Source organism: Paenibacillus sp. J53TS2, assembly GCF_018403305.1.
Lineage (GTDB): Bacteria > Bacillota > Bacilli > Paenibacillales > Paenibacillaceae > Fontibacillus > Fontibacillus rhizolycopersici.
In genome coordinates, this window is the sequence record NZ_BOSK01000001.1 from 922,508 (window position 1) to 979,281 (window position 56,774).

Here is a 56,774-nt window from a genome sequence, read left to right on the forward strand (position 1 = left end):
GATCCTTGACGCCTATGCGGCGAATGAGGTTCCATTACATGCCTACCCGGCAGGCAGTTTTGGTCCGAAGGCCGCGCATGAACTGTTGGCTAAAGACGGTTTCGAGTGGTGGTTCGATCAAGAAAGCGAAGCCGCATCTACAGAAGTTCAGACAGTTACACCGTCGGCGAAGGAAGCCTTGTCCATCAAATAACGGGGGATGAACGTGCTTTTCGCCCCGATATCTCAAATCTATATTTTACAAATTGGAGGGATTTGCGATGAAGTTTTTTGTAGACACAGCCAATCTGGAAGACATCAAAAAGGCCCATAAAATCGGCGTCTTGTCCGGGGTGACAACCAACCCTTCCCTGGTAGCCAAGGAAGGCGTCAAGTTCGAAGACCGCATCGCCGAAATCCTGCAAGCCGTTTCCGACGTGGAATCCGTTTCGGCTGAAGTGACACCGGATGCGCTCACGGCCGAAGAGATGATTGCCCAAGCGGACGAATTGATCAAAATCAATAACCATGACCCGCGCATCACGATTAAGCTTCCGATGACATTGGCAGGACTCGAAGCGACCAAGTACCTGGCTCAAAAAGGCGTCAAGACCAACGTTACCTTGATCTTCACGGTCAATCAGGCCCTGCTCGCCGCCCGCGCCGGTGCCACGTACGTATCGCCATTTCTCGGCCGCTTAGACGATATTTCAGAAGATGGCGTGCTATTGGTTGCAAAAATAGCGGAGTTGTTCCGGGTTCATGGCTTGGACACGCAAATCATCGCGGCCTCCGTTCGTCACCCGGACCACGTCACCCGCGTAGCGTTAGCTGGGGCGCATATCGCCACGATTCCGTTTGGCGTCATCGAGCAGCTGGCTAAACACCCGCTTACGGATCAAGGGCTAGAGAAGTTCGCTGCCGACTGGAAAAAATCCTTATAAGCGGTAATTCGAAAGTCATCTTTTGATCACAAAGAAAGTCATGAAGTGGATTCAGCATCGAATCTAAAATTCAGCCGGGCCCTCTGGTGCTCACGTAGGTTCTACCTACGCTCCGCTCCTCGGTCCCTAGCTTCTTCCAACCTTCTCGGTGCTGAAAAACTGCCTTTTGAACTCGCATTTTAATTTTATATAGTAAGAAAATATTCGCGGATAGGTTTGGAGGAAAATTCGAATGAAGAAACAACAAATTGGCGTCGTCGGCCTGGCCGTCATGGGCAAGAACCTCGCCTTAAATATCGAAAGCAACGGCTTCTCCGTTGCTTTGTACAACCGCTCTTCTGAGAAAACCAAAGAGCTGCTGGAGGAAGCGCCGGGTAAAAATTTCGTCGGCACCTACAACATTGAGGAATTCGTGCAAGCGCTCGAAACCCCCCGTAAAATTTTGATTATGGTGAAAGCCGGCAAACCAACCGACGACACGATTAACCAGCTCGTCCCTTATCTCGAAAAGGGCGACATTTTGATCGACGGCGGGAACGCGCACTTCCCGGATACGCAGCGCAGAAATAAATTGCTGGAGTCCCAAGGCATCCGCTATATCGGCGCCGGCGTGTCCGGCGGCGAAGAAGGCGCGCTGAAGGGACCGGCGATCATGCCCGGCGGGCAACGCGACGCTTACAAGCTGGTTGAGCCGATTCTGACGGCCATTTCGGCCAAAGTAAACGGCGATCCCTGCTCCACCTACATCGGTCCGGACGGTGCTGGCCACTACGTGAAGATGGTTCATAACGGGATCGAATACGGCGATATGCAATTGATTGGCGAAGCCTACCAACTGTTGAAGGACGTGCTCGGACTTGGCGTGGACGAACTGCATGATATATTCACCGAGTGGAATAACGGCGAGCTGGACAGCTACCTGATCGAAATCACCGCCGACATCTTTGGCAAAAAAGATCCCGCCACCGGCCAACCGATGGTGGACGTCATTCTCGATGCCGCCGGCCAGAAAGGCACCGGCAAATGGACCAGCCAAAGCGCCCTTGATCTCGGCGTGCCGCTGTCCATCATCACCGAGTCGGTGTTCGCACGCTTCATCTCCGCGATGAAGGCGGAACGCGTTGCTGCGAGTAAACGACTGAGCGGTCCAGCCGCCACGCCGTACACCGGCGACAAACAAGCGTTCATCGAAGCCGCTCGCAAGGCGTTGTACGCCAGCAAAATCGCGTCGTACGCCCAAGGCTTCGCGCAGATGCGACTGGCTTCCGAGGAATATGGCTGGGACTTGAACTATGGCGCCATCGCCATGATCTTCCGCGGCGGCTGCATCATCCGCGCCCGCTTCCTGCAGAACATCAATAACGCTTATGATCGCGATCCGGAGCTTAGAAACCTGCTGCTGGACGATTACTTCAAGGATGTTGTGGAGAACTATCAAGACGCCTGGAGACAAGTCATTGCCACCGCCGTCACCCGCGGCATTCCGGTACCGGCCTTCTCCTCCGCCCTGGCGTACTACGACAGCTATCGTTCCGAGCGGTTGCCGGCCAATCTGCTGCAAGCGCAGCGCGACTACTTCGGCGCTCATACGTTCGAACGCGTTGACCAGGAAGGAACGTTCCATTTTCAATGGTTCGATAAATAACAATAAGAAGCCGCGAGGATTCATCTCGCGGCTTCTTTATGCGTTTCTTTTATGGGTGAGGAATAAGCCCGGGATAAAGATAAGGATGAGGATGAGGGCTGAAACGAGAAATCCTGCGTGGTATCCTTTCAAACCATTTGCGATGGTTGGCTGTACCCCTTGGACCACTGTCGCAACAACAGTCGCGATCACGGCGGAACCAAAACTTGCGCCCAAGTTCTCAATGATGTTGATCCCAACGCCTGCTTCCGGGAGCTGATGATCGTCCAGTCCCGTATACGCGTCACTCGTCAACGGGAGATTAATCCCCCCAACGCTGGTCCCCCGAATAAATAGGACGAGGGATATCCAAACCATGCTGGTTCGATCGGTGATGAAAATCAGCGGAATGGACCCGGTCAGCGAAAGAACCAGGCTGACCATGACCACGTATTTCGCGCCGATCCGATCGATCATTTTACCGATCAAAGGCCGGGTCACAAGCATTCCGACGCCTTGGGGAATTAACGCAAGCGCCGCTTCAATCGCCGTGAAGTGTCGAAAGTTTTGGAAGAACAAAGGCAAGATCAACATCGGCCCCATGATGGCCATATTCGCCAAAAATAATCCGACGCTGGATGCCAGATAATTTCGATGCGTAAACAAGTTAAGCGGAAGTACGGTTTGATTCCTTCTAAATCGGTTATAGGCGAGGTACATGACAGCTAAGGCAAGGCCGATGCCCACCCAATTCAAGGTTTCGTGATTATGAAACGAAGCATGTTCCGCTGCTTTCGTAATTCCATAAATGAAAGCCGCACTCATCAGAGACAAACAAACGATCCCAAATCCATCCAGCTTACTCTCTTTGTTGAACGGTTCAAAGTCCGGGATCCGTCTGATCATCAGCGGTGCGGCAATGAGAACAACCAATACATTGATGAAGAAAATCCACTGCCATGATGCGCCCTGAACGATAAAGCCTCCGATGACAGGACCCAAAATTGGACCAAAGATCATCGGCGTGCTGACGATGGCCATCACTCTCCCCAAATAATTCGGACCCGCGGTTTTAACCAGAAGCGTGAACATCAGTGTAGTAATGATCCCGGCGCTAAATCCTTGCAGTAAGCGAAAAAAAATGAAACTGGAGATATTCCAGCTTAGGCCCACTAGAACGGATATGATGCCAAACGCAGCAACTGCTCCGATAAAGATCTTCTTTCCATTAAAATGGTTCATCAGCCAACCGGACACCGGGACCGCCATCGCAAGAGCCAGCACATAACCTGTAATGGCCCATTGAATGATATCCAATGTCGTATGAAAATCCTTGGTGAGGATGTCGATTGCAATATTCACCATCGTCGAGTCCAGCATAGGGGCAATGGCGCCAAGCGCAATCGCCCAGGCCGCTATCAGGATTTCTCTAGGCAGCTCTCTTTCTTTAGCTTTTGCTTTCTCCATGGGATTCTCCTTTCAGAAGTCAACGTGTATTTTGTTTCCTTGTCAACAAAATAGTAACGCAAATATGGTTTCCTTGTCAACCAAATAGTCGAAACAAAAAAGACAGCCCTTCAAAAAGAATGGGCTGCCTGTGATTTGCCATGTACTAGCACCTTTTGATTCCAACTCATTTATTTCAGATCGATCCCTTGCTTCTTGATCTCCGCGTCCAAATGCCGACTATACTGTTCCATAAAAATTAGCATTTGATCATATTGTTCCTCGGTGACCTGCTCAAATACAGATTGATCCCGCTCTTGAAACTCCTTATGCAGCTCCTCGTGAATGTCATAAATCTCTTGACCCTGCTCGGTCAGTTTAAAGTAGATCTCTTTCTTATTGTCCGGCTTCTGGTAGCTTTCGATCAGGCCCTTCTCCATGAGCTTCTTCGTGAGCTTCGTAATCGCACCTTTCGTCATATAAAGTGATTCGGCAATTCGGGTTACGTTAGGATCCGCATGCTTTCCAATCGATTCAATACAATGGACTTCAGAAGGCTTAACCCCTTTCAGACGGTCTTCCATCTTCATCTTATTAAGCCAGACCATCTTGTTGAATACGTTTCTGAAATCCAGGATGACCTGCTCCTGCTTACTCATCGCCAATCCTCCCGCTCGTTGATGCATTACCCCTATTATAGTGAATTTCTGCTGGATGTTCCATTAGATTGACCCCCCATCGGTTCCACATCCGAAAGAAGGAACTCGGTCGACCGATGTCGAAGCCTACTTTAGCAAACTAGACCTGAGGTGATTTCCGCTTGACGATTCTTCAAAACGATTGGGCCCCGTTTCTGGAGCCCGAATTCGAGAAACCGTATTATTCGCAGCTGCGCCAGTTTCTGGCGAACGAATATCGCACCAAAACGATTTATCCCGATATGTATGATATTTTCAACGCATTGCATTATACCTCCTTCGCCGACACCAAGGTAGTAATCCTCGGCCAGGACCCTTATCACGGACCCGGACAGGCTCATGGGCTCAGCTTCTCCGTGAAGCCGGGTATCAAAGCCCCACCATCCCTGCAGAATATGTTCAAGGAGCTGCGGGACGATTTGGGTTGCCGTATCCCCAACAATGGATATCTGGTTCCATGGGCAAAGCAGGGCGTGTTGTTGCTCAACACGGTACTGACCGTGCAGGCCGATTCCCCCAATTCCCACAAGGGCATGGGCTGGGAGGTGTTCACCGACAAGGTGATCGAAACGCTGAACCAGAAGCGGGAACCGATCGTATTTCTACTTTGGGGCAGCCATGCGCAGAAAAAAGCGGCGCTGATCACCAACCGTGAGCATCATTTGATCAAGTCGCCACACCCCAGTCCGTTGTCCGCCCATCGGGGATTCTTGGGCAGCAAGCCCTTTTCGCGGGCTAATCAATTTTTACGCTCCAAAGGATGGGCTGAAATCGATTGGCAGCTTCCCGATCTAGCGGAGGGCTAAGATGAAGCATTTGGCCAATGGCCTGACCCTAAGCCGCATGGTCCTGTCTTGTATCATGATCTTCGTACTGAACCAACCCACGGTATTTATCATCATCTATACGATTGCCGGGATTACCGATGTGCTGGACGGAAGGATTGCGCGCCGAACGAATACGGCCAGCTCCATAGGGGCCAAGCTGGATTCAATGGCGGACCTGCTGATGTTCGGGGTGGTGACCTTCGCGCTCATCCGGTGGGCGGGAGAAGGAATGAGGTTCGTATGGCCGTATCTCGCCATTGCCATTGCCATTCGAGTGGCGTCCGCAGGTTATGCGGTCTGTAAATTTCGCACCGTTGCGATGATCCATACCTGGGGCAATAAAATCACTGGGTTGCTCGTTTTCGCCGCCCCTTGGCTCATGCTCGCGAAGGGCAACCATCCGTGGATTCTTATCGTTTTGTGCATCGTCTCCGCGGTGAGCGCCACGGAAGAACTGCTGATTCACCTGACCTCGAGGGAGCTTGACCTAAACCGCAAAAGCTGGTTTTGAGCGGGGACGGCTACGGGCAAGCAAAGCCAGATTGACGGATTTCGCGCAGTTAATTCAGCGTTTCCATGCCTTCGGCCAGGGAGAGCAGCTTGCCCACCGTTTTCCAGTTGCGCACCGTAGCATAGGCATCCAATTTCTGCAGGTTCGCCGCCAGCTTGGAATTCCGAACGCTTTCTTTAAACAACAAGTAAACCTCCCTGCCCGATGTTCGAAACAGCTCCTGTTCGTTGGCATAGGCCGCAAAGCGCTTCAGTGCTTCGGCGGTCGGCTCGCTCCGCAAAAAGGCAACATACAGGCACTCCCCTGTCGATGCCGCTTCCGCCGCAGCGATCTCTTCTGGCGTGAACGGACAACCTTCCGCCGTCGCTCGCAATTCTGACGCCGTGCGAAGCACGACCGGGATATCCAGGCCAAAATCCCGGCGGATCACTTCCTCCATCCGCAAGCCCAGCGCCCCTTCTTCTTCCGAAGCAAACAGGATATTGCCGCTTTGGATATAGGTCTGTACCTCGCTAAACCCCTGTTCGGTTAGTGAACGCTTGAGCTCCGCCATTTTGATGATATTTTTGCCGCCGACGTTAATGCCCCGCAGCAGCGCGATATGGATGGTCATGATCATCGCCTCCTATTTATTGGTCTTGAAGTGCGGACGCCTCTCGGTGCCCTCTTCTCATCAGTATAAAACTATACAGACAGCCGGTTAGCGACAGTCCGGTCATAATCCAATAAAGGGTACGGCCTCCCCAATGGTCAAAGACGAACCCGCCCGCAAACGAAGCGACAATCCCCGAAATCCCAAAGAACACAATCGCCAAAATCGTCTGTCCGGTAGCACGCCAGGCCTCCGGCACGATCGAATACAATTGCTGCATCGCCGCGGTATAAAAAAACACGAAGGTCACCCCTTGAAGCAGTTGCAGCAAAACAATCATCCCTGCCTGATCCGCGATGGCAGTCAACCCGAAACGCAGCACGTAAAACACGCCTGCCAAAGCAATCAACTTCAACTCGTTTCCCCGTTTAAGAAACCGGTGAACCACGGCGAAACCTAAAAACTCCACCATCGTCATGACAAACCAGGTTGTTCCGACAAGCGAAAAACTCCCACCCAAATCCCGGATATAAATCCCGATATACGTGTCGTTGATGCGATGCGGCAGCGCTAGTAGGAAGATCAGCAACAGGAAGGATACCGTCGATCGTTGTCCCAAAAAAGCTTTGAGCTCGCCAAGTTTCAATGGTTTCGTGCTTGCCTCCACATCCTCCAGCGTAAATCCGATGAGCCAGGTGGTCACGCCGTATCCGAGAAATACCCAGGCAAAGCCGGATGGACCCGTCCAATCCGTCAATTGACCGATGGCAAACGAAGCCGTCGCATACCCGAGCGCTCCGAACATCTTAATCGAACCATAGTTCACCTTCCGTCTTAACGCGGATTGAAAGTTCAAGCTTTCCACCAGCGAGTCGGTTGGCATAAAGAAGAAATACATCAACCCGACCAAGGGAACGAGCGCCCAGGGAGAAACCGCTCGAAACAACACAAAACCGACGACGGCCGAGATCGCCAGCGTCAGCAGTAGGATCTGGGTGATCGATTTTTTCCGGTCGCTGACCACGCCCCAAAACGGCTGGGAGAATAACCCGATGAACCCGCCCGTCCCGATCATCAGTCCGATCTCCGTCTCGGGAAGTCCGAGATTGGACAGATACACCGGAAGGAAGGACAGAAAGATCGCAAACAGTGAAAAATAACTGAAATTGAATAAACGTAGCTTGAACATGAGACTTTCATCCATTCCCTTCTATGGCGGAAGAGCCGCACCTTGAGTTAGCGGCACTCCATTTTACTATACACTAACCCTAAGTCCTAAACCTAGGCTCGTCCAAAACGGAGATTCCGGTAACCGACGTCCAGGCGCCGCATACGGTATAGGAAAACCGCCTACACGAAAGGGGAACGTTCCATTGTTTAATTATAATTACCGGCAATGCCCCGCAGAGCACTATCCTTATACCGTTCAGCCCGGAGACACGCTGAACTTGATTGCCTTTCGACTGGAATCCAGCGTGATGCGTATCCTTACCGCGAATCCTGGACTTGACCCAAACAACCTGCAAATCGGCCAGGTCATCTGCATTCCCTCCTGCCCGCCGAATCATGTCTCCCGGATCATTGAGCGCGGCGATACGTTGTATCAGATCGCTCAAGATTACGGCGTCAGCGTCGCCAGTATCCTGGAAGCGAACCCGGGAGTAGACCCGAACTCGCTACGGGTGGGACAACGGCTCTGCATCCCGCAGTTTGGCGGCGCTCCCGACGTGACCGGCCTGCGGGAAACGATCACCGCAATGCAAAGCGACATTAATATGCTAAAAGCGGATAACAACGTACAGCAAACCCATGAAAGCAACTATGGATCGTCCACACAGACAACCCGTGTCACTAGTGTGACCCCCCGCGAAATTCGGTTCGAGGTCGTGCCGGTGACGTTTGCCGGCGCTTTCCGCGGTCACTTCACCGCCGGACGGCGTTACCCTTACTACCAGGATGCCTCCATGGGCGGGAGACGCACGATCACCGTCAAAGATAATTTTGGGGTGTGGCATTCCTTCAATTATAGGGAACAGACACCCCAAGCCTGAGGTAGAGAAATCAGGGCAAAAAAGGCGGAGCCCAAATATTCATCCAGGTTCCGCCTTTCCCGTATATTTATCCTTCTCGATTTAACGTCCGCTTCAAGAACTCTCTCGTTCGCTCCTGTTTCGGATCATTGAAGATTTGTTCCGGCGTCCCCTCTTCGGCAATAACGCCTTGATCCATAAACACGACGCGGTCCGACACCTCTCTAGCGAATTCCATCTCATGGGTCACGACGATCATGGTGAGCCCCGAATAAGCCAATTCCTTCATGACCTTGAGCACCTCGCCCACCATCTCGGGATCCAGCGCCGAGGTTGGCTCGTCGAACAGCAGCACGTCCGGGTCCATGGATAAAGCGCGGGCGATGGCCACCCGCTGCTTTTGCCCGCCGGAGAGCTGCTTTGGCTTCGCATGAATGTATTGCTCCATCCCCACGTTCCGCAAATATTTCATCGCGGTCTCGGTCGCCTCTTCCTTGGAGCGCTTCAGCACCTTAACTTGTCCCACGACGCAGTTGCTGAGCGCATCATGATTGTTGAACAGGTTGAACTGCTGAAAGACCATTCCTAAATGCCGGCGGTACGACGAGACCTTATGCGCATCATCGAGGATGTTGTTGCCGTTGTAAATAATCTCCCCGCCGCTGGGCTTCTCCAGCAGATTAATGCACCGGAGCAGCGTCGACTTGCCGGAGCCGGAGGAGCCGATGATGCTGACGACCTCCCCTTTACTGACCGACAGATTGATATCTTTGAGCACCTCGTTAGCGCCGAAAAATTTGCTCAAATGCCGAATTTCGATGACCTTTTCCATCTTCACTCCTGCTTTCTGCTAGCGCTGCAGCGTATAGCTTTCGGGGCCGTCCAGCCTTTTCTCGATACGCTGTAATATCTTCGTTACGGTCAACGTCATGACCAAATACAAAATACTTGCAACAAAAAACGATTCGAAGAACCGGAAGTTGTTGCCGGCGATCGATTTGGTCATAAAGAACAGTTCCGATACGGAAATGACGTTTAAAACCGAGGTATCTTTGATGTTGATGATAAACTGATTGCCCGTTGCCGGCAAAATATGGCGGATGACCTGCGGCAGCACCACGTTCCGCATCGTCTGCCAATGGGTCATCCCGATCGCATGAGCGGCTTCGAACTGCCCTTTGTCTACCGAATAAACGCCGCCCCGGACGATTTCGGCCATATAGGCCCCCGTATTGATCGAGACGATAAAAATCGCCGCGAACGTCCGGTCCATATCATAGTTGAACAGCAGGGACGACCCGTAGAAAATCGCCATGGCCTGGACGATCATCGGCGTGCCCCGGAAGCATTCGATGTACACGGTGAGCAAACCGTTTACGATCTTGAACAGCAGCCGTTTGAAGCCGCGCTCCGGCAGCGGAACCGTGCGGATCACGCCGGCCAGGAGGCCGATCGCCGCGCCGACCATCGTGCCGATCAAAGAGATATATAAAGTTACCGCCGCTCCGCGCAGGAACATGGGCCAGTTGTCGGAGACGATTCGAATAATCCACTCGTAAGTCATTTTGTTTCCTCCCGCAAGATCACCATAAAACCGACTGCAGTCCCGCTGCAGCCGGCTTTATGATCACCGTGCTTTATTTAGTTCGCTGCAGGTTGATTCTTGATGGCGTCGTTCATGATTGCGGCCCGCTCGTCTTCGGAGATGCCAGCCAGGATCTCATTAATTTTCTCCGTCAGGTCGCTGCCTTTCTCCAATCCAACGGCGATAGCAGTGTCATCATCCGAGGTGGTGAAGCCTTCCGTGAATTCAACATAAGCGAAATTCTCGTTAGCTGCCGCGGCGCTGACGCCTTCCGGAAGCTCCGAGACGTAACCGTCAATGGCCCCCGATTCCAGGGCGACGCGCATCGCCGGGAAATCGTCCATGGCCGGTTGCTTATTGACTCCGTTAATTTGGTCGATAACCGAGTAATGGAATGTATTCAACTGAGCCGTGATTTTCGCTCCGCTGAAATCCTGGATCGAGGTAGCTCCCTCATAGGAGCCCCCTTTCTTCACCACCATAACGAGGTTCGATTTATAATAGTTATCCGAGAAATCTATCGATTCCTTGCGTTCCGCCGTCGGAGACATCCCCGCGATAATGGCGTCGATCTTGCCGGACGTCAGCGCCGGAACCAGACCATTCCATTCCGTCTTCACGATGACCAGCTTCTTGCCGAGGCCGTCCGCGATTTTCTTGGCGATTTCCACGTCGTAGCCGCCTGCGTATTCCGCGCTGCCGTCAATCGGAACCCCGCCGTTGGCCTCACCGTTTTGCGTCCAGTTAAACGGGGCATAACCCGCTTCAAGCCCTACTTTAAACGTATTGTCGTCTTTGCTGCCAGAGTTGCAGCCCGCCAGGACAAGCATTGCCGACAGCAGCATCAGGATGGATAAAGACCAAGTTTTTCTCATTTTTCTTCACTCTCCATGCAAATAATAGATGAATAACAGAAACAAAAAAACGGCTTCGGGTATACTCCGAGGCCGTTTGATGGGTTCATTTCCGTCCTGACACCCACTTCTCCCCTCGACGAGATAGCGCAACTTGATAGATCGGGTAATCTACCAAGACAGTCCTGCAGTTCTTAACTGCAGACCCAGCAGCATACAGTGAGCCTGTATCCCGCTTCGGCGACATTTCCTTCTTCCCGGCTTCTTCGCTTGCTCAAGCTCCTCCGAAAACTGTTAAATATCGCGCCTCTACCTCACCATGAAGAACGTGAGGTCTGATTCAATTGTGTTTGTAGGATACAATATCAACTCTATTCTGTCAAACTAACATAGGGTGGGAATCATAGGAAAGGAGCGCTTGTTTGACAGTCAAGGGATCATCGTTTATCATCTAATTAAATAATCATCTAATTAGATTTATGGCTAATTCACAATTCATGAGGAGGTACCAATATGACCACCCCACGCACGCCTTTGCCGGAGAACGTCCTCCGCAACTTTTTCACAAATTCAGGGAGACTCAAGAACCTGCCAGCCCAGCTCAAGAAGAAATTAATCGTTCTGGAGCATTTGGTTTCCGGTCTCGAGCACGGACGAAACTACACCGAACCTGAAATTAATGCGTACATCCAGCAATTTGACGAGGATTACGCCACGATTCGCCGCGAATGGATCATCCACCGGTTCATGAGCCGGGAGCTGGAGGTCTATACCTTGAACCCGCCGGAGCAATGGTCCAGATGGGATGCGCTGTCTTAGGCATGACGTTTTTTTTCCAGAAGAAAAGGGAATAACCAATAGGGTATACCTATGCTAAGGGGGATTCCCTGATGAAGTTGACGCCGGAGCAGCGCATTCAGCTGCATGAGTTCAACAATCTGACCAAAACGTTAAGCTTCAATATGTACGATGTTTGCTACACCCGGACCAAAGAGGAACGCGAAGCTTATATCGCCTATATCGACGACCAGTACAATTCCGACCGCCTGACGAAAATCCTCAGCACCGTTTCCGAAATTATCGGCGCTCATATTTTGAATATCGCGAACCAGGATTACGTTCCGCAAGGAGCCAGCGTGACCATGTTGATTTCCGAAGGCCCCGTAGTGGAGGTGCCCACCGAGTCGTTTGACGAATCGCCCGGGCCGCTGCCGGACTCCGTCGTAATGCAGCTCGACAAAAGCCATATCACCGTGCACACGTACCCCGAATACGATCCGAACGAAAGCATCAGCACGTTCCGTGCCGACATCGACGTGTCGACCTGCGGGGAGATCTCGCCGTTAAAGGCGCTGAATTACTTGATCCACTCCTTCGAAGCGGACATTATGACGATCGATTACCGGGTTCGCGGATTTACCCGGGACATCAACGGCCACAAGCTGTTCATCGACCATGACATCAGTTCGATCCAGAACTACATTCCCGACGAAGTAATTGAGCAATATCAGATGATCGACGTCAATGTGTACCCGGAGCATATTTTCCATACGAAGTGCAAGCTGAAGCAGTTTGACCTCAACAACTATTTGTTCGGGTATACAAAGGACGAGCTGACCCCCGAGGAGCAGAAGACGATTACCGCGATGCTCGTGACCGAGATGGATGAAATCTTCTATGGCAAAAATATCGCCTCCGGATCCCTGGAGGACAGCTAAAAGAAGTAAAGCAGCCCTCGCCGCAATTCGGCTGGGGCTGCTTTGTGATTTCATAGCGAATCTCGGGCGTATTGTTACTTTACTCGTTTAACGCCGCCTTCAAGGCATCGAGATTCTGGCGCATCAGCGACAGATAGTCTTCCCCAGCCGTCTCGTCTTCGGCCGTTAGCCCTTCGATCGGGTTAAGCACGGCCGTCTTCGCCCCGATTTCCCGGGCAATCGTTTCGGCTACTTTGGAAGAGACCAGCGTCTCGAAGAAAATCGTCTTCACTTGATGCTCCTTGGCGAACTTCACGATCTCCGTCATCTGCTCTGCCGACGGCTCCTGATCAGGGGCCAAGCCGGCAATCGGCACCTGGGTCAGCCCATACTCCCGGGCCAAGTAACCAAATGCGGCATGCTGCGTGATAAAGTCCTTACGTTTGGCGTTCGCCAATCCCTCGACAAACTCCTGATTCAGCTGTTCGAGCTGGTCGGCGTAAGCGTCCGCGTTTTGCTTGTAGTCGGCAGCATGCTCGGGGTCCGCCTGAGCCAAGGCAGCCTCGATGCGACGGACCTCCTGGACCGCTAACGCCGGAGACAACCAAACATGAGGATCCAGCCCGCCGTGGTCGTGGTCGTGGTCATGGTCGTGATTGTGAGCTGCTTCCCCTGAGTCGGCCTCGGACTCCGCGGCATGCTCATCTCCGTCGGCCTGTTCCTCTTCCTGCCCGTGCTCCTCCTCTTCTCCACCTTCCATCAAGGTGATCCCCTCGCTGGCTTCTACGATTTCCGGCTTGCCGCTGGCGGACGATGCCTCTACCTGTTCCAGCCAACTTTCCATCCCGGCCCCGTTCACGATCAGCAGATCGGATTCAGCCAGCTTCCGGATATCCTGGGGGCTAGGCTCCCAGTCATGAGGTTCCATGCCACCGGGAACCAGCAGTTCGACCGTCGCAAAATCGCCGGCGACTTGTTTCGTAAATTCGTAGATCGGGTAAAAGCTCGTTTGGATCCGTAATGGATGTTCCCCGTTTACCGTTCCTCCGCTGCCTGCCGCATACCCTGCGGCATTCGTTGAATTAGCCGCATTTCCACCGGCCTGTTGTCCGCCCCCGCCGCAACCGGCGATCGTCAGCACCAAGCTCAGGCCGACCGCGGCGGCGGCCCGTTTCGCAATTCGCAAATTCATCCTCATCTCTCTCCCTTATTCCATCGTTAATCTCTCGCCGTCCTTGGACGGCAACGTCATATTTTCCTCTGTGTCCCGCGCAGTCCGCTTCGCGCTACGGCCGCTCCTTCGGACGACCCGGCCTCGGACCTTCTGCCCCGCGATGCCGATCAATAGAATCAGCAGCAAAATCAACGCGATCGTCCCGCCGGGCGGCATATCCAGGTAATATGAAGCGGTTAACCCGCTGAAAATCCCCGTCAGGCCTGCGGCGACCGAAATGGCAATCGCTGCGGCAAACCCGCGGGCCAGCCGCAGCGCAAGCGATGCCGGCAGGACGATCAGCGAGGACACCAGCAGCACGCCGACGACCGGGATCGCCGCCGCCACTGCCATCCCGGTAAACACCGCGAAGGAGAACGACAGCCACTTCACCGAAACCCCGCCGATTCGGGCGGTTTCTTCGTCAAAGGTCAGGCTGTACAGCGGTCTCCGCAGCACGGCGAAATACGCGGCACCAACCAAGGCAACGCCGGCCATCAACGCCAGCTGGGTGTCGCTCACCGCTACGATTGAGCCGAACAAGTACGCGCTGAAACTTTGGCTCAGGCTGCTACGCAAGCTCATCAGCACGACGGCGAGCGCCAAGCCCGAGGTCATGACGATTGCGACCGGCATCTCGCTGTATGCCCGGTAGCTCTGGCGCAACTGCTCGATCAGCAGTCCGCCAAGGATGGCGGCGGCGAAGCCCGCGACGGCCGGGTTCCACCCCAGCACGGCTCCCAGGGCCACGCCGGCCAGCGAGACGTGGGACAACGTATCGGCCAGCAGCGCCTGGCGCCGCAGCATCAGGTAGACGCCGATCACCGGAGCGATGCTTCCGATCAAAGCGCCTGCCCAAAACGCACGCTGCATGAATGCGTAGTCAAACATTGCCATTCCTCACTTTCCTGTTGCTCCAGGGAAATCAGGCGGTCCAGATACGCCTCCGCCTCCTCCGGGCCGTGAGTTACCATGATGACCGTCAGGCCATGCTGGTCCGCCATATGCCGCAGCAGCCGATAAAATCCTTGCCGACTTTGCCGGTCCATGCCCGTCGTCGGTTCGTCCAGAACCAGCACCCGGGGTTGCCCGGCCAAGGCCCGGGCGATGCAGATGCGCTGTTTTTGTCCGCCCGACAGTTCCCCAATTCTTCGGTGGCGGTGCTCCCACATCCCCACCTGCTTCAAGCTGCGTTCGACGAGCTGCCGCTCCTCCGCGCCAAACCGCCGAAACAGGCCGAGCCGGGGATAACACCCCGACTTCACCAGCTCCAGTACCCGGCTTGGAAACCCGCTGTTAAACGCGGCAACTTGCTGCGGGACGTAACCCACGTTCAGCCGTCCGTCGATCAGCGCTTCTTCGTTGATTCGCACGCTCCCGCTCCACGGTTTCAGTAGACCGAGCAGCAGCTTAAGCAGCGTCGTTTTAGCCGCGCCGTTCGGCCCGGTAATACCAATAAACTCGCCAACCCCGATTTCGAGAGACACTCCGTCGATCACCGGCTTTGTACTATAACCAAACATGACGTTTTCCATCGTTGATAAAATCATGGTACCTCTCTTCTTTAAAGCGTAATTATTACGATTAACAAAGACGACAAATCGCCCCTCAACGGTTCGAGGCTTTATTAACGCGTCTCCCGATGAATCGTATATTTGCGCAGCCGCGGTGAATACTTCCGCAGCTCCAGCCGCTCGGGGTGCGTCTTCTTATTCTTTGTCGTCGTATAGTTGCGATCTCCGCACTCCGTGCAGGCCAGCGTAACCACTACTCGCATGTCTTCCCCTCCTTGTCTTTGGCATTTATCCGGCGTCGGCCGATTCTTCCGCCGAAATCCACGGCAGCGGATTCGGGAAGGCCGCCCAGTCCAACTGCATTTCTTCGTCGCTTAACAGGCAAGCGTCGAGCTCCCGTTCGATCCCGGAGCGGTCCATTTCGATCCCGATAAACACCAGTTCGTTGATCCGGTCGCCCCAAGCCTCGTCCCACCTGCGCCGCAATTCGGGCTCTTCGGCAAAGAGCTCCTCCCGATGCCAATCGGGCAGCGAGGCCAGCCAATAACCAGCCGGACCAAATTGGATCGACGGCCCTGCCTGACTTAAATTCGCCGCCATGTCCGCATCCGTCGCGATCCAAGCCAAACCTTTGGCCCGCACCACTTCCTCCGGCCATTCGCTCATAAATCGCGCCAACCGCTCCGGGTGGAACGGCCGTCTCCGCCGGTACACGAACGAACCGATGCCGTATTCCTCCGTCTCCGGCGTATGGCTTTCCTGCTGCAGCTCCTGGATCCAACCGGCCGACTGGCTGGCTTGTTCGAAATCGAACAACCCCGTATTCAGGATTTCCTGCGGTTCCACGCGACCCATGGTTGAGCGAATCAGCTTGGCGGTAGGCTGCAGCTTGCGCAAAACTCCTTCCAGCTCGATCAGCTCTTTCTCGTCAACCAGGTCGCATTTGTTCAGAATCAGGATGTCGCACGTCTCGATTTGGTCGATCAACAGATCGACGACGTCGCGGGTATCCCCCTCCCCCGCTTGCTGCCCGCGTTCCAGGAGTGTATCGCCGGAGGAAAAGTCATGCCAGAACCGGTAAGCGTCCACCACCGTCACCAGGCAGTCCAACTTGGCGATCTTCGTCAAATCGATTCCCGACTCCTCATCCGCATAAGTAAACGTTTGGGCGATCGGCACCGGTTCGCTGATGCCCGTCGACTCAATCAATATGTAATCGAATCGCCCCTCTGCCGCCAGCATCTGAACCTCTTTCAGCAAATCATCGCGAAGCGTGCAGCAGATACAGCCGTTCGACAACTCCACCAGCCTCTCCTCCGTGCGTGAGAGGCTTCCGCCGGCGCTGATCAACTCCGCGTCGATGTTTATCTCGCTCATGTCATTCACGATCACCGCTACCTTCAGGCCCTGGCGATTGCTCAGGACATGGTTGAGCAACGTCGTTTTGCCCGAACCCAAATATCCGCATAGCACCGTAACCGGAACTTTGCGCGTTGGTTGTTCATTCAATTGGTTTCATCCCCTTTCTTGATCAAGGCCGAACATCTCATCCGTCACATCTTTAGCTTAATCGTAAACATTACGATTAATAATCCATACTATATCTTCCTTCGTTGGGCTTTGTCAACTGTAAATGCGTCTATCCGGACTAATCTATTAGCCCGGTTCTGAATTACCATGGAAAATAATAGATATGATACTGCGTTGGTTACCTAAAATGCCCATAAGGAGTTTGCCATGCATAAACATGCTCTCACCCGGATGCTGCCGATTCTTGTGCCGGCCGCTTTCGCGCTCGCCTGCCTGACGGTCATGTACCCGTCCTTGATTCGGCAGGTCCCGCTCGACGAGCTGCAAACGTTCAAAATCAACTTTCTCGGCATCTTCCTGGAGGCGCTGCCTTTCGTGCTGGTCGGAGCGTTGCTCTCCTCTCTTCTGCATCTGTTCGTCTCCGAGAACACGCTGCGCCGCTTCATGCCGAAGCATCCCGTTCCGGGCATCCTGTTCGCCTGCCTGCTCGGGTTGATCTTCCCGGTATGCGAATGCGGGATGATTCCCCTTATCCGCCGGATGATTCAGAAAGGAATGCCCGTTTACATCGCTGTCGTCTTTATTTTGTCCGGGCCGATCCTGAATCCGGTCGTGTTCGGAGCGACCTACATGGCCTTCCGCCTGTACCCCGAGATGGTGTACGCCCGGATGGGACTGGCCTTCGCCGTCGCTGCCGCCATCGGGGCGATCGTCTACCTGACCTGGAAGGACAATCCCTTAAAGCATGCCCTGTCCGCCGGTGCGGACGCGGGAAGCGAACCCCATTCCCCCGCGCATGGGGGCGGCAAGCTGGCCGCCGTGTTCGTGCATGCCGCAGACGAAGTGTTCGAGATGGGCAAATATTTGCTGATCGGCTGCATTCTGACCGCAGGCATCCAATCGTTCGTCGCCCATGAACAGCTCGCGGATATCGGCGGCGGCCCGGTCAGCAGCTACCTCTTCATGATGGGTTTCGCGTTCCTGCTGTCGCTTTGCTCGACGTCCGACGCGTTCGTGGCTTCCGCCTTTTTGCCGACCTTCTCCGGCGGTTCGCTGCTTGCTTTTCTTGTATTCGGGCCGATGCTTGATTTCAAAAACCTGCTGATGCTGCTCTCCGTGTTCCGCACGAAATTCGTCCTGTACATCTCTTTCCTGATCTTTACCCTCGTGTTCACGGGGGCGGCGTTAACCGGCACGCTTTGGCTGAATCCGTAGCCTTGATAACACACACCCATCTCGATCGATCGCGCTTGAAAGGAGGTTGTTTGCCGCATGAACCATCCTCGACTCATTCGCCGGCATTATTTGGCCAGATCGCTGATCCTGCTTGGATTGGCTCTGTTTATCGCCCATCTGGCCCGGTCGGGAGCCCTGCATTATTACATCGGCCCCCGCATGGAGCCGTTGATTCGATTCTGCCCGATTCCGCTCGCCGTCATGGCGGTATGTCTGGCCTACCAGGCGCTGTTCCAGCCGTCTTCCGCCCTCTGCGACTGCGAGCGCCCGCTTTCCGTATCCAGATGGAAGAACGGAACGGTATACGGCTTATTTCTGCTCCCGCTGCTACTCGGGACCTTGCTTCCCGATCAGGCCCTCGGCAGCTCAGCGGCAGCCAAAAAAGGGATGAGCCTAACCTCTCCCCTGCTCGCCTCTGAACGGTTAGAAGAACTCTTCCGGGCGCCAGACCCCTATAACGTTGAATTCGCCGAATTGGCCAAGCGGCTTTACCCGCAGGCTGTCGTCGAGGTGAAACCGGAAATCTTCTCCGAAACGATCGGGGCGATCGAATTGTTTGCGGAAGAATTCCGCGGCAAAAAAGTCAAGCTGAGCGGATTCGTTTACCAGGAACCGGGACGCCAGGACGGGCAAGGCAACGAGGGGGAACTGATCCTTGGGCGGTTTCTCGTCCTGTGCTGTACCGCGGATTCGGCCCCGTTTGGCCTCATAGTGACCTCTGATCAACCGCTCGAAGGATTAGCTAAAGATACTTGGCTTGAAGTAGAAGGAGTCATCGAACCGCAAATTCGCCAGGGTAAAGCGATCATTACCGTTAAGGCGGAGCGTATTTGGGAAATTCCAAGGCCCCAAACGCCCTACGTCTACCCAAGCGAGGATTCGGTGAAAGCGTGGGAGAACCTGTCGGAGGCGGAACCGGCAAAATAACCGGCGGATAACGAGGCCTGGAGGAGAGGACAAAGTTTAGCGGACATAAGCATCTACGCCGTTTTCTTCCGGGCTTGGAGTACCGCTGCGAACCACCTCCACGTACACGCGGTTCGGCACGCAGATGATCGTTTCCCCGGGCCGGGAGATGAAGCCCATCTGCATGGAGATTTTTTTCGGACAATCGGCATAGACCATTTGGATTCCCCCGTCAAAAACTTTTAAGGTATTGTGGCCGTATTCGCTGTGGATCTCGATCGTCTCCTCCCCACCGCCAAGGGGCTCGCTGCGGAACGTTTCGCCGTCTACTTTGATTTCGGCGCGAAGCGTGGCCGGATCAACCGTCTCTCGGCTCTCCAACGCCTGGCGCAGGAGGAGCCACGCCGAACCCAACAATACCAGAAACACGATCAGCAGAACGTCGCCCCGCTTCATTTTAAGCATATTCATCCATCCTGTCCTATGCATTAAACGTAATGTTTACGAATAAGTATATCTTAAAAACTAGTCTTTTCTTTGTCAATGACCCATTCCGAAAGGAGAAATTTGCCCGATGAATATGGCGATGAAAATACCGGTAGTCGTCCTCAGCGGATTTCTAGGCAGCGGTAAAACGACCCTGCTGATCAAGCTGCTGGAGGAGGCGGCCGCACGTGGGCTTAAGCCTGGTGTTCTAATGAACGAGTTGGGCAAAAGTGATATTGACGGTGAGCTGGTCTCCCGCTCGACTTCTACCCGATTTCCGTTGGAGAAGATGCTGGACGGCTGCATCTGTTGTACCAAAAAAGACGAAATCCAAGCGGCCCTGACCGGTCTGCTTCAACAGGACCCCGACCTGCTGCTACTGGAGCTCACCGGGGTGGCGAACCCTGAGGAAATCGTCGAACAGTTGGCCGAGCCCGGTCTTCTGTCCAAGCTGTACCTTCACCGTGTCATCACCCTCGTCGATGCTGAACATGCCTTGGAGTATAACAGTCTCTTCGCTTCGGACAAACAACTCGTTCGTACGCTGCGCAGCCAGCTGTCCGCCGCCGATGATCTGATCATTAACAAAACCGATCTCATCCCGCCGGTTCACAGCGGCAAAGTCACCGAAATGGTCCGCAAATATAATGCCGAGGGCCAGGTTCATTACGCCGTCAACGCCAATATCCCACTCGCCTCCCTCTTCTCGACGATCCGACCGGTATCGCGCCGCTTACCGCAGGTTACCGCTGCCGCAGGGAGTTCCTCGCGGGGAAGCCGTTCCCCGTTTCAGATCGTCCAGCCGCACCAGCACCTAACGGCTACTCCCACTTCAGCGTCCGGTGGGGAGGCTCCCACCTCCTACAGCCGCATCAACACCATCAGTTTGCCGATCCGCGAACCGTTGCAAATCCCCGCATCCAAGCTGGAGCGTTTCATCAAGAAGTGGAGCCCCGGCCTGCTTCGGGCCAAAGGTTACGTGCGTTTCTCCCAACCGAAGAAATCAGCCTACCTGATGCAATACTCCGGCAAGCGGTTCAACTGGGAAGCGATGGATTATGACGGACCGCTGTATCTCGTGCTGATCGGTTATCGTCTTCCCGAGCCATTGATCGCCGAGGAATGGGCAATGCTCCGTTGATTGTTGCAGCCTCTATATGACCGATGTCGCATCATCACCTAAACATTTCCAGATACAATAGAGAGGATATCGAAATCGGTCGAATGGGAGGGTACGTGATGAGCACACTCATCGTTTATGCAGGAAAATACGGCACAACGGAAAAGTGCGTCAAAACCTTGGCAACCAAGATCAACGACCCCGTGGAAATCCTTAATTTACGGCAGGAAGCCGTCCCCGATCTGACAGAGTTCGACAGCGTCATCGTTGGAGGATCGATTTACTTTGGTCAACTTCAGCAGGCCTGCCGGCAATTTTGCCGCGATCATTCCACCGAACTCATGCGAAAGAAGTTAGGCTTGTTTATCTGCTGCGGAACCTTTGAGAAAACCGAAGACTTCCTAGACGCCTCCTTTCCGGCGGACCTGCTGGAGCACGCTACGGTCAAAGCCGGATTCGGCGGCGAACTCAGCCTCAAACAAATGAGTCTGTTCGACCGGTTCGTGGCAAGAATGGTCTCGCGTGCAGCACGAAAGGAAGGGCGGGCGCTTCCAGCGATCCGCTGGGATGAAGTCGAGCAATTCTCAGCGGCGATCAATCGGCAGGTAGTGTAAGACTATAACGCCGATGCAAGATGCCAAAAGGCCGTTCCTCCACGTCATGGTTTGACGCGGGGAACGGCCTCTTTATTAACCTGTTATTTTTGATTTTGGCTGACGACGAGATTCACGAGAATATCAAGCTGTTTCTCCAGATTCAGTCCGTCCACCATCCAGAACTCTTTATAGTTCAGCAGATACACGTGGTTTTTTTGAACCGCAGGGATATTTTTCCACACCGGTCCATTCATCACTTCTTCAGCACGTTCCTTCCCGCCATCCGGCTCATACACCGTCAGGAACATGTGATCCGCGGCATATTCCGGAACAACCTCCAAGGAAATGTCCGCGCCCGTGGTCGAGAATACTTCTTTCTCGATCTTCTCCTGTGGCTTTAGACCAAACATTTCATACAGGTTATACCCGGCATCCCGGGTTTTCGGCCATACCCAGAAATTTTTAGCCCAGATCGAATAGGTTCCGACGGTTTCGTTCGGACCGATGACCTCGCTAAGCTTGGCTTTAGCGTCTTCGGCTTTTTGCTTGTACCGGGTTATGAATTCCTCCGCTTGCTGTTCGCGACCCAGCATCTCGCCGACCGTCTTCACTTCCTCCAGCGGATCGATGCCTTCCCAGCCCGCTGTCGCGAGCGTTACGACCGGAGCGATTTTTTTTAATTGCTCCACGATATCGGCCGGCGTGTAAGTCGGCACAATAATCAGGTCAGGTTGAAGCTCCAGCACCTTCTCGACCGAGATATCTCCGACGTTTTCTACGCCCTCCAGCTCCTTGCTCAACAGCACCGAATTTTCCAATGCGAGCGAGCCGGCACCGATCGGCTTCACGCCCAGAGCAAGCAGGTCACCCAGGTGCGTAACCGACACGATCCGCTCTGGATTCGTTGGAATTTCCACCTCTTGCCCGGTGAAGTCCTTGTAGATTTTCGTAGCAGCTTGTCCTTCAGCGGTATCGTTCGCTCCGTTGCCGGATTGCGTATTGCCCGTTGCGTCGTTGTTCGACGCGGTCGCATCATTTGCCGAGTTACCGCCATTTTGACCGCAGGCCGCGAGGACGACCGTCAGCAGCAAGACCGCCGCCAAAGTGAGAAAACGGTGTTTGTAAACCTTCATTTGTAGTGTTCCCCCAATTTCCATTGATAATGATTATCATTATACATAGACTGGGTCAAATAATCAAATATTTCGCCAAAAAATAAAGGATCTTCCCAAGCCATCACCCAAATGGCTTGGAAAGATCCCGTATATGTTGCGGCTGCCAGCTTACTTGCTTACTCTCTTACGATCGTAATCCAACCGTCCGCATCGAAGCTCACCGTTGCTCCAAGCGCTTCCGTCAGGAAACGCAACGGTACATAGGTTGAGCCGTCCTTGTGCACAAAAGCGGGCTGGCTGAGCTGAACAACCTTGCCGTCCACCGTCGCTTGTTTCGAGCCGACCTTCAGGACGATCTCCTTGCCTGTAAGGTCATCGATCACGACCAGTTGGCCGGAGCCCGGTGTCCATTTCACTTCAGCGTCAAATTGCTCAGACAAATAGCGTAGCGGCACGAAGGACGTACCGTTCTTCGTGATGACTCCGTAGTAATCGCTTTGAGTATCCAGTACAACCTGTTTATGACTCAGTTGGAAATCTTCTTTGAGCAATTTGTACAGCGGCGCGACATCCTTAAAGTTACGTAATAATTGCCCCGGGGTTGGTTCTGTTTCAATCACGTCGATGACACCCTCACGCGTATCCACTTGATCCGCAGTTACCGTCCCGCCGATGTTCCACATTTCACTGTCGCTGCGCACCTTGATCGCAGAGATCGGAAGATCCTCGGAAGCCGGAAGCGCTACGTTCAATTCCATCGTTTGCTTGCGGATGTTCAGCTTGCCGTCGAAATAAAGATCCAGCTTCAGCACCGTATCTTTCCCGAACACGGTCGCAAGCTCCGGCGTATCGGCGAACAAACCGGCTACCTCTTCGTCATAAGAGGCAAGCAGCTCTTCAATCCCTTGCTGAAGCTCCTTGTACAATTCGTCCACGGCTTGCTTCTTCGTTTCCTCCGCCAGCTCCGGCGTGAGTTCCGCATCCTCCGGAAGGTCTTCCAGCGTACCAAGGAACGGCGTCAGCAAATCGTAGTAACCCGCGATCAAATCCTTAAGTCCTTGCTCATCCTTCACCGCACTGGCAAGAAACGGCTTAATCAACCCGAATAACTCATCGCCGCGCACTTCCGCATGAAGGTTGGTCAAGCTCAGCGTTTCCCCGTTCACCTGCGAGGAGGTTTGCTTCACAGTCAGGACCGAAGGATTGGGGAAATGCTTCAGAACGAATTCCGCCAGTTTGACGGAAAGCTCCTGCGCTCCGGCTTCCATAGAGCTCATATCCGCTAAGCCGGGAATGGTGGCCGTCTGCTGGGATATGTATAACGGCTGCTTCGCGCCTTCAACCTGCAGCGCAATGCCCTTATCGTCCATGGCGAAGAGGAATGGAATCTTCTCCCCCTTCAATCCGACAGAGCCTTTCATCGAAAGTTGTTTGGTATCCTGCACCTTCGCGCTGTCGATATTCAGGGAGAATGAATTAATGAGATCAATTGCTTTTTGATCTTCTGCAGTCAGCTTTGCCGATGCAGCCGGAATAACCTCGACGGTAACCGTCTGCTTCGACTCGCTACTCGTTGTCTTCACGCTGCTTGCCAGCGCTTTGGCCACGTCAAACCCGCCGACCGCCTGGCATCCTGTTAGCGCTACCAGTAGCAGCGCCAGTGGAATGGCCAGCCATTTAATTTTTCGCATGCTATACCCTCCTTTAGTTAATCTCTTCCATTATCGGTTAGTTCCGCTGGTTTGTGAACCAATAATTCCTTCATTTCGTTAAAAAATCGTTGATGTGACCGCCTGTCTTCTCTTCCTTTACGAACAAAATATGCTATAATGGGCTTTGTGCCTGGGGCCTTAATCCCAAGCGCTTATGAATTGAAGAAGAAGTCCATGCTCTCCCCCATTGGGGCGCATGGGAGAGGTTCGAGAACTCCCTCTATAAAAAACTATAAGTGCCCAGCCTAGATTTGGCGGGTTCTTTCGTGCCTGCATACTCGTTTGCTTATTCGCACCGAGGCGCAGCGCTAAGGAACGCCCTGTCGGTCGAACGGGCTTGTTTTTTTGTGACCAGTTCAAGAACTCTCTTTCTTCTGCCAATGAGCCGGAAAGCCACGCTTTCCCGCTTCACTATTCAAGAAGACGGAGGGTTTTTTATGCTTAAAAATGAAAAAGCGGTTGTAGTGTTCAGCGGTGGTCAAGACAGCACCACCTGCCTGTTCTGGGCCATTCAGCAGTTCGGCGAGGTTGAAGCCGTGACCTTTGACTATGGCCAACGCCATAAGTTGGAAATCGACTGCGCGAGATCCATTACCACCGAGCTGGGGATCAAGCACACCGTGCTGGACATGAGCTTGCTCGGCCAATTAACTCAAAATGCTTTGACTCGAAGCGACATCGCAATCGAGCACCAGGAAGGCGAGTTGCCCAGCACGTTTGTGGACGGCCGCAATCATCTCTTCCTTAGCTTTGCCGCCGTGCTGGCTAAGGGCGTAGGCGCCAAGCATATCGTCACCGGTGTCTGCGAGACAGACTTCAGCGGATATCCCGATTGCCGCGACGTGTTCGTCAAATCGCTGAACGTGACGCTGAACCTGGCTATGGATTACGAGTTTGTGATTCATACCCCTCTCATGTGGATTGATAAGGCGGAGACCTGGAAACTGGCCGATGAGCTTGGAGCCTTCGAGTTCGTCCGCGAACGGACGTTGACCTGCTATAACGGCGTCATCGGCGACGGTTGCGGCGAATGCCCGGCCTGTAAGCTGAGAAAGGCCGGACTGGATAAATACTTGCTGGAGCGCCAGGAGGCGGATATGAAATGAACCGAACACCGGGAGAATTCCGCATCGTCGAAGCGCTTCAGAAGCTGGGCCAGGACATCGGCCGGGACCAGCTGCGTTACCACCGCCGCCGGGTGCTGGTCAGCAAGGAGTTCACTTTTGATGCGGCACACCATTTACATGCTTATGACGGTAAATGCAAAAACTTGCACGGCCACACTTACAAAGTGGTGTTCGGTATCAGCGGTCGGCCGGACGAAATCGGCATGACCGTTGATTTTGGCACGATCAAGGGGATCTGGAAGAACGAAATCGAAGGGTACCTGGACCACCGTTACATTAATGAAACACTGCCGCCGATGAATACGACCGCCGAGAATATGGTGGTATGGCTGTTCGAGAAGATGGAGGAGGCGTTGCAATCCGAAGCCTACCGGAATCCGGTGCTTGAAGGCCGGACGGAGTTCGTCCGCCTCTACGAGACGCCGACCAGCTACGCCGAAGCAAGACGGGAGTGGATGCGGGATGAGTAAAGAGAATTCTGCTTCTGCACAGCTCGTTGCACCGGAGTTATCCGTGTTTGATCAAGAAACTAAGGATACCCGCCAGCTGCCGATCCCCGTCCTGGAAATCTTCGGCCCCACCGTTCAAGGCGAAGGCATGGTCATCGGGCAAAAGACGATGTTCGTCCGCACCGCCGGCTGTGACTACCGTTGCGTTTGGTGCGACTCGGCCTTTACCTGGGACGGCAGCGCGAAGGACATGATCCGCCGCCTGACCCCGGCCGAGATTCTCGGCGAGCTGCGCGAAATTGGCGGCAACCGATTCGCCCACGTCACCTTGTCCGGCGGCAACCCTGCCCTTCTGCCGCAGCTCGCCGGCCTGGTCGAGCTGCTCCACGCCGAAGGCATTGCCGTCGCGGTCGAAACCCAAGGCTCGCGCTGGCAGGACTGGCTGGCTGCGGTCGACCAGGTGACGTTGTCGCCGAAGCCGCCTAGCTCGGGCATGGATACCGACTGGGGCGTGTTGGACGACATCGTCACCAAGCTGTCGGCCCGGCCTCACCCGCTCGCCGTCAGCCTGAAGGTCGTCGTGTTTGATGACGACGACCTGGATTATGCGAAGCAAGTGCACAGCCGATATCCCGCTGTGCCGATGTATGTGCAGGTCGGCAACCCGGACGTGAAGCGGATGGACATCCAGGAACATGCGTCCGACCTGCTGCACCGCTATGAGGCGCTGATCGACAAGGTGGTCGCCACGCCGGACCTGAACGACGTTCGGGTTTTGCCGCAGCTGCACGCCCTCGTCTGGGGCAACAAACGCGGCGTGTAGCGGTAGTTCAAAAATCAGCCTTGGATCACGAAGCGGTTCGAGGAAGTAGGGACGGCATCGAATCTTGAATTCAGCCGAGACCTCCGTTGCTCACGTAGCCTCCTGCTACACTGTGCTACTCCGTCTCTAGCTTCATCCAACCTTCTCGGTGCTCCAAACCCGATTTTTGAACCTTTATTGAGGCGGTAGTTCAAAAATCAGCCTTGGATCACGAAGGGGTTCGAGGAGGCGGTGGCGGCGGCGAATCTTAAATTCAGCCGAGACCTCCGTTGCTCACGTAGCCTCCTGCTACGCTGTGCTACTCCGTCTCTAGTTTCATCCAACCTTCTCGGTGCTCCAAACCCGATTTTTGAACCTTTATTGAGGCGGTAGTTCAAAAATCGGCCTTGGATCACGAAGGGGTTCGAGGAGGCGGTGGCGGCGGCGAATCATTAATTCAGCCGAGACCTCCGTCCACTCACGTAGCCTCATGCTACTTAGTCTCGGGAAACGCTGGCTTCCGCCCCGCCTTCTCGCGGCTAACGGACCCCAGAGACGTTATTTGAGGCTCCAAGGGCATTTTCCGATTCTAACGGACTGAGGAGACCTTATTTCGAAGAAACGCAGCAAATCGGCTGCGATTATGACCCAATAAGGTCGCTGGAGTCCGTTACAGCGGGAAATGACCGGGAAATAGGCAAATAAGGGCTGTACGGTCCGTTAGAACCAGCCATCAAACGTTTTGCGCACTAAACACAGAACGGAAGCGCAAATTGCAAAGCACACGAAGCGACGCTAGAAACACGAAATGAATATATTAAAAGGAGGGCCTCCCATGGCCGGAAGAAACCGCGAAGAAATGCAGGACGTCACGCTGCTGGGCAACCAGGGTGTGAAATATCCTTTTGACTATGCGCCTGAGGTACTGGAGAGCTTTGATAATAAGCACCCGTACCGCGATTATTTTGTAAAGTTCAACTGTCCGGAATTCACCAGCCTATGCCCGATCACCGGGCAGCCTGACTTCGCCACCATCTATATCAGCTACATTCCCGACATCAAAATGGTGGAAAGCAAGTCGCTCAAGCTGTATTTGTTCAGTTTCCGCAATCATGGTGATTTCCACGAGGACTGCGTCAACATCATCATGAACGATCTGATCAAACTCATGGAGCCTAAGTATATCGAGGTTTGGGGCAAATTCACACCGCGCGGCGGCATTTCCATCGATCCCTACTGCAACTACGGCCGTCCCGGCACCAAATATGAAGCGATGGCTGAACATCGCCTGATGAATCACGACATGTATCCGGAGAAGATCGATAACCGCTGATCAATCCCTTGGCTTGAATCATTCAGACCTTCCCATTCGAGAGAGGAGTACATCATGAAACCGAAAGTGTTTATCTCCCGGCCGATTCCCCCGGAAGTTGAGAGCTACCTTGCCGAGCATTGCGAAATCCGCAAATGGCAGGGAGACGGGCCAATGAGCCGTGCCGATCTGCTAGCCAGTTTGAGCGACGCCGAAGGCCTGTTAACCGCAGATCGCAGTATCAATCAGGAACTGCTGGACCATGCACCTAAATTGAAAGTCGTCAGCAATATCAGCGTGGGCTATAACAACTTTGATCTGGATGCGATGAAAGCCCGCGGCGTGATGGGGACCAACACGTCAGCCGTCCTGAACGACACGGTCGCCGATCTCATCTTTGCCTTAATGCTGGACGTTGCCCGCCGAATATCCGAGTTGGACAAATACGTCAAGGCCGGGTTATGGAAACGCGGCGATGGCCAAAACCTGTTTGGCCTGGACGTCCACCATAAGAAGCTGGGTATCATCGGGATGGGTGAAATCGGCGAAGCCGTTGCCCACCGGGGGCAATTTGGCTTCGGAATGGATGTGTTGTACCACAACCGCAGCCGCAAGCCTGAGGCTGAAGCCAAGCTGGGCGCCGTTTATCGCTCCTTGGACGAATTGCTGCAGGAAGCGGATTTCATCGTGCTGATCACGCCGCTCACGCCGGAAACGCGAAAGCTGATCGGTGGGCGTGAATTTGCCTTAATGAAGCCGACGGCCGTATTCGTTAACGCCTCGAGAGGGGCTACCGTTGATGAACAGGCGATGACCGCCGCTTTACAGAACGGACAAATTTACGGTGCGGGACTTGATGTGTTCGAGAAAGAGCCCATCGATCCGGACCATCCGTTGCTGAAGTTGCCCAACGTCGTGACCTTGCCGCATATCGGTTCAGCGACGGACCAGACCCGCCGGCAGATGGCGATGCGAGCTGCCGAGAACCTGGTTGCCGCACTTGAAGGACGGACACCGCCAAGTCTGGTCAAGGAACTGCGGCCTGACTGACCAAGCCTAAGGCAGTCCATCGCAGGCTCATAGGCTTAACCCAGCAGGACCACTTCCTGATGAACCCTCTCCTCCTCGAACAAACTAAAGAAACTCCCCGAATCCCGTAAGCGAAAATCGCCTGTGGGATTCGGGGAGTTTCTTATTCTTCATCGTTCAACAAATCGGCCGGGTCCCTGTCGCCCAATCGCCCAGCTTTGGCATCCGCATATAGCCGGCGCAGCCAGGAAAGCTCCGTTTGGGCGTGCTCGTAACGGCCGGCCATCAGATGCAGCACGCTTCGCGGCACGATCCCGCGATGCTCTTCGTAGACCTGGTAGCTTAAATTTACCTGATGTTCCGCTTCCCGAATGCGAGCCTGCAGCAAGGCAACGATCTTGTCGCGATCCCCGTGTCTAGCGAATACCAAGGCGACATGCAGCGGATGATAACCGGACACTTCCTCTTTAAAACGGTCGACCAGCAGCTTGTGAAAATACCCCCGGCCTTCGTCCGTAATCCGGTACACCTTCTTGTCCGGACGTCCATCGGTCTGGATCGTCTCCACCGCTTCGATATATGCTTCTTTGGCTAACTGGTCGACCGCGTAATACAGCGATCCAATTTTAAAGTTGCCGTGATGGTCGAGGAATCGATCCCGGATGCGAATCAGCATTTCGTAAGGATGTTGGTCTTCCTCGAGCAGCAGACCCAGAATGCAGAGGCGGATAGCCAAACCCTTCATGCTCGCTTACCCCTGCTGGTTCGAAGGATTGACTGCCGCACGCTCAATCCGGTCCTTTGGCATCGCGATCACGACCAAGACCGCGCAGACGGTCGGAACCAGTGCCCACATAAAAGTGTGGGCGATCGAAGAGGACAACGCCTCGGTGATTTTATCCAAAATCTCTGGGGGAATCAGCGCCCTTTTCTCCGGACTTAGCGCCTCTCGGGTATCCCCGAAATTCGCCCCGCCTTGTCCCATCCCGGCAAACGCGTCCGTCATCGCCCCCGACATCAAGTTGCGCTGCACGATGCCAAAGATCGTAATCCCCAGCGTCATCCCCAGGGAACGGAGGAACGAGTTCGTTGACGTCGCCGCTCCACGCTGCCGCATGTCGAAATGATGTACGGACGCCATGCTAAGCACCGAGAAGGAGAATCCTACGCCAAAGCCCGTTAGAATACTGTATACCGTAAGCAGTAAACGAGACGTATCGTTTGTCAGCGTGCTTAACGCAAAGATCCCACCGACGAAGCAAACGACCGACAAGGCCATCACCGTGCGGTAAGGAATGCGCGAAGCCATCATCCCGCCCAGCATGCTTCCGATCACCGAGCCGATCATCATCGGCATCAGAATAATGCCGGAGTTGGTCGCCGAACCGCCGTATACCCCTTGCACGAAGATCGGGATGTACACCGTAGCGACGATAAATACACTCCCGTAAAATAAAGCCAGCAAACAGCTAGTCGCATAAAGCCGGTTTTTGAACATATCAAATGAAATAATCGGCTCCTGCGCTTTCGTTTCGAGCCGCAAGAACGCAACGAAGAGCACGGCAAATCCCGCGAACAAGCCCAGGATAACGCCAGAATTCCACGCGAATTTCTCACCGCCCAGCTCCAACGCAAACATCAGGCACACCACTGCTCCGACCAAGGTAAACGCCCCGCCCCAGTCGATCTGCTGCTTCGCGTGTGTGAGCGACTCCTTATAGTAGATGATAATCATCACCAGAGATACGATCCCAATCGGCACGTTGATGTAAAATACCCAATGCCAGCTCAGCGCATCCGTGATGAAGGCACCCAGCAGCGGGCCGAAAATACTGGACGTACCAAATACAGCGCCCATCAGTCCGGTCATTTTCCCACGCTTCTCCACTGGGAAGATGTCATAAATGATCGTAAACGCAATCGGCATCAGCGCGCCCCCGCCGATCCCTTGGATCGCCCGGAAGATGCTGAGTTGCACAATACTGCCGGCAAGTCCGCATAGTATAGATCCAAGCAGGAACATCACGATGCCAAACAGGAAGAAGCGCTTCCGACCGTACATATCCGACAGCTTGCCGAAAATCGGCGTCCCCGCCATGACCGTGACCATGTAGGCTGAAGTCACCCAAACGAACTGCTCCATCCCGCCGAGATCGGCAACAATTGTCCCCATCGCCGTCGTGACAATCGTGTTGTCCATCGCCGACATTAAAATCGCGAGCATCAATCCGACTAGGATGAGGCGCGTATGATCTTTCTTTTCTGCAACCAATATTTTCTCTCCTTCGTTCTTATTCAAATTTGAATATATGACCTCTTTCTATTTTATTGAAAATATCTAAAAAGTAAACATTTTGATAAAATTTCGCTTTGTCCTATAATGAAACAAGAGATCGAACGAAAGGAAGTTTTTTCAAAATGAATGAAAAATGGACCGAATTAGAACGCAAAATGCGCGAATCCGGCGTTAGCACGCTGCTAATTACAGATCCGAAGCATGTGTATTACCTAACGGGCTTTTTGAGTAATCCGCATGAACGCTTTCTCGGCGCCGTCCTCCAAGCTGGAAGCGAGCCCTTCCTAGTTGTCCCGGCACTCGATGAGGAAGCGGCCCGCAAAGCGGCTGACCTTACGGAAATTCTCACTCACGGCGATACGGATGATCCTTATGCTCTCCTTAGCCAGCGGCTGACTGGCGCGCTTGGAACGATCGGCTTCGAGAAAGAGCAGGTATCCGTGGCTAACTTTGAGCGCATGCAGGAGAAGCTTACGTTCTCCAGATATATGGATGTAGGACCTTGGCTCCGAGATATGCGGGTACGCAAAAGCTCGGGAGAGGTCGGCAAAATCAAGCATGCCGTACATTTGATCGAACAGGTGCTCAGCGAATCGCTCCGGAAAGTGAAGGAAGGCGTGAGCGAAAGCGAACTCGTCGCCGAAGTGGAGTATCAAATCCGCAAGCTTGGCGCGGACGGCCCTTCCTTTGACTCGATGGTGTTGTCCGGTGAAAAGACGGCCCTACCGCACGGGGTTCCCGGCGATCGGTTGATCCGACGCGGCGATTTGCTTATGTTTGACATCGGCGTTTATGCGGACGGCTACGCTTCGGATATCACCCGTACCTTCGGAGTCGGCGAGCTCTCCGGCGAACTGGTACGCATTTATGAGACTGTGCTTGCCGCCAACAAAGCGGCGATCGCCGCCATCAAGCCAGGCGTCACCTTCGCCTCCATCGATCGCGCCGCCCGCGAAGTCATCGAAGCCGCCGGCTATGGTCCTTATTTTATCCACCGGCTTGGGCATGGGCTCGGGATCGACGTTCACGAGTTCCCTTCCGTTCATGGGGAGAATGAATTTTTGCTGGCGGAGGGCCACGTCTTTACCGTTGAACCAGGGGTTTATGTGCCAGGACTCGGAGGAGTTCGCATCGAAGATGATGTTCTGGTTACCGCAATTGGCGTGGAAGTGCTAACGGCATATCCCAAGCAGTTAACTTATATCTAACACATCATGTCATCTTATTTTATTGAGAAACCTTGCGGTCGCGAATGTGCCGCAAGGTTCTTTTTTTCTTTTTTTCCGATAGATTTAGTACATTATTCATGAAAATTATTGCGAAAACCAAAAAAAGTACGACTTTTTCGTTTTCAAAGGACATTTTTTCCTATAAAATGATTCTTATGAACCATTGGTTAAAAAAAAGAGAAACCCCAGGTTCGGTCACATGCATCGATAAAATCCATTATTTAAGGGGAACGGAGAGGATTTTCGTGTTCAAGGTCATTAATCGCTCCATTAGCCGCAGACTTATGAGTACCTATGCGGTGATCATTGTCGTATCATCTCTTTTGTTTAGCGTCAGCTTTTATAACATTTCAATGGGGATCATTAATCAAAATGTGCTGCCGCAGTTCGACAAGGTGCTGCAGACCAGTACACAGGATATCTTCAAGCGGCTAGATACGACCCAAGCCCTGCAATTACTTAGTGGGAAAGATAATTCACGTTTTACGGTGGAGACGTATTTGACGAAAAGTGCCAAGGACTTCAATTTGAGCACTGCTTATCTGCTCCAGATTCAAGAGGATGGCGCTGCCGTTTTGGCCGCGAACGAAAATTCCGGCATGAAACCGGGTGACAAGTTGGATCTCCAACCGGCCATGTCCGAGGCATCTAAAGGCGGGGTACAAATCAGCGAGTTATATTCCGACCAATTCGGCTCGCACAAAACAGCCTTTATCGCGATCCCCGGCAGCAAAGCGATGTTGGCCGTAGGCCTTGACGCCACCTTCATCGATCAGAAGAAGGACCAGATTTTATACATATGTATCGGTATCACCCTGCTCGTCATTATCGCGGGAATGGCGGCGGCATACTTTGTCAGCGCGCGAATCACAAAACCGATCAAGAAACTGGTGGCGATTACGGAAAAAATGGCCGGCGGCGATTTCCGCCAAACGGTCGAGGTGAAGGGAAATGACGAAGTTGCCCAACTAGCCGGCAGTTTCCGGACAATGACCAATCAGCTTAAGGACATGTTCGCCGCTGTCATGGAAACGTCTCACGCGGTCGTAGGCGGCTCGGAAGACTTGTCCCGATCGGTTATAACGTTTGAGGATTTGATCTCGCGTTCGGGTGCGGCCACTCGGGAAATCGAGACTGGCAGCATCACGATTGCCTCCGCCGCAGCTGAAAACGCCCGGGCGATGGAAGAAATTTCGCAAGGCGTGCAGCATATCGCCGCTTCGTCCGGCGAAGTCACCGAACGGATCGGACAAGCTGCCGATGAAGCTGGCACCGGCAATACGTTGGCGCAGACGGCCGTGATGCAAATGCAGAACGTGGAAGATGCAGCCAATCGGACGCTCGAGCATATTCGCACGTTAAACGATCGCTCCGAATCGATTTCGAACGTTGTAGGAACGATTACCGAAATCACGAAGCAAATCAATATTTTGGCCCTCAACGCAGCGATCGAAGCCGCACGGGCCGGCGAGCACGGGAAAGGATTTGCTGTCGTAGCGGAGGAAGTTCGTAAGCTGGCCGAGCAATCCCGCCTGGCGATGGAGGAAATCGGGGAGAATCTGCTCAGCATTCGAGAAGAATCGGAAAATTCCGTCAGCGCGATGCAGCGCGCTAGCGAGGAAATCGTCTCCGGGACCGAGCGCGTGAAGCAAGCCGGACAAGCCTTCGAACAATTGACGGAACTCATTCAGAACGTCAACTTGACGATCCAATCCGTTTCGGCATCCACGCAGGAGGTGTCCGCCGGAACCGAGGAAGTGACCGCTTCCGTTGAAGAGTCGGCGAATATTACCGCTAAATCGTTGGCCAATATGGAGCAAATCGCCGAATATTCGCAGCAGCAGCTCAGTGAAATGGAAAGCCACGCCCGAACAGTTCGTTCGCTGCATGAACAGGCGTTGTCGCTGCAAGAATCGATTGCGAAATTCCGGATTTAACCGGAGTTTAGAGAAAAAAACGTACCCTTACCGCCTCCCTTTTACGGAGCCGGCGGTCAGGGTACGTTTTGTTTTACCCGGTAACGGACATTTCGTTGAAGGAGACGGCTTCGTCTTGCCTCCGCTCCGGTTTCCTCCAGTAGGCTTCGTTGCCCGGCAGGTCATCGAACCAAGCAGCCTCGTCCGGACAAGGCAAAATCATGAACTTGCCGTAATCATTGTCTCGCGACTGATGATATTTGAGATAAGCCTGGCCGTCTTCGATTGCGAGGATTTCGATTTTTCCCGAAGAGTGACTCATCGACAAGCGCACGCGCTTGCCCAGGCCCGAAGTGCGGGCCTTCGCTTCCTCAACCAGCTGGTACGCCCTTTTCAGCGGAATGACAAAATCGGCATTTCCGGCAACTGGCCGGTTGATGAAGAAATAATAGGGTGTGACGCCTGCCCAGGACAACCGATCCAGCAATTCGCCAAGCACGGCCGCATCGTCGTTAATGCCTTTGAGGATCGGCGTTTGATTGACCACTATAGCCCCGGCGTCGTGCAACGCCTGAAAGCCTCGTTTGGCCTCAGGGGTCATTTCGCGCGGATGATTGATATGCGCCATGACATAAATACGTTGGTCTACGGTGGAGAATTCCCTGATCAGATCCAGCAGCTCCGGATCTTCATAAATGCGCATGGGATTAAAAACGGGGATTTTCGAGCCGAGGCGGATGATTTTCACATGTTCAATGGCTCGCAGCTGTTCGAGTATAGTACGCAGCTTCCTCGTAGCCAGGATCAGGCTGTCACCGCCGGTCAATAAGACGTTGTTGATCTCGGGATGCTGAGCGATGTACTCGATGCCGGGCGTCACATCCGACATCGCCTCCTTCACATCGTTGCGGAACAAGCGTTTGCGGAAGCAATAGCGGCAGTAGGAGCCGCAAACCTCGGAGACGATCAACAGAGCGGTCGTCCGGTATTTGTGCTGACAGCCGGGAACCGCATAGTTCGTCGCCTCGTCGGAAGCGTCCCAACGCCCGTATTCCTTAAGCTCTCCCGTATTCGGGATCACCAGCTTGCGGATTGGGTCTTCCGGATCGTTCCAGTCGATCAGATTCAAATAGTAATCATTTACCCGAAAGACGAATTTGTCTGTAATCGGTTTCAATTCCTGACGCTCCTGTTCGGACAATTCGCTCACCTTGGCGATGTCGGTGATGTACTTCGGATTTGCCATAATCATCTCCTCCTTAAATGGGATCGATGCGTAAAGAAGTAGCGGTAGCGGGAAACCTTGCAGTGAATGCGAGTACTCCGCCGAATGCTCGGGTCATATCCCTTGAGAAGCACAAAAAGACCCCGCTCAAATAAACAGGGTCATTAGTTGATGACTGAACATATTTAAGATGACCCATCCACTGCAAACGAGGTTAGCTGACGGGCTCGGGAAAGATGGTTCCCTACGTTAAAACTAGCAACGATTCGCCCCAAAAAATGGTTCCCCCGCTTTTCGACTTTACTCATCGAAAATTAAGCGTACTATCATGCTACCTTAGAATCGCCTGATTTGTCAAAGCTTACCTTCTTCCGCGCTCGGCCGAATTCCGGAAATTTCGTAGACCAGGTCCATCCGCAAATGGCTGCGGACTACATCAGCCAGCCGGTTGAAGGCTTCCTCCTTCCGCGAGAAGGACGCAAAAGTGGTGCCCAAAGGTTCCAGTCCTTTGCTTGTACGAAGCCCATCCAGCCAGGCGCGCCGCCAGGTATCATTGTGGAACAAACCGTGTAGATACGTTCCGAACACTCTCCCGTCGGCTCGGACTGCGCCTTCCGGATGCGGGACGTCCTCCGCTCCCCCCTGCCTTGGCTCCATCCCTTCGGCTTGTAACATAAACAAAGGACTGATGTCCCGAAGGAATTGGGTCTCGCCAGCATGGATCTCATAGCCTTCTATCGGCAATCGACGATCCGAAAGATGCAGCGGAACTGGCAGGTTGTCTATCGTTTGGCCATAAACGCGAACGGTCCTTTTGCCCGGAATGAAGGTTGTTGTTAAAGGTAGCAAACCAATTCCTATCGCCGTTCTCACTTGTCCGGATTCTACCGCGTCTGGATCATGCAATTGCTCTCCCAGCATTTGATACCCACCACAAATGCCGACAAGCTGGGCTTGGGTATTCCCTTCGATCAAACTGCAAATTGCTCCCTCCAGCCCTTGCTCCCGCAGGAATGTTAAATCCCCGATCGTATCCTTGGTTCCCGGTAAAATCACGGCATCCGGATGTCCAAGTTCCGAAGGTTTACTCACGTAACGCAGTGACACATCCGGTTCAGCAGCCAAAGGTGCGAATTCGGTAAAATTAGAAATTCGCGGGTAACGAATGACCGCGATATCCAGCACCTTACCGGCAGCCTTCTCTGAGCGGGGGACATAAGTATCCAGAACAACGGAATCCTCTGCTTCAATATCCAGATCTGGCAGGAATGGGAGCACGCCTAACACAGGAATCCCGGTCCGCTGCTCCAGCCAATCCAGCCCGGGCTGCAGCAGGGACAAGTCGCCGCGGAACTTGTTGATCATGAACCCTTTGACTCGAGCTCGTTCGTGCGGCTCCAGCAGCTCCAACGTGCCGACGAGAAAGGCAAATACGCCGCCACGGTCGATATCGCCGACCAAAATGACCGGAGCATCCGCCCACTCAGCCAAATTCATATTGACGATATCCCGCTGCTTCAGGTTGATTTCCGCCGGGCTGCCAGCCCCCTCCATGACGACGATGCCGTGCTTCTCGCGCAGCCTTCCAAGCGCTTCCACCACCAGCGATTTGGCATGGGGCAGGAACTCCTCGCGATAGTCCGATGCGCTGAGATGCCGGTAAGGACGCCCGTGAACGACGATTTGCGAATGCATCTCACCCGTTGGCTTGATTAACACCGGATTCATGTCCGTGGTGGCGTCGATCCCGCAAGCCTCCGCCTGGATTCCTTGCGCCCGACCGATTTCGAATCCGTCTGGTGTAACATAGGAGTTCAGAGCCATATTCTGCGACTTAAACGGAGCTGGATGAAGCCCGTCCTGCGCGAAAATACGGCATAATGCCGTCACGATGACGCTTTTACCCACGTCCGATGCCGTGCCTTGGATCATCAGCAACGCGCTGGCCGGAGCCGGGGCATCAGAATCTGCGCCAGTAACTTCAAACTCGTCAAGCCTTTTGTTCACTTTAGCCTCCACTCCTTTCCGAATCGTGAGATTTGTTCCTCTGCAGGCTGCTTTGCCCGATTATCCCTTTCATTAAGGGTGGGGGCCCTTGTATTGTTATCGTTATTAGCACCCTGAGCCTAAGGGATAATGGTGCAAAACCTCGGTTGGGACACGGACTTGCTATGACATTAACATCTAGGCCTTACCGCAAAATCAACACGGCGAGCAGAAGCAGGACAGCCTCCAGCCCTTCACCAAGCGCACCGTATGTATCCCCAGTCAAACCGCCCAGTTTGGCACTGATCCGACGGGCCGCCCAGGTGCCCGCTGCCCAGGCAATCAAAGGCGCCGCAACGATATATAATAGCGAGCGAAGCAATGCGGTTTCGTCAGCTCCGCTCAGCGACAGGAGCAGGGTTAGCAGCAGCACCATGACCGTAAGCGTAACCGCCATCATAGTGCCTCCCCAGGCATCCCGCTCACCAAAGCCGTGAAACTGCGCGGCTAATCCCTCACCTTGCCGAGCCTTCGGCCATCGAAACATCGCACGGCTCATAAACCAGCGGCTCCATAAAGGGGCCATCAGCAACGCGAGCCCCGTTGTCAGCCTATCTCCTTGGAGGAGGGGTGCCAACAACGAGGCCTTAAATAAGAGCAAGAGAACACACGCCAACACGCCCATTGCGCCAACCCGGCTGTCTTTCATAATCTCTAGCATCTTCTCGCGTGGCCGGTAGCTCAGCAATCCGTCAGCCGTATCCATCCAACCGTCCAGATGCAGCCCTCCGGTTAACCAGACCCAAAGGATTAAGGCGAGTATGGCTGCCGGAAGCGGCGGAAGCAGCCAGGCGGCGAGCCAGCCCCCTACCCAGACGGCGACGCCGATCGCCGCTCCCACAAGCGGATAATAAGTGGTGCTGCGTCGCAACAGGTCCGGCGTAAATTCCAGTTCGGCCCGAACCGGGAAGCGGGACAGGAATTGGAATGCGGCCAGCAACGGTTGCAGGACGCCGGACTTGGCACTCCGGGGATTAATATCGCGTTTCGATTCGGTCATAAGCGATACTCCCGGCTTTTCAATTCGATGGGGATTCCGGCAGTGACCAGAAAGACCTGATCCGAAATTGACGCTATTGTCCGGTTCAGCAGCCCTGCCCAATCCCGGTATTGCCGACCTAACGGATACTCGGGTACGATGCCGCTGCCCACCTCGTTGGTCACCATCACCAGCGTACCGGGGAAAGCTTCGATTGCGGCGATCAGCTGCTCGATTTCTCGCGCCAGCACGCTGTCGGAGGTATCCTGACCATCGCCTGCGCCCAGGAGCACGTTCGACAGCCACAGGGTCAGACAGTCGACCAGCACGATCGGGCTAGCGACCTCCGATGCCGATTTCTCTCCTGTTATAACGGGCTGCTCACTCAGCTCGTACAGCAGATTGGCCAGACCAAGCGGCGCTTCATGTGTTGTCCAGGCAAACCCGCTTTGCTCCCGCTGGAGACGGTGCAGGTTGATCCGGGCTTTCATCTCATCGTCAAACGCTTGCGCCGTCGCAACATACCCGGCCGATTTTGCCTGTTTCATCACCCAGCGTTCGGCGAACGTGCTTTTGCCGCTGCGGGCGCCGCCGGTCACCAGGATCTTCATCGTGCGATCTCCCCGTTATCCCCGCCATGCCCGCCATCTGCGACGCCTGCGCTCTCAAACGTCGCCATCTCGGCCACGATGCGGCAAGCCGCGTCGATGAGATGCAGCGCCAGCACGCCGCCCGTGCCTTCACCCAGCCGCATGTCCAACTCCAGCATCGGGTTCAGCCCGAGCTCCTGCAGGAGCGCGCGGTGTCCCTGCTCGTGAGAGACGTGCGAAGCGATCAGAAACCCAGCTGACTCCGGCTTCATGCGCACCGCGAGCAACGCAGCGACGGTCGAAATAAATCCGTCGATCACAACCGGGCAGCGCCGGGCGGCGGCCCCCAGGATAACGCCGGTTAATCCAGCGATTTCAAGTCCGCCCACCTTAGCCAGCACATCCAGCGGATCGTCCGCATTGGGGCGATTTGCTTCCAGCGCCCGCTCCACGACGGCGATCTTATGCCGCAGTCGTTCATCGTTGACTCCGGTCCCGCGTCCAACGCTTTGCTGCGGCACAACTCCAGTCAGACTGCTCATGATCGCAGCGCTAGCTGTGGTGTTGCCGATGCCCATCTCCCCGGTAACGAACATTCGAACGCCTTGGGATACCGCGTCATCGACGACTTGAGCCCCCACTCGGATAGCGGCTTCGGCTTCTTCTCGGCTCATCGCCGGTCCATTGGCCATGTTCCCGGTTCCGTAACGCAGCTTCCGCTGAACAAGAGACGGATGCGATAACTCTGCATTAACCCCGATATCCACGCAAACGACGTCAGCCGAAGCTTGACGCGCCAGCACATTCACCGCCGCACCTCCAGCCAAAAAGTTGTGTACCATCTGCGGAGTCACTTCGGCCGGAAATGCGCTGACCCCTTCCTCACAGACGCCGTGATCCGCCGCCATGACGATCACTGAACGTTTCCGGAACGCGGGTTGGACCTCTCCCGTGATGCCCGCCAGCTTCACGGCCAATCCTTCCAGCTTCCCGAGACTCCCCGGAGGTTTCGTCAAACGGTCCACATGGGCGCGGGCCGCCGCCATCGCGACTTCGTCCAGCGGGGTTATCGCTTGTGTCAGTTGTCCTATTGAATCGTATCCCATCATGCATTCCCCTTTCATTATTACGCATCTTACGCATCAGCGTTCTTGCACTTCTCACGCCGCCATAGCAGCCGGTACTCACGACCGTTCCCGACGCAGCAGCAGCTGCGGAACGTTTGAGTCCGGATGAGGCACTTGATGTGCCTGAACCCCAAACACCTCGGCGACCAGCTCCGGCGACAAAATATTCTCCGGCGCCCCCTGATCCACGATCCGACCTCCGCTCATGACAAGAAGATGGCTGCAAAACAACGCAGCCAAATTCAGATCATGCATGACCGAAACGACAGTTAGCCCCGCTTCTCGCTGCCAATCGGCGACCATCTCCATAAACTGCATCTGGTAGCGCAAGTCCAAATAGGTCGTTGGTTCATCAAGCAGCACCAGCTCGGGCTGCTGGGCCATCACTTTCCCGAGCGCTACCCGCTGCCGCTGCCCCCCGCTCAGCACGCCCAACGGACGATGCTCGAGCTCCTTCAAATCGAGGCGCTCCATAATGCCGTCGATGAGGCGGCGGCCGGCCTCCGCCCCACCTATCTCCCTGCCGCGCCAATCCTGATGGGCGAATCGGCCCATCTCTACGACCTCGCGAACCGTGAACGCGACGGACGGAAGCCCGTCCTGTTGGAGAACGGCGACTTTACGCGACAGTTCCTTGCGGGAGTAGGCCGTCAACGGACGCCCCTCCAGCGCAATCGCGCCGGAATCCGGTTGTTCCACACCTGAGATTAGGTTCAGGAGGGTCGTTTTGCCGCTGCCGTTTGGACCGATCAATCCCCAAAGCTCGCCGCGGCCGACCCGCCAATCCACTTCGTTCAGCACTTCGAGGCGACCAAACGCCTTCGCAACTCCCCGCACCTCGATCAACGCAGCTCCTCCTCTCTCTGCTTTTTCTTCCGGTACAGCAGATACCCAAAGAAAGGCGCTCCCACAAACGCGGTGACGATGCCCAGCGGAATTTCTGTAGGGGCCAGCAGAGAGCGGGCGGCCAGGTCGCTCCACATCATGAATATCCCCCCACCTAGCGCGGACAGCGGGATGATTAGGCGGTAATTCGGTCCGGTGATCAGTCGGATCATATGCGGAACGACCAGACCTACGAATCCGATCACCCCGGACACCGACACCGCAGCTGCCGTCATCAGCGTGGCGACGAGCAACACGGCCAGTTTGGTCCGTTCCACAGCCATCCCGGAGTGGGAAGCCTGACGTTCACCAAGAGCCAGCAGGTTCAAATGCTTGGCCCGGCTCCACAGGAACAGGGCCCCCACCAGCAAATACGGCAAAAGGATGGCCGTATACGACCATCCGCGCAAGCTCAAACTGCCCATCGTCCAATAATAAATCTCATTGATCGTTTTTTTCGACATCGCCGTTAAAAAGGACACGACCGCCCCTAGAAAAGACTGCATCACGACGCCGGACAAGACCAGGCTTTCGATGGGCAGCTTCCCGTTCTCCCGGGCCAGCCAGATCACGATCCATAACGTAACTGCCCCGGTCACGAAGGCGATCATAGGCAACGTAAAGATGCCAAGCAACGAAAACTGCCATCCGAAAAAAATCAGCACAGCCGCACCGATCGCCGAACCTGATGATACCCCTAACGTAAAGGGATCCGCCAGCGGGTTGCGCAGCACGCCTTGAAAGCCTGCGCCCGCCACGGCGAGCGAAGCGCCAACCAACATCCCGAGCAGCACGCGAGGCAAGCGAACCTGCACGACGATTTGCTCTGCCGCAGCGCCCCAGTCCGGCGTAATCAAGCGGCCAAGACCCGGGAGCCGATGCAGCAGGATGGCCGCAATATCCCCTGCCGGAACATAGACAGAGCCAATGCCGATGCAGAACAGCAACGTCACCGCTAGCAGAACGAGTCCCGCCGCCCCATATCCGGCTAATCTGCCGCGCGTCATGGCTGGATCAAATCCGGATGAATCGCTTTGGCGACTTCGATTAGCCCTTGTGTCACGCGAGGACCTGTACGACTAAGCAGATTATCGTCCATAGCAATGATCCGATTCTCCTTCACAGCCGATATTTGGTCCCAGCCGGAACGGCCTTTGATGATGTCAGCCAACGTCTTGTTGTTCTCGTCAATTACGCTTTTTGCATACAAAATGACATCCGGGTTCGCTTGAATAATCTGCTCTTCATTAATCTCGGACCATCCCTCAACCTCGGAAGCAACGTTGATGCCGCCCGATAACGTGATCATTTCATCCATAAATTCACCTTTACCGACTGTCCAGCCTGGGGAAAACTCGATGTACACCTTTTTCTTCTGATCCTCGCTCAGCGAACCCACCGCATCAGTAACGGTTTGGACCTCCTGCTTCATCTTCCCGACCACTTCGTCCGCTTCGGCCTGGTGATTCGTGATTTTGCCAATCGTTTGGATATGCTCCATAACCGCATCGATCGTTTTCGGATTGGATTGGAACACTTGAAGTCCCATATCCGTCAGGCTTTTGACCGTCGCCTCATCAATGAGACTAGCTGCCAAAATGAGATCCGGCTGCGCCGCCACGATCGCTTCAACGTTCACCTGGAATCCGCCCATCCGCGGTTTGTCCTTCACCGCTTCCGGATAGTCGTCCAAATCGGATACGCCGGCGACTTGTTCATTAAGCCCAAGAGCAAACAGCACTTCCGTCTCTGACGGCGCCAGCGAAACGATTCGTTCCGGCGCTGCGTCAAACGTGAACTCCTTGCCGGTGGAATCCGTTACGGTATAGGGATAAGTCGTCTCCTGTGCGGCTGGTTGATTCGCTTCAGCATTTGTTCCCGCGTTTTGCGTCTGCTGCGTCGCCTCCGCAACGTTCCCCGTTCCTTGATTCACTGCGTTGTTACCGCAGGCAGCCAGCACCAGCAGCAAGGCCAACAAGCCCAAGCTTGCGATTCGTTTCCAGTTCTTCATCTCCAAATCTCCCCTTTTTGTTCATTCCAGTTGGTAAAGAATCGCCTCGTGCTTCAGCGGTACGTTGTGCAGCCGGATTTCAAGTCCAGCCGAACACCATCCCGGCAACAAAGAAAAACCCCTATCCTAGCGGATGGGGTTACGTCTACAAAGTCATGCCGCGCGCCGACGAAGTGGAGAGCTCCACAGTCTGGCGCCAAGCCATGATACTCTTGGCAGAACGTTATCCTTTCCTCGAAGGACCGTCTTGATTTCCCGTGGCAGGTCTCCTGACTTCCAGGTATCGACGAAAGCTCGCCTTCCCATCTCCCTAGCGGGCGACAGTGGCATCGTGAGCTCGTCCCTGTTTACAGTGGCGGGACCGTGCCGGATTTGCACCGGCTTCCCTTTTAACCCGAAGCGGCACGGCGTTCTTCACCGCTGCTTCAGGACCTACGGGCACAATTTGTACGCTTGTCTTAAGGCTTTCTTCTCTATTGGATTATAGGGGAAAAGCGGGAAACTGACAATATCTAATCCGCTTCGTCATGTCTTCGACTTCACTCCAGAGACAAATCCGCTCCCAGGACGCCAATCGCTTCGCCGCCCCGACGGATGGGCACGGCAAGCGTCATGCACCGCCGTTTCGTAATCGCTGAGATATACGCCTCGGAGACGACCGTTTCCCCGGCAAAAGCACGGCGGAACCATTCCCGACCTTTGGCGTTCAGCAAACCAGCCTCCGGGATGGACACGACAAAGGATCCGTCCTCACGGTTTGACCAAGCTGCTTCAAGTCCCGGTTCCGCGGCCAATAGCTCCTCCAGAGCGGCTCGGTGTCCAGCCGGTTCCATCGCCAGGAACCGCGGCTGATCGGCTGCCTTAAGCAGCTTCCGGGCATAGGCCTGTCCCAACGCCACCGCTTCCTCGCCTCCGGCGGCCAAATCCGTCCCCGAATGCACGGAGTTAAGCGAAACCATCAGTTCGCCTTGCGCCCGGTCGAGCCCCACGACTACGGTCTGCAGCTTGGAAATATGCTCCCGTTCGGACTCCATTCGAGACAGCGCCCCCTCCACATGGATGATGCTTCGATTCAGTGCTTCATGCACCTCACCCAGCATGGCTTCCATGTTACGCGTCAGCTCGGCTTGCTCCCGGCTTCGCTGCCCTGTCTCGGCAACCAGTCCATTCACTCCGGCCACTTCCTCCGCGATGAAACGAATATCCTCGCCCATTCGCTTCATCAGGGAAATGCCCTCCAGCGCCGAGTCCCGGCCGCCTTTCAGCGTGGACTTCACGCGGTCCACATCCGCGGCAATCTGCCGGAACAACGGAGCAGAGCGGCTGATCGCTTCGGTGCTTTGGTCCGCCAGCTGACGCATACGTACGGCTACCACGTCGAAACCTTTGCCTTGAGCCCCCAAACGGGCCGCTTCAATGGATGCGTTCAGCGCCAGCAAAGCCACCTCCCCGGCGATCTCTTCCAAACTCCGGTACAGCGCGCCCAACTTCCGCGTATTCCCCTCCAATTCCTCCATCGGCCCGGCAATCGATTCCTGGGAATCGGCCAACGAACGGATCGTGCCATCCGCCGCTTCAAGCGCCCCAGCCATGCGCACCGCTTCGGCCCGGGTGTGCTCGCTGCGGCTTAGGAGATGCTCTGCGGCGTCATGGATTTGGGAAGCCGATGCGGCAACCTCCTCCATCGCAGCGAGGCTCTCCTGCACCTGTTCCAGTGAGCGCTCGCTGCTGTGCTTTAGCTTCAAATCCTCCTCCGCCGCCGTGTCGGCCAACCTGTGCAGTTGCTCAAGGCTCCCGCCTACTTCGCCGACCGCCGCCTGCAACCGATCCGCCGCCACCAGCGACTCATTGAAGACCGTTGTCCAATCGGTCTCCTTCCGCACGGGTTCATCCGCACTCGCCGCAACGGACTTGCCTCCCAGCAGTCCCCCCCACGGCGCAGTCCCCCGGCCGGTTCCCGACGGCAGCAGGGAATAACCCAAGCAGAGGAGCGTCAATAGCGCAAGAGCCGTGATATACCATGGCGTCTTCGCTACTACCGCACAAACTGCGAGAAGAACTGCCAATCCCACGCCAAGCCAAACGGCGTTTCTTCCTAACCAACGAAGTTGATTCATGTCCCCACCCCTATGTGTAAACTTTGCTAACATTATAAAATAGGACTGGAGTCATAAAAAGGAAAAAGTTAGGAGTTTCGAGACAGGGTGCAAATAATCGACGGATTTCTATAAATAGAACGTTCATTTTAAGAACGTTGTGTCTGGCGTACCCGATTTATTTCTGGTAAATTGATCAATGATTTGCGGCATACTCAATATATATGATATTTTATAATAATACCCTTTTGATGGGTCACAATCTAAGGAGTGCTTATCATGAAGTTACCTTTACACAATCAATTCATACAGGAAGCCATTGAGTATGTGAGTCAAGATCAACGAATAATAGGTCTTCTCGCAGGTGGATCCATGATGTACGGGGAAATGGATGAGTATAGTGATCTGGACTTAATCATTGTGTACAATTCTGCTTTTCGAAGCGAGATCATGGAACAACGCCACTCAATTGCCGAAAGACTGGGTAACTTACTTTCAGCATTTACAGGCGAACACGTCGGAGAACCTAGATTGCTTATATGTTTATATGGCCCACCTCCTCTTCATGTGGACCTGAAATTTGTCCAACTGGATGAGCTCGGATCCCGAATTGAGAATCCTTTGATTCTTTGGGAGAGAGGTGCTGCTATAACATCTATCATTAGTAAAACAAGTCCGTCTTTCCCAATCCCTCATCCTCAATGGATTGAAGACCGTTTCTGGGTATGGGTGCATTACTGCGCTACAAAATTAGGAAGAGGCGAATTGTTCGAATTAATCGATACTATAACATTTATGCGGAATGCAGTGTTGGGGCCGCTGGTACTCATTAACAACGGCCATCTCCCGAGAGGAGTTCGAAAGCTAGAAAAACACGCGCTCGAGGAAGTAGAAGAATTAAAAGGAACCATTCCCATCCACAGCTTTGAGAGTTGCTACCTCGCTCTAAAAAATACAATCAAAATGTATCAACGGCTACGTCAAGTTTCGGAAATTTCACCGAGGAGCGAAGCGGAACGCATCACAATTGAGTTTCTTGAAGGAATATATTCAGAACGATCCCAATGATAGAGCCCCCCACTATGGGTAGTGGGGGGCTTTACAGTGCAAATCGGAGGCAACAATACTATCAAACGGAATCTAAAAAATATAACGCATTACGTTACTTTTCTCTTGTAACCCCCCAAACCTGCCGAACGAAATGGCCTTTGCTAACGGCGCAGTGGTCCGTAACAATCAATCTCGCTTCAGCAATATCTTGCTCCAGCGGCTCGGTGGAGACGATCACCGCTCTTGTCGAGATTCGCTTTACGCTTTCCAGCATCCGCCGTCGCTCCGTGGCGGTTAGTACCGAACACAAATTGTAAGGAAGGTCGACGATCGCGGCATCGTACGCCCCGTCCAGCTCATTTAAATCTCCGATCTCCACGATTCCTGTATCGTCATAGCCAAAGTGACGTAGATTGCTTCTTGCTCCGCGAATCGCCACAGGATTGATGTCCCTGCCAACGATGTCAATCCCCATCGACATCGCTTCGATCAGCACATTGCCCATCCCGCAGCACGGGTCGATGGCTCGCTTACCTTCCGGGTTGGGCACGGCGATATTGACCAGCGCCCGAGCCACCACCGTCGTTAACCCGGTGGAGTAGTTATGCGGCTTCTCCTTGTGCGCAAGCCAGACCGGGTCCGAGATTCGGCATATCCCCAGCACCCAGTCGTCCTGCCGCGCCAGCACACCCAAGGTTACCTCTGGATCACGCATCTCCGCGATGCCGCGAACTTGGGCACCGATCCGGCGCTCCGCCTCGCGCTCCCCTTCATACGTTTGCCGCCGTCCGTTTTTGAGATATCGGACCTTGAAGGTGCATCCCTCCAAATCCAGCAACGATGCCAGCTCGCCAAGCTCATCCAGTGTAGGCGCAGCAAACAAAACATCTAACCGCAGCTGCACGAACGGGCTGCGATTGGGCGGCAGCCGGAGCGGGCTTTCCAAATAAGCGTCTCCCTCTGAAGCCTGCCCGAACAGGGCGCGCTGCTCCATCAGACAGAGCTCCCGCTCGCTCTCATGGCTGGCAAAAGGATAAATATATGTGATGGGGGATGATTTCAAATTGTAGCTTGGATTCAATCTAGCGACATCCTCTCTTGTCCTTATCTCCCCATTGTACCAGAATGTTCAATCATCCCGCATTTCGGTCAACTGCGCCCAGTATCGCTTGGGCATATGCGACATTTGTGCCCGAGGATTCAGCCGTTCCCGGATCGCCACGGTGTCGTAAAATTGCTTCCACAACCGGCGGTATACCCGTTCCTGCTCCCCCACCTCCGGCAAGACGAGCTCATCGAGATCCACGATCTCCGTCCGCTCCGGAGTCGCCTCCTTCGGGCGATGGATCAGCGCCTGGCGATGAGTTTGATCGTAGATCAGAAACGCCTCATGCCGATAACGGTTGCTAAAGTGCGGGGCTAAGATCGGCAACACGCGGTTCTTGGGTTCAATCACCGAAACGAGCACATCGCCGTATACCGAGAAGCGGACAAACCCCATCAAAGCGTGACTTTCCGTATTCAAATGTCTTACCGCTTTGCGAAGCCGATGCACCGTAGTCTCGGTCAGCATATCCATAGCTGCACGCCCATGCCAGAATCCGAGCCGCAGGAAGCGATAGATTAACAAATCCTTCTGCGGCTCGCAAGTCAAGAACCCGCGGCGGACGAGCTCCTGAGCCTCCGGCGAGATGCTCCGCCCGATGGCGCTGTAGACCCGGGACGCTTTCTCAGGTGAGGTCTCCACCCACCTCGACTCAAATAACGTCACCTGCGGGTCGTCGTCAGCGCGGAGATCAACCAGTTCTTCCTTACGTTCATAGCTTTCGAACACACAGGTTAGCAGACCGTCGAAGCTCCCATCATAAGCGTAAGCCGCTTCCTTTATCCAAGCAGCCATGCTCCGAGCTCCCTTCCTGCCGTCCCCGCCAACTCCTCGTCGGAGAACAGCGACAGCTGCTCCACCTTCGGCTGCGGCAGGAACATGTCGATTTCCTTGCGAGACAACAAGGATCTTAGAATCGTGCTTTCGTTCACCTTCAGTCCTTCCAGCCGACGTCCAGAACATGTGAGGAAGTATTGCGCCCGCTTCAACACGACCCCTAGCTTCTTCAAGCCATGAAAATCAAGCCGCCCTGTTCGCCGCGCAGCCACGATCCGTTTAGCGCTTCGTATTCCGATCCCCGGGACGCGCAGCAGCGTTTCATAAGGAGCCGTATTGACTTCCACCGGAAAACGATCGATATGCTGGACTGCCCAATGGCATTTCGGATCCATGAATAAATTAAAATTTGGCGTGCGTTCCTCGAGCAGCTCCTTGGCTTCAAAACCGTAGAACCGCAGCAGCCAGTCCGCCTGGTACAAGCGGTGTTCCCGCAGCAGAGGCGGCTTGGTATCCAGCGACGGCAGCAGTGTATGCTCCGCCACCGGTGTGTAGGCGGAATAATACACCCGCTTCAGCTCATATTTGCGATACAGCGCCTCCGTCAGGTTGAGGATGCTGAGATCGCTGTCCGGCGTAGCCCCGATGATAAGCTGAGTACTTTGCCCGCCGGGCACAAACCGGGGAGCGTGACGGTATTTCACGAGATCGGTACCGTTCTCGCGGATGCCCTGACGGATGGCGCGCATCGGCTTCAGGATCGCCTCCTTGCTCTTATCCGGCGCAAGCTGAAGCAAGCTGTGCTGCGACGGCAGCTCGATGTTTACGCTCATCCGGTCCGCAAGCAGCCCAAGCCGGGCTATCAGCGCCGGATCGGCACCGGGTATCGCCTTCACGTGAATATAGCCGCCGAACCCGTAGTGGTTCCGCAGCAGCTCCAACGTCCGGATCAGTTGCTCTGTCGTATAATCCGGGCTGCGCATGATCCCGGAGCTGAGGAACAAGCCCTCGATATAGTTGCGGCGGTAGAAATGCATCGTCAACTCCGCCAGCTCCTCCGGCGTGAATGCAGCGCGGCGCGTGTCGTTAGATCGGCGGTTAACGCAATATTTGCAATCATAAATGCAGGCGTTTGTCATCAGCAGCTTGAGCAACGAAATGCAACGTCCGTCGGCGGCAAAGCTGTGACAAATGCCGCAAGCGACGGTGTTTCCTACCGTCCGGCTGTCGCCGTTCGCTCCGCTTCCCCGTTCAACCCCGCTGGAAGAACAAGATACATCATATTTGGCCGAATCCGTCAAGATGGTCAGCTTGTCAACTACGTTCATCCTTGCAGCCTCCCTTTTGACTGCATTATATGACGAACATATGTTCCTGTCAATGAACCAACAACACCGCTACTCCTTCATCCCGCCGCTAGCCAGCAAAATATTAATGTTCTGCTGCTGCCGGTACTCATTGGGCGTCACGTTATATTTCTTGCGGAACATCTGCGTAAAATGCCGCATGTCCTGATAGCCGATGTATTCGGCGATTTCCGCGACCTTCAGCTTCGGGTTCAGCAGGAGTTGCTTCGCTTGCTCCAGCCGGAGCGAGGTCACGTACTCCTTGTAGCCAAGCCCGACCTTCTGCTTGAACAGCTGACTGAAATAGGCCGAGTTCAGGTAGACGATGGAGGCGACCTTTTCCAGGGAGAGATCCTCGTTGTAGTGCTCCTTGATGTACTGCAAGGCAACATCGATTGCCTTCTCCCCGCTGCCCTTCGCTGGATCCAGCAAGGTGACCGGCGAATCGGAGGCCTGCTTCATGCGCATGACCACCTGCGGCACCATCTTGAAATCGTTGTTCAGACCTGAATGGACGATCTGAAAAGGCACCTTCAAATAGTGCTTCATATGTGCCTTCACTTCGTCTTGAAACTGTCCGATTCGTTCCGGATCCCGCGGCGTAATCAGTCCCAGCAGACTTTGCCGGTCGTAGCTGACAACAAACCCCCGTCCATGGCGTTCAATCAACTCGGAGAGCACATTTTCCACGATGAAATGCTCCAGCCGCACGCTTTTGTCCCCGGCATCCATCTGGACCATCATCAAATAAAAGCTGAGATAGTCCTCCATAAACGGTGTCAGATCCAGATTGCCAATATCCAGGCCTGAGGCCAGCCGCTGGAACATGCCTTCGCGCAAATATTTCAAATTCGCCTTCAAGAGCTCCTCTTCCTTGATCAGCTCGCTTTCCTCGCGGATTTCCGCCGCCAGGGTACTGATGATTTCCTGCAGCCGGGTTTTCCCGATCGGCTTGAGCAGATAATCGCGGGCCCCCAACCGCACCGCTTCCTGGGCGTAGGCAAACTCGCTGTGGGCCGAGATAACCACCCACTTCACGTAGGGAAACTTGCGTTTGGAAATCCGCATGAATTCCAGCCCGTTCATCCCCGGCATCAAAATATCCGTTAGGACGATGTCGAAACGCTGCTCTCCCATCAGTTTAACCGCCTCTTCTGCTCCTTCCGCCAAATCCACCGCATATTCCGGGGAGATCCGCTTAATCGTCCGTTTGATCCCTTCGCGAATCGCCCGTTCGTCGTCGGCTATCAGAATATTCACTATGAAACGTCTCCTTCCATTGGAAGCGGCAGCACGACGGCCACCTTGGTTCCTTCATCGGGAATGCTCTCGATCTCCAAACCGTAACGTTCACCAAACATATGCTGGATGCGGCGATGCAGGTTTTGCAGCCCGATGCCGCTGCTGCCCGTGCCGGACTCCCTCGGGATTTGCCGGTTCAACGACTGCTTCAGCCAAGCCAGCCGCTCGCCATTCATCCCATTCCCGTTGTCCTCCACGACGATCTTTAATACGTCCCCGACCTCCTGCGTATATAGCTTAAGCACGCCTTGGCGTTTCAAGGACTCGAGCCCGTATTTTACGGCGTTTTCGATGATTGGCTGAACGGTCATTTTCGGCAGGCGGATCCCCATCCAACGCTCGTCAACCGACGTTTCCACCCGCAGCCGGCCCTCCAGCCGGATCAGGATGATCGTCAAATAATGGTGGATCTGCTCCAGCTCTTCGCGCAGCGTAACCTTGGCTCCATCTTTCCACTCGCTGCTGTAGCGGAACATCGAAGACAGCGATAAGACGAGCTCGCCTAACCGATCGTTCTCCTTCTCATCCAGCAGCCAGTAAATCATATCCAGTGTGTTATACAAAAAATGCGGGTTCACCTGAGACTGCAGCGCATGCAGCTCGGCATTCTTCTCGCTGACCGAAGAGACCTTGACCCTTTCGATCAGCTCCTCGATCCGGCTAACCATCCGGTTAAAGGAGGCGACAAGAATGTTGATCTCCTGATAAGAGGACACGTTCACCATCCCGCGGAAATTCCCGATCTCTACCTGTTTCATCTCACGAATCAGCTTCTTCAGCGGATTGGCGATCGTCCGCGATACGAGGCTGGCGACGACGGCGGAGACGATGATCAGGATCGAGATAACGATCAGTAAATACCGTTTGGTCTCCACCAGCTCCACGTTCAAATCCTGGCGCGGCGTCACGCTGACGACCGACCAGTCGGAAAAAGGCAGCCGGGAGGCCACGGTAATGCCGGAATCTTTCTGCTCCACCACCATATTACGGGATCCCTCCAGCTTGGGGAGGTTCGGCAACACCGGTGCCGGCTCGGTCAGCGACGAGACGACCTGACCCTGCTGATTCATCAGATAGACCTCGCTATGCTCGCCCAGCTTCAAATTATCTAGGGCATCCAGCACAGGCCCGGGGTTCACCTCAAAGAGAGCAATCCCGATCGGCTTGTGTTCATTCAAATCGTAAATTTGCCGGCCAAAAGCGAACACCGGACTGTCTTCGTTCATATCAATCAGCGAATGGGCATAAACGCCTAGCCACACCAATTTCCCCGACGAATCGCGGAGTTGGTGATACCATTCTTCCTTCGGATAGTCCGAATCGAGCACATTCATCGAGTTGCCGTAATTATAGATTTTCCCCCGGTTGGTGATGACATGGATGCCCACCAGATCGTCGCGCGAATAAAAAATCGCCCCGATAATATTCGTAATCGATTGCTCATTGATATAGGCTATCGCCGGTTCGTCGGTTTTCTCGTTCAACAGGCGGATCATTTCGAAATTGTTCGTGATCGACTTGGACAAGCTGTCGTACCCTTCGTAAAGCAGGCTGAACAACCCGGCGGTCTGGGCCACGTTTTTTTGCGACAGGTCGCTGATTTTCTCGTGATATTGCTCGGTGGTCCGGTTATAGTAAAGCAGGCTGACGATCAGCAAAATGCCCGACATGCAAAAAAGAAACAGCAAAAACAACCGATGGTTGATGGAATGAAAGCCGTTTCGCAACTGTTTTCCCCCTCCCATCCTCGTGTCCTGCTGCTCCTCCATTATAAGTCCGCTTCCCTATTTTGCAAGATAATCCCTTTAACCTTTGACGGCCCCTGCAACCATCCCTTTCGTAATCTGGTTCGACAGGAAGAAATAGATCAGAATGACCGGCAGTGCGCCCATGACGAGGAAAGCGCCGATCGCCCCGTAGTTGACGGAATATTGACTGACGAACGTATATACCCCAAAGGGTAAGGTCTTTAGCTTCTCTGAAGATATGAACGTCGCGGCCAAAATATATTCGTTCCAGATCGTGATAAAGGTAAGGATACACACCGTCATCATCGGCGGCACAGACACGGGAATAATGATGCTGCGGAAGATCCGGTAAATGCTCGCCCCGTCGATAAAAGCCGACTCCTCGATTTCCGCCGGGATGCTCTTCATGAATCCGCTGAGAATAAAGACGGCGATCGGGGTGGAGAAAGCGATATACGGCAATATGAGCGACAGATGGGTATTCAGAATATCGACGTTTTTGAAAATCACCATCAACGGCAGCAGCGTGGCCTGCATCGGGATCATCATCCCCATCAGAAAGACGGTCATGACCAAGCCGCCGTACTTCCAGCGGAAACGTGAAATCGCGTACGCCACCATCGAGCTCAGGAGGATGACGCAGATCATGGTGATCGCGGTGACCATCACGCTGTTCGATAAATATTTCAAATAGCTGCCGGACTCGTAAGCATCTTTGTAATTATGCCACTGCAGCGCCTTCGGCAAGGCGAAGAAGCTCCCGCTCATGATCTCCTCATTCGTCTTCAAGGAATACAGCAGCAGCCACAACAGCGGGTACAGTTGAGTAACAACCGGAATCGCAAAGAGCAGATACACGATTCCCTTTTTGATTTTGCGCATGGACCTCGCCTCCTTGGCTAGCTGTATTTTTTCTCGAGCTTGTTGAAGATGGAATTGATGATCGCCGTGCATACAAGGCACAACAGAACCAGGAACGTGGCAATCGCGCTGCCGTACCCGTACTTCAAGGACAGGAACGAGCTGTTATACATATGCGTGGAGATGACGTCGGTAGCATGCGCCGGACCGCCGGCCGTCATGACCATCACGAGGTCAAACGCCTGCAGGGAGCCGATAAACGCCAAGACGATCGATATTTTAAAAATCGGGACGATTAGCGGCATCGTGATGTAACGATCTGCTTTGAAGCCTTCCGCCCCGTCGATTTTCGCGGCTTCATAAATTTCGTCCGGAATGTTCTGCACCCCGGTGTATTGGATCAACAGGTGGTAGCCGAAATACTGCCACAACGACACGAAGTACAAGCTGAACATGGCGATCTTCGGCTCGGTCAGCCAGTTATGCGTCCAACTGTCCAATCCGAGGGCAATGAGCACGCCGTTCAACATCCCGCCCATCGAGGTCGGGTTATAGATGGTTTTCCAGAGTTGTCCGATAATAACGACCGATAAAATCACCGGCGTAAAATAAATCGACGCCAGCGTATTTCCCTTCTTCAAATAACGGCTGAGCAAAATGGCGAAAAACAAGCAAAGCGGAATTTCCAACATGGAAGCTACCGCATAAAGCAACGTTCTCCTGACCGACGGCCAGAAGACTGGATCGTTCCAGAACATGTCGCGGAAGTTGGATAACCCCGTAAATTTCGCAGTGGTGATCCCGTCCCAATTCAATAAACTGGTCCCAAACGATACGACAATGGGAACAAACACCAGGCACACATACAACAACAGACAAGGCAATACGAAGACGGCTATTGTGCGTGCAGGCACTTTCAGTACTTTCATCTCTCCGCCCCCCAATAGAAATGCGATGCGAAGAAGCGCTCTGGCACGAATGCTCATAAGGCTGCTTCGCATCGATGGAAAGGTAACTTTTTAGTTTTTATACGGTAGGGTTAGTTCATTATTGCTTATTGGCTTCGAAGGCGGTTTGATGTTCTTTGGCTACTTGAGCGGATTCCACTTTCTGTACAAACAGGTTTTGGATGCTGCTCAGGTGGACTTGCGCGGTTGCCGGATTCATCGTATTGTCAAACGCCAGGTCGCCGCCCTTCACTTGGTTGAACAATTCAGCCACGTTGATGGCGAGATCGGAGTAACCGGCTGCTTTCAGGTCGCCGTCGACTTTTTGGCCGAGACCTACGGCGTTTTTGTTCTCAAATTGCTTCTTCGGGAAGTTCAGCGTAAAGAAGTTCAAGAAGTCCTTCGTTTCCTGCAAATGCTCGCTGTTCGCCGATACCGCAAACGCGCTGCCCGGTGCGAGCATGAACTCGTTTGGATCGCCCTTGCCGTTCACAGTCGGGAATTGGAATGCGCCGACCTTGCCAGCTACAGACGAAGCATCGATGGCGCCGGTTTCCCAGGATCCGATCACCCACATCGCCGCTTGACCGGATTTGAAGATGTTGCCGCCCGCCGTTGCGTCAATGGAGGTTGCGCCGTCCGGGAACGCGCCGGCTTGCACCAGCTCTTGGAACTTATCGACGGCTTCGATGAAGGCCGGATCTTCAAACGTCTTCTTGCCGTCCATCACGTCTTGCAGGAAACCAGGGCCGCCGTTCGTACGAAGCAGGATGTTCATGAACAGGAACGAACCGGTCCAGGAATCCTTCTCGCCGATCGCCAGCGGCGTGATGCCTTTTTCTTTGAAGATCTTCACGTCAGCCAGGAACTCATCGAACGTTTCCGGTGTTTTGGTGATGCCGGCTTGCTCGAACAGTTCCTTATTGTAATAAACCACTTCGATATTGTTGCCGTCCGGCAGGGCATACACGTTGCCGTCAAAGCTGTAGTAATCAAGCAATCCCGCTTGGTACGTGTCCTTCAGGCCGTTTTGGTCCAGCATGTCGTTGAGCGGCGCCAGCAGGCCGGCGTCCACGAACGGTTTCATTTGCGCCGCCGGGTTCACGATCGTGATGTCCGGAACTTCTTTGGATGCGGCTTGCGTTTTGAGCTTGATTTTTTGCTGGTCGGTATTCAGCGTGTCGAGTTCGATATGGATGTTGGGATGCGCCGTTTCGTACTCTTCAACCAGCGCATGGATCGTTTTATAGGACGGAGTAGCCGGGTCTGGATAAATGTTCTGGAACGTGATAGTGATCTTCTCGCCGCCGCTCCCGCTCTTCGCCCCGTTTCCGGCCGGCTCGTTCGCCGCTGCATTGTTCTTCGCCGCGTTGCCTCCGCATGCCGACAAGCTCAGCGCCAGCACGGCGGTTAAAGCGATTGCCGAAGTTCTCTTCCATAGCTTCTTATTGACCATTGAATCATGCCCCCTGTGTTTAGGATAAAACCATTATTTCGCCTTTAAGCGCTTTCAACAAGGCGCGAACTTTGGATATCCGGTTGATTTTTTTTAGGAATGTAGAATTTCCCCTGTTTCCTTGGAATTGGGAATAGGAGTGGAGCGGGATGCGCAACGCAGGGCGAGGGCGTGGATGCAGCAGGACGTGGTAGGGCGCGGGGGGTGCGGGGGGCGTGGTGGGTGCGGGGGGATCGGTAGATGCGGTGGGCGTGGGGGGCATGGGGGGGCGCGGGGGGCGTGGTAGGTGCGGTAGGTGCGGTAGGTGCGGTGGTGGGCCCGGTGGGTGCGGTAGGATCGGGAGCCCCGGGGGAAGTGCGACTAATGTTGCATGTTGTACAACACCCACAGCAATTAGGTGTTCTGCTGCAAAAATGTTGCATTTTCTGCAACATTATTAGCCGGCATGGGACTGCCGCCCTCAAAATGTTGCATTTTGTACAACATTTCACAGCAAATCGGGCGCTCTGTCGCAAAAATGCTGCACTTTCTGCAACATTATAGCTAGAACCCCGGTGGATCAGGGTAAAATGTTGTACATTCTGCAACATTTCTATAAAGCCCCCTAATCACTTTGGACACTTTCAGGCTAAACAATATACAATAAATATAGCTGGAGGTAGTCCGTATGAGAGTTCAGCACAGCAAGTTCGACGAATTAAGAATACAGGTCGTCGAGGAAGCACTGGACAGGGGGAATGTGGCTTTAACTGCTCGCAAACATGGAATCTCCCCCTATTCCTTGTACAAGTGGGTGAAACAATATAGGGATGAGGTGGAGATAAACATGGGTAAGAAAAAGGACATAA

55 protein-coding genes and 4 riboswitches (1 of these 59 cut by a window edge) are annotated in these 56,774 nt (G+C 54.1%); of the genes, 21 read left to right on the top strand and 34 right to left on the bottom strand.

The window, feature by feature from the left end; translation table 11 throughout:
- From zwf to gndA, 3 genes are all read left to right on the top strand, one after another.
- On the top strand, positions 1-193 hold the final stretch of the coding sequence (zwf, locus tag KJS42_RS04390) for a glucose-6-phosphate dehydrogenase (RefSeq protein WP_155607563.1). Its footprint begins 1,340 nt before the window's first position; only the last 193 of its 1,533 coding nucleotides appear in the window; the start codon falls outside the window, past its left edge; the stop codon is at positions 191-193.
- A 67-nt stretch (positions 194-260) separates the two neighbouring features.
- A complete protein-coding gene (fsa, locus tag KJS42_RS04395) occupies positions 261-923 on the top strand; it encodes a fructose-6-phosphate aldolase (protein ID WP_155607564.1) in 663 nt (220 codons plus the stop codon).
- Positions 924-1,155: 232 nt separating this feature from the next.
- Positions 1,156-2,568 (top strand): NADP-dependent phosphogluconate dehydrogenase, encoded by a 1,413-nt coding sequence (gndA, locus tag KJS42_RS04400; RefSeq protein ID WP_213622042.1) that lies wholly within the window; start codon positions 1,156-1,158, stop codon positions 2,566-2,568.
- 36 nt (positions 2,569-2,604) lie between these two features.
- Here the strand turns inward: gndA and KJS42_RS04405 are convergent, their stop codons facing one another.
- Together KJS42_RS04405 and KJS42_RS04410 are read right to left on the bottom strand one after the other, a co-directional pair.
- Positions 2,605-4,014, bottom strand: a complete 1,410-nt coding sequence (locus KJS42_RS04405; RefSeq protein WP_213622043.1) for an MDR family MFS transporter — start codon at positions 4,012-4,014, stop codon at positions 2,605-2,607.
- A gap of 170 nt (positions 4,015-4,184) precedes the next feature.
- Entirely contained in the window at positions 4,185-4,652 is a 468-nt protein-coding gene (locus KJS42_RS04410) for a MarR family transcriptional regulator (protein ID WP_155607567.1), read from the bottom strand.
- A gap of 161 nt (positions 4,653-4,813) precedes the next feature.
- On the opposite strand from KJS42_RS04410, the gene KJS42_RS04415 reads away from it, so the two are divergent.
- Positions 4,814-5,497 (top strand): uracil-DNA glycosylase, encoded by a 684-nt coding sequence (locus KJS42_RS04415; RefSeq protein WP_155607568.1) that lies wholly within the window; start codon positions 4,814-4,816, stop codon positions 5,495-5,497.
- A gap of 1 nt (position 5,498) precedes the next feature.
- The gene (locus KJS42_RS04420; RefSeq protein ID WP_213622044.1) at positions 5,499-6,029 is read left to right on the top strand and encodes a CDP-alcohol phosphatidyltransferase family protein; all 531 of its coding nucleotides are present in this window, start codon (positions 5,499-5,501) and stop codon (positions 6,027-6,029) included.
- Positions 6,030-6,078: 49 nt separating this feature from the next.
- On the opposite strand, the gene KJS42_RS04425 is transcribed toward KJS42_RS04420, so the two are convergent.
- Both KJS42_RS04425 and KJS42_RS04430 read right to left on the bottom strand, forming a co-directional pair.
- Positions 6,079-6,642 carry a DUF1697 domain-containing protein gene (locus KJS42_RS04425; RefSeq protein WP_213622045.1) on the bottom strand — a complete coding sequence of 188 codons (564 nt, stop codon included), beginning with the start codon at positions 6,640-6,642 and terminating at the stop codon, positions 6,079-6,081.
- A gap of 16 nt (positions 6,643-6,658) precedes the next feature.
- Positions 6,659-7,810 (bottom strand): MFS transporter, encoded by a 1,152-nt coding sequence (locus KJS42_RS04430; protein WP_213622046.1) that lies wholly within the window; start codon positions 7,808-7,810, stop codon positions 6,659-6,661.
- Positions 7,811-7,994: 184 nt separating this feature from the next.
- Here KJS42_RS04430 and KJS42_RS04435 point away from each other — a divergent pair, with 184 nt between their 5' ends.
- Positions 7,995-8,672: a LysM peptidoglycan-binding domain-containing protein gene (locus tag KJS42_RS04435; protein ID WP_193415445.1), complete on the top strand. Its 678-nt coding sequence runs from the start codon at positions 7,995-7,997 to the stop codon at positions 8,670-8,672.
- 67 nt (positions 8,673-8,739) lie between these two features.
- Here KJS42_RS04435 and KJS42_RS04440 read toward each other — a convergent pair whose 3' ends face one another.
- The 3 genes from KJS42_RS04440 to KJS42_RS04450 all read right to left on the bottom strand — a co-directional run bounded on the left by KJS42_RS04440 (position 8,740) and on the right by KJS42_RS04450 (position 11,111).
- The gene (locus KJS42_RS04440; RefSeq protein ID WP_155607573.1) at positions 8,740-9,483 is read right to left on the bottom strand and encodes an amino acid ABC transporter ATP-binding protein; all 744 of its coding nucleotides are present in this window, start codon (positions 9,481-9,483) and stop codon (positions 8,740-8,742) included.
- Positions 9,484-9,501: 18 nt separating this feature from the next.
- The gene (locus KJS42_RS04445) at positions 9,502-10,215 is read right to left on the bottom strand and encodes an amino acid ABC transporter permease (protein ID WP_193415447.1); all 714 of its coding nucleotides are present in this window, start codon (positions 10,213-10,215) and stop codon (positions 9,502-9,504) included.
- 77 nt (positions 10,216-10,292) lie between these two features.
- A complete protein-coding gene (locus KJS42_RS04450) occupies positions 10,293-11,111 on the bottom strand; it encodes a transporter substrate-binding domain-containing protein (protein WP_155607575.1) in 819 nt (272 codons plus the stop codon).
- Positions 11,112-11,227: 116 nt separating this feature from the next.
- Positions 11,228-11,410, bottom strand: a riboswitch (Lysine riboswitch).
- A gap of 193 nt (positions 11,411-11,603) precedes the next feature.
- On the opposite strand from KJS42_RS04450, the gene KJS42_RS04455 reads away from it, so the two are divergent.
- Positions 11,604-11,909: a DUF2087 domain-containing protein gene (locus tag KJS42_RS04455; protein ID WP_213622047.1), complete on the top strand. Its 306-nt coding sequence runs from the start codon at positions 11,604-11,606 to the stop codon at positions 11,907-11,909.
- Positions 11,910-11,980: 71 nt separating this feature from the next.
- On the top strand, positions 11,981-12,808 hold the full coding sequence (speD, locus tag KJS42_RS04460) for an adenosylmethionine decarboxylase (RefSeq protein WP_155607577.1): 828 nt from the start codon (positions 11,981-11,983) through the stop codon (positions 12,806-12,808).
- 79 nt (positions 12,809-12,887) lie between these two features.
- Here the strand turns inward: speD and KJS42_RS04465 are convergent, their stop codons facing one another.
- The 5 genes from KJS42_RS04465 to KJS42_RS04485 form a co-directional block, all read right to left on the bottom strand.
- Positions 12,888-13,979 carry a metal ABC transporter substrate-binding protein gene (locus KJS42_RS04465; protein WP_213622048.1) on the bottom strand — a complete coding sequence of 364 codons (1,092 nt, stop codon included), beginning with the start codon at positions 13,977-13,979 and terminating at the stop codon, positions 12,888-12,890.
- 15 nt (positions 13,980-13,994) lie between these two features.
- Entirely contained in the window at positions 13,995-14,897 is a 903-nt protein-coding gene (locus KJS42_RS04470) for a metal ABC transporter permease (protein ID WP_213622049.1), read from the bottom strand.
- Positions 14,843-15,550, bottom strand: coding sequence for a metal ABC transporter ATP-binding protein (locus tag KJS42_RS04475; RefSeq protein ID WP_213622050.1), 708 nt, complete (start codon positions 15,548-15,550; stop codon positions 14,843-14,845). The genes KJS42_RS04470 and KJS42_RS04475 overlap by 55 nt, the downstream gene beginning before the upstream one ends.
- Positions 15,551-15,627: 77 nt before the next feature.
- The gene (gene rpmG, locus KJS42_RS04480; protein WP_059046469.1) at positions 15,628-15,777 is read right to left on the bottom strand and encodes a 50S ribosomal protein L33; all 150 of its coding nucleotides are present in this window, start codon (positions 15,775-15,777) and stop codon (positions 15,628-15,630) included.
- 25 nt (positions 15,778-15,802) lie between these two features.
- The gene (locus KJS42_RS04485; protein WP_213622051.1) at positions 15,803-17,023 is read right to left on the bottom strand and encodes a GTP-binding protein; all 1,221 of its coding nucleotides are present in this window, start codon (positions 17,021-17,023) and stop codon (positions 15,803-15,805) included.
- Between the two features lie 228 nt (positions 17,024-17,251).
- Between KJS42_RS04485 and KJS42_RS04490 the strand changes: the two genes are divergently transcribed.
- Both KJS42_RS04490 and KJS42_RS04495 read left to right on the top strand, forming a co-directional pair.
- Complete coding sequence (locus KJS42_RS04490) at positions 17,252-18,259, top strand: permease (protein WP_155607582.1); 1,008 nt, start codon at positions 17,252-17,254, stop codon at positions 18,257-18,259.
- Between the two features lie 57 nt (positions 18,260-18,316).
- Positions 18,317-19,207, top strand: a complete 891-nt coding sequence (locus tag KJS42_RS04495) for a TIGR03943 family putative permease subunit (protein WP_213622052.1) — start codon at positions 18,317-18,319, stop codon at positions 19,205-19,207.
- Between the two features lie 36 nt (positions 19,208-19,243).
- On the opposite strand, the gene KJS42_RS04500 is transcribed toward KJS42_RS04495, so the two are convergent.
- The gene (locus KJS42_RS04500; RefSeq protein ID WP_213622053.1) at positions 19,244-19,651 is read right to left on the bottom strand and encodes a NusG domain II-containing protein; all 408 of its coding nucleotides are present in this window, start codon (positions 19,649-19,651) and stop codon (positions 19,244-19,246) included.
- 109 nt (positions 19,652-19,760) lie between these two features.
- On the opposite strand from KJS42_RS04500, the gene KJS42_RS04505 reads away from it, so the two are divergent.
- Together KJS42_RS04505 and KJS42_RS04510 are read left to right on the top strand one after the other, a co-directional pair.
- Entirely contained in the window at positions 19,761-20,813 is a 1,053-nt protein-coding gene (locus KJS42_RS04505) for a CobW family GTP-binding protein (protein WP_213622054.1), read from the top strand.
- Between the two features lie 98 nt (positions 20,814-20,911).
- Positions 20,912-21,406 carry a flavodoxin domain-containing protein gene (locus KJS42_RS04510; protein ID WP_167521265.1) on the top strand — a complete coding sequence of 165 codons (495 nt, stop codon included), beginning with the start codon at positions 20,912-20,914 and terminating at the stop codon, positions 21,404-21,406.
- Positions 21,407-21,489: 83 nt separating this feature from the next.
- Here the strand turns inward: KJS42_RS04510 and KJS42_RS04515 are convergent, their stop codons facing one another.
- Positions 21,490-22,521: an ABC transporter substrate-binding protein gene (locus KJS42_RS04515; protein ID WP_155607587.1), complete on the bottom strand. Its 1,032-nt coding sequence runs from the start codon at positions 22,519-22,521 to the stop codon at positions 21,490-21,492.
- 158 nt (positions 22,522-22,679) lie between these two features.
- A complete protein-coding gene (locus KJS42_RS04520; RefSeq protein ID WP_213622055.1) occupies positions 22,680-24,194 on the bottom strand; it encodes a copper amine oxidase N-terminal domain-containing protein in 1,515 nt (504 codons plus the stop codon).
- A 217-nt stretch (positions 24,195-24,411) separates the two neighbouring features.
- Positions 24,412-24,455: riboswitch (PreQ1 riboswitch) on the top strand.
- 197 nt (positions 24,456-24,652) lie between these two features.
- On the opposite strand from KJS42_RS04520, the gene queC reads away from it, so the two are divergent.
- From queC to KJS42_RS04545, 5 genes are all read left to right on the top strand, one after another.
- Positions 24,653-25,321, top strand: a complete 669-nt coding sequence (queC, locus tag KJS42_RS04525) for a 7-cyano-7-deazaguanine synthase QueC (RefSeq protein WP_213622056.1) — start codon at positions 24,653-24,655, stop codon at positions 25,319-25,321.
- Positions 25,318-25,812 (top strand): 6-carboxytetrahydropterin synthase QueD, encoded by a 495-nt coding sequence (gene queD / locus KJS42_RS04530; protein WP_213622057.1) that lies wholly within the window; start codon positions 25,318-25,320, stop codon positions 25,810-25,812. The genes queC and queD overlap by 4 nt, the downstream gene beginning before the upstream one ends.
- Complete coding sequence (queE, locus tag KJS42_RS04535; RefSeq protein WP_213622058.1) at positions 25,805-26,614, top strand: 7-carboxy-7-deazaguanine synthase QueE; 810 nt, start codon at positions 25,805-25,807, stop codon at positions 26,612-26,614. Before queD ends, queE begins: the two co-directional genes overlap by 8 nt.
- An 814-nt stretch (positions 26,615-27,428) precedes the next feature.
- Positions 27,429-27,926: a preQ(1) synthase gene (queF, locus tag KJS42_RS04540; protein WP_193415461.1), complete on the top strand. Its 498-nt coding sequence runs from the start codon at positions 27,429-27,431 to the stop codon at positions 27,924-27,926.
- Between the two features lie 54 nt (positions 27,927-27,980).
- A complete protein-coding gene (locus tag KJS42_RS04545; protein ID WP_213622059.1) occupies positions 27,981-28,955 on the top strand; it encodes a 2-hydroxyacid dehydrogenase in 975 nt (324 codons plus the stop codon).
- A 142-nt stretch (positions 28,956-29,097) separates the two neighbouring features.
- Here the strand turns inward: KJS42_RS04545 and KJS42_RS04550 are convergent, their stop codons facing one another.
- Positions 29,098-29,679: a PadR family transcriptional regulator gene (locus tag KJS42_RS04550; protein WP_213622060.1), complete on the bottom strand. Its 582-nt coding sequence runs from the start codon at positions 29,677-29,679 to the stop codon at positions 29,098-29,100.
- Between the two features lie 6 nt (positions 29,680-29,685).
- On the bottom strand, positions 29,686-31,206 hold the full coding sequence (locus KJS42_RS04555; protein WP_280516396.1) for an MDR family MFS transporter: 1,521 nt from the start codon (positions 31,204-31,206) through the stop codon (positions 29,686-29,688).
- Between the two features lie 146 nt (positions 31,207-31,352).
- On the opposite strand from KJS42_RS04555, the gene KJS42_RS04560 reads away from it, so the two are divergent.
- Both KJS42_RS04560 and KJS42_RS04565 read left to right on the top strand, forming a co-directional pair.
- Positions 31,353-32,438 (top strand): M24 family metallopeptidase, encoded by a 1,086-nt coding sequence (locus KJS42_RS04560; RefSeq protein WP_213622061.1) that lies wholly within the window; start codon positions 31,353-31,355, stop codon positions 32,436-32,438.
- A 266-nt stretch (positions 32,439-32,704) separates the two neighbouring features.
- Positions 32,705-34,396, top strand: coding sequence for a methyl-accepting chemotaxis protein (locus KJS42_RS04565; RefSeq protein ID WP_193415464.1), 1,692 nt, complete (start codon positions 32,705-32,707; stop codon positions 34,394-34,396).
- 73 nt (positions 34,397-34,469) lie between these two features.
- On the opposite strand, the gene KJS42_RS04570 is transcribed toward KJS42_RS04565, so the two are convergent.
- The 9 genes from KJS42_RS04570 to KJS42_RS04610 all read right to left on the bottom strand — a co-directional run bounded on the left by KJS42_RS04570 (position 34,470) and on the right by KJS42_RS04610 (position 45,355).
- Positions 34,470-35,621: a KamA family radical SAM protein gene (locus tag KJS42_RS04570; RefSeq protein WP_213622062.1), complete on the bottom strand. Its 1,152-nt coding sequence runs from the start codon at positions 35,619-35,621 to the stop codon at positions 34,470-34,472.
- 167 nt (positions 35,622-35,788) lie between these two features.
- A riboswitch (cyclic di-AMP (ydaO/yuaA leader) is annotated at positions 35,789-35,931 on the bottom strand.
- 23 nt (positions 35,932-35,954) lie between these two features.
- Positions 35,955-37,532 (bottom strand): cobyric acid synthase, encoded by a 1,578-nt coding sequence (locus tag KJS42_RS04575; protein WP_213622126.1) that lies wholly within the window; start codon positions 37,530-37,532, stop codon positions 35,955-35,957.
- A 259-nt stretch (positions 37,533-37,791) separates the two neighbouring features.
- The gene (gene cobS / locus KJS42_RS04580; RefSeq protein ID WP_213622063.1) at positions 37,792-38,646 is read right to left on the bottom strand and encodes an adenosylcobinamide-GDP ribazoletransferase; all 855 of its coding nucleotides are present in this window, start codon (positions 38,644-38,646) and stop codon (positions 37,792-37,794) included.
- The gene (gene cobU, locus KJS42_RS04585) at positions 38,643-39,236 is read right to left on the bottom strand and encodes a bifunctional adenosylcobinamide kinase/adenosylcobinamide-phosphate guanylyltransferase (protein WP_213622064.1); all 594 of its coding nucleotides are present in this window, start codon (positions 39,234-39,236) and stop codon (positions 38,643-38,645) included. The genes cobS and cobU overlap by 4 nt, the downstream gene beginning before the upstream one ends.
- Entirely contained in the window at positions 39,233-40,321 is a 1,089-nt protein-coding gene (gene cobT, locus KJS42_RS04590; RefSeq protein ID WP_213622065.1) for a nicotinate-nucleotide--dimethylbenzimidazole phosphoribosyltransferase, read from the bottom strand. Before cobT ends, cobU begins: the two co-directional genes overlap by 4 nt.
- A gap of 78 nt (positions 40,322-40,399) precedes the next feature.
- Positions 40,400-41,188 (bottom strand): ABC transporter ATP-binding protein, encoded by a 789-nt coding sequence (locus tag KJS42_RS04595; RefSeq protein WP_213622066.1) that lies wholly within the window; start codon positions 41,186-41,188, stop codon positions 40,400-40,402.
- A complete protein-coding gene (locus KJS42_RS04600) occupies positions 41,185-42,234 on the bottom strand; it encodes a FecCD family ABC transporter permease (protein WP_155607600.1) in 1,050 nt (349 codons plus the stop codon). The genes KJS42_RS04595 and KJS42_RS04600 overlap by 4 nt, the downstream gene beginning before the upstream one ends.
- Positions 42,231-43,238 (bottom strand): ABC transporter substrate-binding protein, encoded by a 1,008-nt coding sequence (locus tag KJS42_RS04605; protein ID WP_213622067.1) that lies wholly within the window; start codon positions 43,236-43,238, stop codon positions 42,231-42,233. The genes KJS42_RS04600 and KJS42_RS04605 overlap by 4 nt, the downstream gene beginning before the upstream one ends.
- 242 nt (positions 43,239-43,480) lie before the next feature.
- Positions 43,481-43,690: riboswitch (cobalamin riboswitch) on the bottom strand.
- 87 nt (positions 43,691-43,777) lie between these two features.
- Positions 43,778-45,355 (bottom strand): methyl-accepting chemotaxis protein, encoded by a 1,578-nt coding sequence (locus KJS42_RS04610; protein ID WP_213622068.1) that lies wholly within the window; start codon positions 45,353-45,355, stop codon positions 43,778-43,780.
- Positions 45,356-45,613: 258 nt separating this feature from the next.
- On the opposite strand from KJS42_RS04610, the gene KJS42_RS04615 reads away from it, so the two are divergent.
- Entirely contained in the window at positions 45,614-46,402 is a 789-nt protein-coding gene (locus tag KJS42_RS04615) for a nucleotidyltransferase domain-containing protein (protein WP_213622069.1), read from the top strand.
- A 94-nt stretch (positions 46,403-46,496) separates the two neighbouring features.
- Here the strand turns inward: KJS42_RS04615 and KJS42_RS04620 are convergent, their stop codons facing one another.
- The 8 genes from KJS42_RS04620 to KJS42_RS04655 all read right to left on the bottom strand — a co-directional run bounded on the left by KJS42_RS04620 (position 46,497) and on the right by KJS42_RS04655 (position 55,926).
- Positions 46,497-47,378 (bottom strand): TRM11 family SAM-dependent methyltransferase, encoded by an 882-nt coding sequence (locus tag KJS42_RS04620; RefSeq protein WP_213622070.1) that lies wholly within the window; start codon positions 47,376-47,378, stop codon positions 46,497-46,499.
- A 135-nt stretch (positions 47,379-47,513) separates the two neighbouring features.
- Positions 47,514-48,284 carry a TIGR03915 family putative DNA repair protein gene (locus tag KJS42_RS04625; protein ID WP_213622071.1) on the bottom strand — a complete coding sequence of 257 codons (771 nt, stop codon included), beginning with the start codon at positions 48,282-48,284 and terminating at the stop codon, positions 47,514-47,516.
- Positions 48,269-49,594, bottom strand: coding sequence for a putative DNA modification/repair radical SAM protein (locus KJS42_RS04630; RefSeq protein WP_213622072.1), 1,326 nt, complete (start codon positions 49,592-49,594; stop codon positions 48,269-48,271). The genes KJS42_RS04625 and KJS42_RS04630 overlap by 16 nt, the downstream gene beginning before the upstream one ends.
- Positions 49,595-49,663: 69 nt before the next feature.
- Positions 49,664-50,872 (bottom strand): response regulator, encoded by a 1,209-nt coding sequence (locus KJS42_RS04635; RefSeq protein WP_213622073.1) that lies wholly within the window; start codon positions 50,870-50,872, stop codon positions 49,664-49,666.
- Positions 50,872-52,641, bottom strand: a complete 1,770-nt coding sequence (locus KJS42_RS04640) for a cache domain-containing sensor histidine kinase (RefSeq protein ID WP_155607607.1) — start codon at positions 52,639-52,641, stop codon at positions 50,872-50,874. Before KJS42_RS04640 ends, KJS42_RS04635 begins: the two co-directional genes overlap by 1 nt.
- A 78-nt stretch (positions 52,642-52,719) precedes the next feature.
- On the bottom strand, positions 52,720-53,544 hold the full coding sequence (locus tag KJS42_RS04645; RefSeq protein ID WP_155607608.1) for a carbohydrate ABC transporter permease: 825 nt from the start codon (positions 53,542-53,544) through the stop codon (positions 52,720-52,722).
- Between the two features lie 17 nt (positions 53,545-53,561).
- Positions 53,562-54,452, bottom strand: a complete 891-nt coding sequence (locus KJS42_RS04650; RefSeq protein WP_155607609.1) for a carbohydrate ABC transporter permease — start codon at positions 54,450-54,452, stop codon at positions 53,562-53,564.
- 118 nt (positions 54,453-54,570) lie between these two features.
- Entirely contained in the window at positions 54,571-55,926 is a 1,356-nt protein-coding gene (locus tag KJS42_RS04655) for a sugar ABC transporter substrate-binding protein (protein ID WP_155607610.1), read from the bottom strand.
- A 667-nt stretch (positions 55,927-56,593) separates the two neighbouring features.
- Between KJS42_RS04655 and KJS42_RS04660 the strand changes: the two genes are divergently transcribed.
- A partial coding sequence (locus KJS42_RS04660; protein WP_213622074.1) for a helix-turn-helix domain-containing protein occupies positions 56,594-56,774 on the top strand: 181 nt, incomplete at its 3' end.

Excerpts from the sequence above, each read along its gene's own strand:
- fsa (WP_155607564.1), top strand. The coding sequence starts at position 261 with ATGAAGTTTTTTGTAGACACAGCCAATCTGGAAGACATCAAAAAGGCC.
- gndA (WP_213622042.1), top strand. The coding sequence starts at position 1,156 with ATGAAGAAACAACAAATTGGCGTCGTCGGCCTGGCCGTCATGGGCAAG.
- KJS42_RS04405 (WP_213622043.1), bottom strand. The coding sequence starts at position 4,014 with ATGGAGAAAGCAAAAGCTAAAGAAAGAGAGCTGCCTAGAGAAATCCTG.
- KJS42_RS04410 (WP_155607567.1), bottom strand. The coding sequence starts at position 4,652 with ATGAGTAAGCAGGAGCAGGTCATCCTGGATTTCAGAAACGTATTCAAC.
- KJS42_RS04420 (WP_213622044.1), top strand. The coding sequence starts at position 5,499 with ATGAAGCATTTGGCCAATGGCCTGACCCTAAGCCGCATGGTCCTGTCT.
- KJS42_RS04425 (WP_213622045.1), bottom strand. The coding sequence starts at position 6,642 with ATGACCATCCATATCGCGCTGCTGCGGGGCATTAACGTCGGCGGCAAA.
- KJS42_RS04430 (WP_213622046.1), bottom strand. The coding sequence starts at position 7,810 with ATGTTCAAGCTACGTTTATTCAATTTCAGTTATTTTTCACTGTTTGCG.
- KJS42_RS04440 (WP_155607573.1), bottom strand. The coding sequence starts at position 9,483 with ATGGAAAAGGTCATCGAAATTCGGCATTTGAGCAAATTTTTCGGCGCT.
- KJS42_RS04445 (WP_193415447.1), bottom strand. The coding sequence starts at position 10,215 with ATGACTTACGAGTGGATTATTCGAATCGTCTCCGACAACTGGCCCATG.
- KJS42_RS04450 (WP_155607575.1), bottom strand. The coding sequence starts at position 11,111 with ATGAGAAAAACTTGGTCTTTATCCATCCTGATGCTGCTGTCGGCAATG.
- KJS42_RS04455 (WP_213622047.1), top strand. The coding sequence starts at position 11,604 with ATGACCACCCCACGCACGCCTTTGCCGGAGAACGTCCTCCGCAACTTT.
- speD (WP_155607577.1), top strand. The coding sequence starts at position 11,981 with ATGAAGTTGACGCCGGAGCAGCGCATTCAGCTGCATGAGTTCAACAAT.
- KJS42_RS04465 (WP_213622048.1), bottom strand. The coding sequence starts at position 13,979 with ATGAATTTGCGAATTGCGAAACGGGCCGCCGCCGCGGTCGGCCTGAGC.
- KJS42_RS04470 (WP_213622049.1), bottom strand. The coding sequence starts at position 14,897 with ATGGCAATGTTTGACTACGCATTCATGCAGCGTGCGTTTTGGGCAGGC.
- KJS42_RS04475 (WP_213622050.1), bottom strand. The coding sequence starts at position 15,550 with ATGATTTTATCAACGATGGAAAACGTCATGTTTGGTTATAGTACAAAG.
- rpmG (WP_059046469.1), bottom strand. The coding sequence starts at position 15,777 with ATGCGAGTAGTGGTTACGCTGGCCTGCACGGAGTGCGGAGATCGCAAC.
- KJS42_RS04490 (WP_155607582.1), top strand. The coding sequence starts at position 17,252 with ATGCATAAACATGCTCTCACCCGGATGCTGCCGATTCTTGTGCCGGCC.
- KJS42_RS04495 (WP_213622052.1), top strand. The coding sequence starts at position 18,317 with ATGAACCATCCTCGACTCATTCGCCGGCATTATTTGGCCAGATCGCTG.
- KJS42_RS04500 (WP_213622053.1), bottom strand. The coding sequence starts at position 19,651 with ATGCTTAAAATGAAGCGGGGCGACGTTCTGCTGATCGTGTTTCTGGTA.
- KJS42_RS04505 (WP_213622054.1), top strand. The coding sequence starts at position 19,761 with ATGAATATGGCGATGAAAATACCGGTAGTCGTCCTCAGCGGATTTCTA.
- KJS42_RS04510 (WP_167521265.1), top strand. The coding sequence starts at position 20,912 with ATGAGCACACTCATCGTTTATGCAGGAAAATACGGCACAACGGAAAAG.
- KJS42_RS04515 (WP_155607587.1), bottom strand. The coding sequence starts at position 22,521 with ATGAAGGTTTACAAACACCGTTTTCTCACTTTGGCGGCGGTCTTGCTG.
- KJS42_RS04520 (WP_213622055.1), bottom strand. The coding sequence starts at position 24,194 with ATGCGAAAAATTAAATGGCTGGCCATTCCACTGGCGCTGCTACTGGTA.
- queC (WP_213622056.1), top strand. The coding sequence starts at position 24,653 with ATGCTTAAAAATGAAAAAGCGGTTGTAGTGTTCAGCGGTGGTCAAGAC.
- queD (WP_213622057.1), top strand. The coding sequence starts at position 25,318 with ATGAACCGAACACCGGGAGAATTCCGCATCGTCGAAGCGCTTCAGAAG.
- queE (WP_213622058.1), top strand. The coding sequence starts at position 25,805 with ATGAGTAAAGAGAATTCTGCTTCTGCACAGCTCGTTGCACCGGAGTTA.
- queF (WP_193415461.1), top strand. The coding sequence starts at position 27,429 with ATGGCCGGAAGAAACCGCGAAGAAATGCAGGACGTCACGCTGCTGGGC.
- KJS42_RS04545 (WP_213622059.1), top strand. The coding sequence starts at position 27,981 with ATGAAACCGAAAGTGTTTATCTCCCGGCCGATTCCCCCGGAAGTTGAG.
- KJS42_RS04550 (WP_213622060.1), bottom strand. The coding sequence starts at position 29,679 with ATGAAGGGTTTGGCTATCCGCCTCTGCATTCTGGGTCTGCTGCTCGAG.
- KJS42_RS04560 (WP_213622061.1), top strand. The coding sequence starts at position 31,353 with ATGAATGAAAAATGGACCGAATTAGAACGCAAAATGCGCGAATCCGGC.
- KJS42_RS04570 (WP_213622062.1), bottom strand. The coding sequence starts at position 35,621 with ATGGCAAATCCGAAGTACATCACCGACATCGCCAAGGTGAGCGAATTG.
- KJS42_RS04575 (WP_213622126.1), bottom strand. The coding sequence starts at position 37,532 with ATGATCCAAGGCACGGCATCGGACGTGGGTAAAAGCGTCATCGTGACG.
- cobS (WP_213622063.1), bottom strand. The coding sequence starts at position 38,646 with ATGACCGAATCGAAACGCGATATTAATCCCCGGAGTGCCAAGTCCGGC.
- cobU (WP_213622064.1), bottom strand. The coding sequence starts at position 39,236 with ATGAAGATCCTGGTGACCGGCGGCGCCCGCAGCGGCAAAAGCACGTTC.
- cobT (WP_213622065.1), bottom strand. The coding sequence starts at position 40,321 with ATGGGATACGATTCAATAGGACAACTGACACAAGCGATAACCCCGCTG.
- KJS42_RS04600 (WP_155607600.1), bottom strand. The coding sequence starts at position 42,234 with ATGACGCGCGGCAGATTAGCCGGATATGGGGCGGCGGGACTCGTTCTG.
- KJS42_RS04605 (WP_213622067.1), bottom strand. The coding sequence starts at position 43,238 with ATGAAGAACTGGAAACGAATCGCAAGCTTGGGCTTGTTGGCCTTGCTG.
- KJS42_RS04610 (WP_213622068.1), bottom strand. The coding sequence starts at position 45,355 with ATGAATCAACTTCGTTGGTTAGGAAGAAACGCCGTTTGGCTTGGCGTG.
- KJS42_RS04615 (WP_213622069.1), top strand. The coding sequence starts at position 45,614 with ATGAAGTTACCTTTACACAATCAATTCATACAGGAAGCCATTGAGTAT.
- KJS42_RS04620 (WP_213622070.1), bottom strand. The coding sequence starts at position 47,378 with ATGGAGCAGCGCGCCCTGTTCGGGCAGGCTTCAGAGGGAGACGCTTAT.
- KJS42_RS04625 (WP_213622071.1), bottom strand. The coding sequence starts at position 48,284 with ATGGCTGCTTGGATAAAGGAAGCGGCTTACGCTTATGATGGGAGCTTC.
- KJS42_RS04630 (WP_213622072.1), bottom strand. The coding sequence starts at position 49,594 with ATGAACGTAGTTGACAAGCTGACCATCTTGACGGATTCGGCCAAATAT.
- KJS42_RS04645 (WP_155607608.1), bottom strand. The coding sequence starts at position 53,544 with ATGCGCAAAATCAAAAAGGGAATCGTGTATCTGCTCTTTGCGATTCCG.
- KJS42_RS04650 (WP_155607609.1), bottom strand. The coding sequence starts at position 54,452 with ATGAAAGTACTGAAAGTGCCTGCACGCACAATAGCCGTCTTCGTATTG.
- KJS42_RS04655 (WP_155607610.1), bottom strand. The coding sequence starts at position 55,926 with ATGGTCAATAAGAAGCTATGGAAGAGAACTTCGGCAATCGCTTTAACC.